Below are 57671 nucleotides of genomic sequence, written 5' to 3'. Positions count from 1 at the left end.
ATTCGCTTTCCTAATCCATCCGGCGGCTTTTTCATCACCCTCCGATGCTTACCTATCGGCTGACGGACGTGCTTTTTCGCTAATGCACGTTAAGACATGCACGCCGATGCGCCTATTTTGCGTAACTTTGCGGCGTCAATACAGAATAACTCTAAAACAGATATGATTATGGCTAAAAAAGCGCTTTTGATGATTCTCGACGGATGGGGCTGCGGCGACCACCGGAAAGACGACGTGATCTTCAACACCCCGACTCCCTATTGGGACTCGCTCCTGGCAACCTATCCGCACTCCCAGCTCCAGGCGAGCGGCGAGAACGTAGGCTTGCCCGACGGACAGATGGGTAACTCCGAGGTGGGCCACCTGAACATCGGTGCCGGACGCATCGTCTATCAGGACCTTGTGAAAATCAACCGTGCCTGTGCCGACGGCAGCATCCTGAAGAACCCGCAGGTAGTGGCTGCCTTTACCTACGCCAAGGAGCACGGCAAGAACATCCACTTCATGGGACTGACCTCCAACGGCGGTGTACACAGCTCACTCGACCACCTGTTCAAGCTCTGCGACATCGCCAAGGAGTACGGGCTGGAGGAGCACACCTTCATCCACTGCTTCATGGACGGCCGTGACACCGACCCGAAGAGCGGCAAGGGCTTCATCGAACAGCTCACCGCACACTGCCAGGCTTCAGCCGGACGCATAGCCTCCATCGTGGGACGTTTCTATGCCATGGACCGCGACAAGCGTTGGGCACGTGTGAAGGAAGCCTACGACATGCTCGTCAGCGGAACCGGAAAGCAGGCTGCCGACATGGTGCAGGCAATGCAGGAATCCTATGACGAAGGCGTGACCGACGAGTTCGTGAAGCCCATCGTGAACAGCACCTTCGACGGCACCATCAAGGAAGGCGACGCCGTGATTTTCTTCAACTACCGCAACGACCGCGCCAAGGAGCTGACCATCGTGCTCACCCAGCAGGACATGCCCGAGGAAGGCATGCACACCATCCCCGGTCTGCAATACTACTGCATGACCCCCTACGACGCTTCGTTCAAGGGCGTCCATATCCTCTTTGACAAGGAGAACGTGCAGAACACGCTGGGCGAGTATCTCTCGAACAACGGCAAGACGCAGCTGCACATCGCCGAGACCGAGAAGTATGCCCACGTGACCTTCTTCTTCAACGGCGGACGCGAAGAACCCTACAAGGGGGAAGACCGCATCCTCGTGCCGTCGCCGAAGGTAGCCACCTATGACCTCAAGCCCGAGATGAGCGCCTACGAAGTGAAGGACAAGCTGGTGGCAGCCATCGGCGAACAGAAGTACGACTTCATCGTGGTGAACTACGCCAACGGCGACATGGTGGGACACACCGGCGTGTATGAGGCCATCGAGAAGGCAGTCGTCGCCATCGACAACTGCGTGCGCGACACCGTCGAGGCAGCCAAGGCAAACGACTATGAAGTCATCATCATCGCCGACCACGGCAACGCCGACCATGCCCTCAACGAGGACGGCACCCCGAACACCGCCCACTCGCTCAACCCCGTCCCCTTCGTCTATGTGACGGAGCGCAAGGACGCCCGCGTGGAGAACGGCGTACTCGCCGACGTGGCACCGTCCATCCTGCACATCATGGGCATGCCCCAGCCGAAGGAGATGACCGGTCGCGACCTTATCAAGTAATTCATCCCGTCCTGTAGGGATGCGCGGAGGACGGGCCCCGTGCCCGTTCCCCTGCATACAGCCGGCGCGGATGACGCGGATTCCTTGTTCCCCTTCACTTGGGCGGGAAGGAAGAATCCGTGCCATCCGCGCCGTTTGCATCCGTGGCTGTGCATCCCTGTCACCCGAAGAATCCGAAGAAATGATACAGATAGACGATGTAATCGTGAGCCTCGATGTGTTCCGTGAAAAGTTCCTCTGTGACCTGGGCGCCTGCAAGGGTGCCTGCTGCATCGAAGGCGATGCCGGCGCTCCCGTGGAGACCGGTGAAGTGGAGGCGCTCGAAGCCTCCCTGCCCGCCGTGTGGGACGACCTCTCACCCGAAGCACGTGCCGTCATCGACCGCCAGGGCGTGGTCTATGTCGATGAGGAAGGCGACCTCGTGACCTCCATTGTGAACGGCAAGGACTGTGTGTTCACCTGCTACGACGAGTCGGGCTGTTGCTACTGTGCCCTGGAGAAGGCGTACCGCGAAGGACGCATCAGTTTCTACAAACCCATCTCCTGCCATCTCTACCCCATCCGCATCGGCGACTACGGTCCCTACAAGGCGGTCAACTACCACCGCTGGGACGTCTGCCGTGCCGCCGTGGAGCTGGGACGGAAGAAAGGCGTCCCGGTGTACCGCTTCCTGCGCGAGCCCCTCATCCGCAAGTTCGGTGAGGACTGGTACCACGAACTTGAGGAGGCAGCCGTGGAGCTGAAGAAGCAGGGGTATCTGGACGATTGACAAGCGATAGTCGCTCCTGGGTAACTTCCTGTCGGCCCAAGGGGCGAATTTCCCATACTTTATATGGTCATCCCGAGAATTATTCGTAAATTTGTCCGTTATTTATTGGACATTAATCTCTATGGCAGAAGAACAAATCACTAATCACAGCGGAGCGGAATATTCGGCCAGCAACATCCAGGTCCTTGAGGGACTGGAGGCCGTGCGTAAGCGCCCCGCCATGTATATTGGCGACATAAGCGAGAAAGGTCTGCACCACTTGGTCTACGAAGTCGTGGACAACTCCATCGACGAGGCATTGGCAGGCTTTTGTAACCACATCGAAGTAACCATCAACGAAGACAACTCCATCACCGTCCAGGACAACGGACGCGGAATCCCCGTCGACATGCATGAGAAAGAGCACAAGTCGGCTCTCGAAGTCGTGATGACCGTGCTCCACGCGGGCGGTAAGTTCGATAAAGGCTCCTACAAGGTGTCGGGTGGTCTGCACGGTGTGGGTGTGTCGTGTGTGAACGCCCTGTCCACACGCATGATTTCGCAGGTACGCCGCGGCGGAAAGATTTACCAGCAGGAATACTCCTGCGGCAAGCCGCTCTACCCTGTCAAGGAAGTGGGCACGTGCGACCCCGACGATACGGGTACACGACAGACCTTCTGGCCCGACGCTTCCATCTTCGTGACCACCACCTATAAATATAACATCCTCCAGGCACGTATGCGCGAGCTTGCCTACCTCAACGCCGGCATCACCATCACGCTGACCGACCGCCGGGAGAAGGATGAGGCAGGCAACTTCAAGAGCGAACGTTTCCACTCCGAGGAGGGTGTGAAGGAGTTCGTCCGTTTCCTCAACTCCAACAATACGCCGCTCATCGACGATGTCATCTATCTCAACACCGAGAAGCAAGGCATCCCCATCGAGTGCGCCATCATGTACAACACAGGCTTCCGTGAGAACCTCCATTCGTACGTGAACAACATCAACACCATCGAAGGCGGTACGCACGAGGCGGGCTTCCGCATGGCACTCACACGTGTGCTGAAGAAGTATGCCGAGGACAGCAAGGCACTGGAGAAGGCGAAGGTGGAGATTTCCGGAGAGGACTTCCGCGAGGGACTGATTGCCGTCATCTCCGTCAAGGTTGCCGAGCCGCAGTTCGAAGGACAGACCAAGACGAAGTTGGGCAACAACGAGGTGAGCGGTGCCGTCAACCAGGCTGTGGGCGAAGCACTGACCTACTACCTCGAAGAGCACCCCAAGGAGGCGAAGATGATTGTCGACAAGGTGGTGCTGGCTGCTACGGCACGTATCGCTGCCCGCAAGGCACGCGAGTCCGTGCAACGCAAGAGCCCCATGACCGGAGGCGGACTCCCCGGCAAGCTGGCGGACTGTTCCGACAAGGACCCTGCACGCTGTGAGCTTTTCCTGGTCGAGGGTGACTCGGCAGGCGGTTCCGCCAAGCAGGGACGCAGCCGTGCCTTCCAGGCAATCCTTCCGCTGCGCGGTAAGATTCTGAACGTGGAGAAGGCAATGTGGCACAAGGCATTCGAGAGCGACGAGGTGAACAACATCATCCAGGCGCTCGGCGTCCGCTTCGGTGTGGGCGAAGACAGCAAGGAGGCAAACATCGAGAAGCTGCGCTACCACAAGATCATCATCATGACCGATGCCGATGTCGATGGTTCCCACATCGACACACTCATCATGACGCTCTTCTACCGCTACATGCCGCAGCTCATCCAGGAAGGGTATCTCTACATCGCCACGCCGCCCCTCTACCTCTGCACCAAGGGCAAGGTCAAGGAGTATTGCTACACCGAGGAGGACCGTCTGCGCTTCATCGAGAAGTACGGCGGTGGCAGCGAGAGCGGCATCCATACGCAACGCTACAAAGGTTTGGGTGAGATGAACCCGGAACAGCTGTGGGAGACAACCATGGACCCCGAACGTCGTCTCCTCAAGCAGGTACACATCGAGAACGCCGCCGAGGCAGACTACATCTTCTCCATGCTCATGGGTGACGACGTAGGTCCGCGCCGCGAGTTCATCGAGAGCAATGCCACCTACGCGAACATCGACGCTTAAGCATCAGTTGATAATCAGATAAAAGGAGGGTGCATCGTTACACACGGTGCACCTTTTTTTTTATCTGACGGTGCCTGATGCTCCTTCCCTTGTCCGGACTTTGTCCCGGCAAACACAATCGTCCGACGGATGGAACATAAGTGTTTGACCGGGCAAACACATTGGTTTGACTCGCCAAACACAAGTGTTTGACTTGGCAAACATAGTAGTTTGATGGACCAAAGTATAATACTTAGATAGTCAAAGTATAATACTTAGACTGCCTAAGTATAATACTTTGGTAGGCTAAGTATGATACTTTGGTATGTCAAGCACCTGTGCTTACCTGATTGAAGGCTTGTGCTTACCCGATTAAGCGCGAATGCCCGGAGGATGTGTCGCAAAGCATGGATACACAAAGAGGGTGCATCACTCATCGCGATACACCCTCCTGTTATTGATACGGACTGGCCGGGTTACTTCCCGATAACCGCCCCGACGCTCGACTTCGACAGGCTGAGCACCTGTGGGTTACCGTAGTACTTCACGTTGCCCACGCCCTTGGCGCGGATGCGGATGGTCCCGGAAGCGGAGCAGGTGATGTCGCCTACGCCGCTGTGGTTGAGGTTGACGTCTTTGGCCTTGAGCTCCTTGGCATGTACGTCGCCGACGCCGCTCGACTCATAGCTTGCCTTGTCGGTCTTGCCGGAAAGTCGAAGGTCGCCGACACCGGAGTTCTCCACTTCCACACTCTGGCAGTCGAGTCCCGACAGGCGCACGCTGCCCACGCCGGAGTTCTCGATGACGAGGCGGTCGGCCTTCAGGGGTGAGGTCGTCTTGAAATCGCCCACACCACGGTTCGACAGGTGGTTCAGTGTCGGAGCGGCAATCTTGATTTCCAGTCCTTTCCCGGCGCGCTTGTTGCCGATGCTCTTGGTGTTGACCTTCAGGACCCCGTCGTGCGACTCAATGACCACAAAGGGCAGGTAGTTCTCCGGTCCCGTGACTTCCACGTCGGTCTTGTCACTCTGCGAGAACGAGACGTTGACTACACCGTTCACCTCGATGGCTTCGAACGGTGCGACATAGTAGTTCTTCTTTGCTTTAGCCTCACTGGGCACTTCCTGACTTGTCTGGTTGCTGAATGCGCGGCAGCCGCTGGCGCTGCTCAATACCGTGAGTGCCATCAGTCCGACGAGCATCCGATAGAGATTCTTCATAGTCCTTCTCCTCCTTTTATTGATTGGTTCTTTCTATTAGACGGATAAAGTAATGGAAAAGTTGCGATATCGCCGCAACTTGGTGCCAAAAAAATCTCTTCCGAAGCACACAGGGACGTTGCGGCGTTCCTTTGCCGGGAATCCCGCAGCCCCTTATCCCTGCTTCTCCACCAGTCCGTTCAGATAGACTTCCAGGTTGGTGTAGCCTTCGCTGCTCAGGGTGCAGGCGCGTCCGTCAGCAGCATCGGCAGGGTTCAGGCGGTGAGCCTTCTCCCAGGCATCGGGCATGCCGTCGCCGTCGCTGTCCTTCAACGCTTCCGTTTCACCGGCAGTGGCAGTCAGTTCGGGATAGCCGCCGGCATCTGCAGGGAGGTCGATGAGTCCGGGAGCCTGTCCGGCATCGGGAGTCACCGAGCCGATGCACGAGGCAGTGCCCGTACGTGTCTCCTCGACGATGCGGAGGTCAAGCGTGTCGCGTACCTTCGAGCAGCCGGCGTGTGCAAGTACCAGGCGGTACGCCTCCTCGGCGCTGTGGGTCGTCACTTCGCCACAGGGCAGCGGTTCATGCAGACGGATGGAGTCGCGCACGGCGTCGTTCCACAGCCCGTCGTTCGACTCGGGACGTACCTGTTCGTAGACGCCCCGTGTCCAGTTGTCGGCAGTGACGTCGGCATGGCCCTCCATGACATTGCCGTCGATGTAGAACTTTCCCCAGACGTGCTCCATCGGTGCCCAGCTGTTGGGGCTGCCATCCGGACGGTGGCAGTACGCCGTCGTGCGGATGTTGGGAGCGAAGATGCGGTAAGCGATGCTGCCCCGGTCCGGCGTGGCAGGTCCCGGCTTGTAGTAGTTGTTGACAATGTTCACCCGCATGGCTTCGCCGCCGTAACATCCGTTACCCGCCCAGTTGTAGAACACATTGTTGCGCATGTCCACGTATTCGCGGTCCTGTGTGCCGGGACGCGGACCCAGACGGGGCACGCGGCTCTCGTGGTGTGCCATGAGATTGTGGTGGAACGACATGCGGTTTCCGCCCACGATGCCGCCGTAGCCGTGACGCCCCTTCTTGTGTCCTGCCGTGCGGAGGCTCTCGGAGATGAGGCACCACTGCACGGTGGCGTCGGTGTTGCCATAGACCGAGCAGGTCTCGTCGACAGACCAGCTGACGGTGCAGTGGTCGACGATGATGTTGCGGTGGTCGCAGCCGCCCAGTCCGTCGGGTTCACCGCCGCCCTCGTTGCCCACACGGAAGCGTACGTAGCGGATGACCACCTCGTTGGCGTCGATGTTCACCGCGTGGCGGGCAATGCAGATGCCGTCGCCCGGTGCGCTCTGTCCGGCGACAGTCAGGCTGTCGTGCCGGATGCGTAGCGGACGGTCGAGTCGGATGGTCCCAGCGACATCGAAGACCACGGTGCGCGCTCCCGTCTGTTCGACGGCGTGTCGCAAGGTCCCGGGCTGGTCGCCGTCGGCCAGTGTGGTGACATGGTACACCTGTCCGCCTCGTCCGCCGACGGCGTAACGTCCGAAGCCCTCGGCACCCGGAAAGGCGGGAAGGCGTGTCTCGTCTGGAAGGTCTTCTGCTGTTTGAGGACCGGCGCAGGTCCCACTGCCGCACAGGCAGAGAAGTCCCGTCAGGAGAAGGTACGGGATGCGCCGCTTGGAGTTGTTCTTCATAGTGCTCGTGTTTTTCAGATTGGTTGTCCTGCAAAGATAAGCGGAAAGCTGTGTCGTTGGTATGCCTGGAGGGCGGAAGTGTCAAAAAACAGCGTGATTGTCATCCGTGTCTCCAAACAAAAGAACGAGGAGATAAGTGCTCAAGCTTATCCCCTTCGTTCCTTTAAACTCAAATCGTTCATAACCGTTGTCAGCAGCAGGCTCAGCGGATGCTCACCGGAAGGCTCTTCAGTGCGGCATCTTCGGAGCTTCCGCCGTAGAGCACCTCATAGTCACCTTCCATCGGGTGCATCGAGTTGGTCTGCGTGTCGAACCACTGGAAGTTCTCGTACGGCAGTTCGATGACCACCTCGCGCGTCTCGCCCCGGGCAATGTTCACCCGACGGAAGCCGCGGAGTGCCTTCAGCGGGCCTTCGCTGTCACCCGGACGGCGCAGATAGACCTGTACCACCTCGTCGCCGTCGCGCTTGCCGGTGTTCGTAACGGGGATAGTCACGCGCAGGGTGTCGCCGTATGCCAGTTCCTGCTTGTCCGCCTTCGCCTCGCCGTAGGAGAAGGTCGTGTAGCTCAGTCCGTGTCCGAAGGCGAAGAGCGGGCGTCCGGTGAAGTAGCGGTAGGTGCGTCCGCGCATCGAGTAGTCGAGGAAGTCGGGCAGCTGCGTGTCGTCGGCATAGAACGTGACGGGCAGACGTCCGGCGGGGTTGTAGTCGCCGAAGAGTACGTCGGCAACCGCCGTTCCGCCTTCCTGTCCCGGGTACCACGCCTGGAGGATGGCATCACAGTGGGCGGCTTCGGTCTTCAGCCCCATGGCAGAGCCGGAGAAGTTGACCATGACGAGCTTCTTGCCTGCCTGCTTGAGGGAGGCAATCATGTCGCGCTGGATTTTCGGCAGCTCGATGCTCGTGCGGTCTCCGCCTTTGAAGCCTTCGGCAGACACGCTCATGGCTTCCCCTTCCAGCAGGGGAGAGATGCCGCCGGCGAAGATGATGACGTCCGCCTTTTTCAGCCGCTTGATGAGCGCCTTCATGTCGGGAGCCTGCTCCTCGACGAGGTCAAAGTTCAGGAACGGGTTGTCCTTCACCTGCTCGAAGGCAAGCTCGATGCGGTATTCCTTGCCCGCCTCGAAGGGGAAGGCGTGTACGTTGGCGGGGTTCTTCAGGTTGTACTGTTCGCAGACTTCCTGTCCGTCGATGAAGAATTTCACCCGTCCGTTGGTCGAGAGGCGGAATTGCGCGGTGCCCGAGTGGTCGGGGCGGAAGATGCTGACGTAGCGTCCGGTGAAGTCCTCCAGGTTGACCCCGGCGGCAAAGGCGGTGGCACCCTCTCCGCTGTAGTGGAAGGGCGTCTCGACCTGGTCGGTGGCTGCGACCTCACCCTTTGCCTCCCGGTTGTTCCAGTAGGTGGCGGCGAATCCCGGCTTGCCGTCCATCGAGCAGTCCGTGAAGAGGCTGTTCCAGACGCAGCCCTCGGTGTGCCCGCAGAGCGGTTCGTAGATGACCTTGTGCTTGGGCAGACGTTTGCGCAGTGCCTGCAGGAGGGTCACGGTGTGTGAGGGCGTGCCGTTGTAGTTCGCCCACTGCATCACCGAGTCGTTGGCGTTCGGGCCGACGAGGGCCACGGTGGCATTCTTCTTTAGCGGAAGCACGTTGCCGCGGTTCTGGAGCAGGACCATCGTCTCGTGTGCCATCCGTAGGGCCAGGTCGCGGTGTGCCTGACAGTCGACGATGGAGTCGGGGATGTCGGCAAAGGGGTGCTCCGGTTCCATTTCGCCCAGCTCGAAGCGTGCCTTCAGCAGCCGGCGGACGGAGTTGTTGATTTTCTCTTCGGGTACGAGTCCCTGACGGACGGCGTCGACGAGTGACTCGAAGTTGCTCCCGCACTCCAGGTCGGTCCCGTTGGCGACAGCGGCAGCCGAGGCATGTCCGGCGTCGGGGTAGACATGGTGCTTGCCCTTCTGCCAGAAGTCGGACACGGCGCCACAGTCGGTCACCACGATGCCGTCGTACCCCCACTCATTGCGCAGGATTTGGTGGAGCAGTCGGTCACTGCCGCAGCAGGGGTCTCCCTCGAAGCGGTTGTAGGCGCACATGACCTCTTTGACGCGTGCCTTCTGCACGAGGTCCTTGAAGGCGGGCAGATAGGTCTCCCAGAGTTCACGGAAGGGGATGTTCTCGGCATTGAAGCTGTGGCGGCACCACTCCGGACCCGAGTGTACGGCAAAGTGCTTGGCGCAGGCGTGCGCCTTGTTCCACTTCGTGTCGTTCGGTCCCTGGATGCCACGGACGACGGCGACGCCCATGCGTCCGCTCAGGTAAGGGTCTTCACCGTAGGTCTCCTGTCCGCGTCCCCAGCGCGGGTCGCGGAAGATGTTCACGTTGGGCGTCCAGAAGGTGAGTCCCTGGTAGCGTCGGTAGGAACCTCGCTCGTTTGCCATGCGGTTCTTGGCGCGTGCCTCGTCGGACACGGCATCGAACACCTTATATAATAAGTCGTCATCAAACGAGGCTGCCATGCCGATGGACTGGGGGAAGACGGTGGCAAGTCCCGCACGGGCGACTCCGTGGAGGGCTTCGTTCCACCATTCATAGGGCTTGATGCCCAGCCGTGGAATGGGCTTTGAGTTGTTTTGCATCAGGAGTACTTTCTCCTCGAGGGTGAGCCTTCCCAGCAGGTCCTCGGCGCGTTGGTCCGGGGAGAGTTCACTGTTCTGATAGGGGAGCGGTCCGGTGGCAGTCTGTGCCTGTGTCATTCCTGACAGGCAGGCAGCCAGACATAGCATTGCAAGTTTCTTCATGATTCACGTAGGATAAATGAGTAATGAGGTAAAAATGTCGGTGTAAAGTTACGTCATTCATCCGTTTTGGAGGAGTAGTTATTGGTGAAAAAGGGGAAATTATTCGTCGTCCCCCTTTTTCTGCTCTTTATACTCGCTGGGTGTGCATCCGACGGCCTTCTTGAAGACCTTGCTGAAGTACTTCGGCGAGTTGAATCCTGTCATGTAGGCGACCTGCGAGATGGTCAGTCCGTCGTCCTCCATGAGTTGGAGGGCACGCTTGATGCGCATCTCTCCGACGAAGGCGACGGGCGTCATCCCGGTGATGGACTTGAGCTTGCGGTAGAACACGGTGCGGCTCATGAAGAGGTGTTCCGCCAGGGTCTCGATTTCGAAGTCCTGGTTGTCCATGTTCTGCTCGATGCACTCCATGACCTGCTCCATGAAGCGGTCGTCGAGTGACTCCAGCTGTGGGCGCTTGGGTTCGTATGCGGTCGGAGCGGACTCTGCATCTGTCGGGACGGCTGTCTCCTCGGGGTGGGGCTGGAAGCGTGCCCGGTAGAACTCCTGCAACTCCTGCCGTCGGCGGATGAGTGTGCGGATGCGCGTCTTGAGGTAGGTGGCGCTGAAGGGCTTGGTGATGTAGTCGTCGATGCCCCGTTCCAGTCCGACGATGCGGTCGTCGAGGGAGGACTTGGCGGAGAGGATGATGATGGGGATGTGACAGACGGTGCGGTCCGCTTTTATCCGGCTGACCATCTCCAGTCCGTCCATGACGGGCATCATCACGTCGGTGATGAGGAGGTCGGGGATGTGTTCGCAGGCGAGTTTCAGTCCCTGTTTCCCGTCCGTAGCCTCGATGACGCGGTAGTCGGCAGAGAGGATGTTGCGCAGGAAGAGGCGCAGCTCGTCGTTGTCCTCCACCACGAGGAGGGTCAGTCGTTCGTCGTCTCCGTTGTCTTCCGCTTCCCGGTTTCCCTTGTCGCTGTCCTGCGGAGAGGCGGAAGCCGTGCCGTCGTGGAGAATGAACTCCGTGTGTTCATCGTGTTCATAAGCGGAGCGGCTGAGCGGGAGGGTGACAGTGAAGCGGCTTCCCTCGCCGACCTGGCTTTCCACATCGATGTGCCCGTGGTGCAGGCCGACCATCTCCCGTGCCATGGAGAGTCCGATGCCCGAGGAGGGATGCATCATGTCGCTGTGCGTGAAGTTCTCGAAGCGGTGGAAGAGCATCTTGCGGTGCTGTTCGTCGATGCCGATGCCCCGGTCAGCCACCGCGATGCTCACGGTGCGGTCGGAAAGGGACACTTCGATGCTGACGGACTTCCCGTCCGGTGTGTACTTGAAGGCATTGGAAAGGAGGTTGAAGAAGACCTTTTCCACCTTGTCCGTATCGAGCCACATCGTGAGGCTGTCCACCGGCGAGGAGAGGGTGAAGGCGATGTGCTTGGCTTCCGCCATGGCGCGGAAGTGGAGCATCACCTGCCTGAGCAGTGCGATGAGGTCGGCTTCCTCGACGATGAGCTTCATCTTGCGGTTTTGCAGTTTGCGGAAGTCGAGAATCTGGTTCATCATGCGCAGCATCCGCCGGGTGTTGGTGCGTACGAGTGAGAGGTGTTCGCGGTCCTTGTCCGAGAGCTCCCGGCTTTGGAGGACTTCCTCGACAGGGCCGGCGATGAGGGTAAGGGGCGTCCGCAGCTCGTGAGAGATATCGGTGAAGAAACGGAGCTTGATGTCGGCGAGTTGCTGTTCCATGTCAATGCGGTGGCGCAAGCGGTAGATGTAGAAGAGCACATAGCCGACAGTGCCGACGAGAAGCAGGAAGAGCAGGACGTAGAGCGCCCACGCCCACGCCGTCTCAGTGAACTTCGGTTCCACGACAAGGCGCAGGCTGCGTGTGTTGTCCATCCACACCCCGTTGCTGTTGGTGGAACGTATCTCCAGGGTATACTCTCCAGCCGGGAGATTCATGTAGCTGGCGGAGCGTGTGTTCCCGACCTCATTCCACTGTTCTTCCAGTCCCCTCAGCCGGTAGGCGTATTGGATGGTGGAAGAGTTAACGAAGTCGACGGCAGCAAAACGGAAGGAGATGTTGCGCTGTTCCGGGGAGAGCGTGAGGACGTCGATGCGGTTGGCATCGCGGTGGAGCGGTTGTCCCTGCACACGCATCTCGGTCAGGACAATGGCGGGCGTGTAAGTGTCTTGCGGAAGTTCGTTGAGGCGGAGCGAGAGCACGCCGAGGTTGGTGCCCAGCAACAGGGTGTCACCCCGGAGCAGGGGGACGGTTTCGGCAAACTTCAGTTCGTTCCCGAAGCGGTCGCTGCGGTAGTTCACGGTCAGTCCTGTTTGCGGGTCGAGTTGGGTGAGTCCGTTCTCAGCCACCACCCAGTAATGCCCTTTGCCGTCGTCCGTCATGGCATGCACCAGGTTGGACAGAAGCCCGTCTTGTGTCGTGAAGTGGCGGAAGGTCGTCCGTGTCTGCATGAGCGAGTCTGTGCAGGCGAAGTTCAGTCCGCCCGTGAAGCTGAGGATGCAGGCTCCCTGCCTGTCTGTCCCCGAGCTGGAAGGAATGAAGACATCCATGATGTCGTTGCTGTTGAGTGAGGTCCGGTCGCCCCCGATGTGCCGGTGATGCCGGAAGATGATGTCCTCCGGATGGCGGAAGGACGTGCGGCAGGCAATCAGTCCGTCGGTTGTTCCTACCAGCAGGATGCTGTCGGGCGACTCTTTCAGACAGCGGATGCGGGCATCCTTCAGGGGAAAGCCTTTCAATACATTGCCCCGATGGATGAATTGTACCTGTCCGTCAGCATGCTCCTGGACCAGGTTCAGCCCTCCGCCGAAAGTACCAACCCAGATGCGCCCCCGGCTGTCTTCACACAGGGCGTACACGCTGTTGGCACTCAGGCTGTAGGGATTGCCTGGCTCTGGAGTGTAGTGACTGACGGTGAAATGCCGGGCTCCTGAAGGTCGCAGTCGGTAAAGCCCTGCTTCCTTCGTTCCCAGCCAGATGTCGCCGTTGCGTGCCTGAAGCAGAGCGTATGCTCCTCCGGGGAAGGCGGAAGGTTGTGTGGTGAGCTTGCCTTGCGGTGTGACATAGAGCGGTCGTTTGTCCCCATGCTGGTAAATCCGCAGGGTGCCATTCTGCGAACCGACCCACAGGTTCCCCTGACGGTCGTTCAGGAAGCTGCGGATGTCCATCTCCTTCTCCAGCGTGTGCAGGGTGAAGAAGTGGGGGAGGAAAGAGACCTTCTCCAACCCCGTATAGGGTGCATACCACAGGTTGCCTTGCCGGTCAAGCAGGCTGTAGCGGATGAAAGGCACATAGGAGGATGAAGGGTCTTCCGGGTTGCGCAGGTAGGTACGGAAGCAGTCCGTGCCGGCATCGTAGTAGCAGAGCGCTTCGTGCTCGGGGATGACCCATAGCATGCCGTGCGGGTCGTTGAACACCAGGCTGCGGCTCTGACGGGCACGGTTACGGAATGTGGACGGTGGAAGTGCATAGAGACGGCTGTCTCCCGTCTGTGGGTTCAGACGGAGCATCTCATGCGGATTGAGCAGTATCCAGCAGATTCCCTTCTTGTCTGTATGGACTTGGTTGATGGTGCTTTCCGCCCGTCCGACATCTGCCGTGTGGAAGGTCGATGCCGTACCGCTTTTACAGGCATAGAAAGTCAGTGAATGAGGTGTTTGTAAGAGGAGGGTATCGCGTCCGAGATTCTTCAGGGAGGTGACGGGTTCGGAGCTTCCCGGAGTTGCAAGCCGTTCGAAGTCGCCTTTTTGCTGACGGAAGACGAACAGTTCGCCGCCTTCAGAGGCCAGATAGGTGTGCCCGTTGCGCTCCTTGATATGCCGGAAGATGAGGTCGGGGGCATTGATGGACCGGTTGCCTACGATTTCGATACCCTGATCCGTGAGCAACCATTCGTTGCCGTCGGCATCCTGATGGATGCGGTAAATCCGTTTGCCTTTCATGGGATGTTCGGCGATGCCTTCGCTTCCGTCCCTGAACTTCTGCGTATCAAGCCGGAAGAGGCGTCCGTCCTGACAGAGGAACCAGACTATTCCCTTGGGCAGCACATAGGTGTTTTCCACTGCCATCTGTTTCTTTAGCCGCTTTTCGATGGGAGCCAACACGTCCACAAAAGTCTGTTCTTTTCTCCGGAATAGAAAGAGCCGTGCATCGTAGGTGGAGCACCACAGGTCTCCGTCAGCCCCGATTTGTATGTCCGTCAGTCTGTTGGTGCTGAGTGCCGTGCCTCCGGGTGACACCATGTTATAGGTCGTGAAGGAATATCCGTCGTAGCAGTTCAGTCCGTCCCATGTGCCGAACCACAGCAGTCCGTCGTCAGATTGTACCATTCGTTGGACGAAACTCTGTGATAATCCGTCATTGATCGAATAGTGCTGAATCCGGCAGAGGGGTTGTGCGTGTATGTTCGTGATGGATATGAGCAGAAGGAGCAGGGCGGTCCATGTAGCCGACCGGTATCGGTTGTGTGTTTGTTTCATAGCGACTCTCAGTATAAGCTAGGCAAATGTAGTAAAAATATGGGAAGAAAACGGAGTCAAGAAAACAAACTGACCAGAAATATGGTTGCTTTGAATTAGGGGCAGTCTGCCGGACACCGCATTGCAAGTTTCTTCATGATTCACGTAGGATAAATGGGTAATAGGATAAAATAGTGGTGTAAAGTTACGCCATTAAGTTGGCACGGAAGAATGATTGTTGATAGGAAAAAGGACTTTTTTTGAAGAAAGTCCAGGTTACGCAGATAGGCTGCAGGTCGGCCTTCTACTTTTGCATTGTCAAACGAAAGGAAGCATGGGTGAGCGGTCGAAACCAGTGCACTGCTAACGCACCGAACCCTTTAAAGGTTCCGCAGGTTCGAATCCTGCTGCTTCCGCAAAAATGGTGAGGTAGCTCAATTGGATCAGAGCGGTTGTCTACGAAGCATCAGGTTGTGGGTTCGATTCCCACCCTCATCACTAGCCATGGACACTTGGCAGACTTGGTGTATGCGCAGGACTGAAAATCCTGAGAACGTGGTTCGACTCCACGAGTGCCCACTTAACTATAGGGGAGTATAGTTCAGCCGGTAGAACGTCGGTCTCCAAAACCGAAAGTCGAGGGTTCGAATCCTTCTGCTCCCGCCAATTACATGGTGTCAGTAGTTCAGTTGGTCAGAACGCCAGATTGTGGATCTGGAGGTCACCGGTTCGAGCCCGGTCTTTCACCCTCATCTCCAAATGACAAAGGCTCCGGCAAGATGATTCTCATCAAGCCGAAGCCTTTGGTTTATAAGAGGAGCATCAGTTTGTCCTTCACCTTCGAGAGTAAGATGGTGAGTTCAGAAGGGATGGCAGACGTGTCGCATGCTTTCAGTTTGTCTACCGTTTCAGTGACAAGCTCGTACATCTCGTCATCGATGGGTGAACCGGAGATGGAATAGTCGGGATCAGAATATCTGTAGTATTTGTTATCGTAGACTTCAATCGGAGCGTTGTAGCCGAGTTTGTCCGACCGCATCACTTGCAGGTCTGCCTGAACGGTTCTGACAGAAACTCCCCGCGTGATGCCCTCCATCTCGTAGAGAGCGTCGGAGCAAGCCTCGACAAGGTCATCGAGAGTCCACCGTCTGTATTTGTTCCTCAAGCATCTGTTGAGGGTCTTGTATCTTATAAGTGCGTTTTTGTTTACTGGCATGGCTGTGGTAAAAATCGTTGTCCATACTGAATTTTGATTTTGGAGTGCCATGCCACAACAAGGAGTCGAGCCCGGGCAGGGCACAAAAAAGTCGGAAAGCGTTGTGGACTTCCCGACTTATATTCCTTGTTGTCGATTGTCAGAGTATCAACCCATATATCTACAATGTCGTCGGCTCGGTCCATCAGCATAGCGTCGATGGTTGCTAAACGTAAATGTAAAGCAACTCTCGCTATGACTGTGAAAGCCATGGCGCCAAGTGATTGCGGATATGATGGTTGTCTGTTTCAGCATTGTATGAATGATAATGTTTGCCCGAAGGCGACAGCAAAGTTACTCAAATCAATGGATTATGCAAGACTTTGCCTCATCGCACTTCTATTTCGACCGCAAAGTATAATCCTGCTATGCAACCTATCTGCGCAATGGGAGATTTTTATGGCTTGCTGGTTTCGTAACGCAGCAGATTGTGGTGGTACCCGAAAGAATTAGTATCCATGTAACCGGATAGATGGAGCCGGTGTCCGTCCGGACTCATGCCTGTCTGTGTATCCCCGGAGGAGACGGGATGCCTACAAACAAAGAAAGGTCGAGTCGGTGAAGACTCAACCTTATCTATTTGGTTTTGACAAGTTATATGCTTTTATTAAGCAAGTCCGTTAATGTATGCAGACAACTTAGACTTCAAGTTTGAAGCTTTGTTCTTGTGGATCAAGTTGGTCTTGGCAGCCTTGTCCAACATCTTCTGTACTGAAGGATACAGTGCAATCGCTTCAGCCTTGTCAGTCAACGCGCGAAGCTTTCTCACAGCATTTCTCATGGTCTTGCCATAATATCTGTTGTGCAGTCTTCTTTTCTCTGCTTGTCTGATTCTTTTGATTGATGATTTATGATTTGCCATCTCGACTAATCTGTTTTACTTGTTCTTTAATTCGTTTACTTTAAGTAGCCCGTGGGGGAATCGAACCCCCCTTTCAAGAATGAAAATCTTGCGTCCTAACCGATAGACGAACGGGCCTTCCTGACTGAGTAAGCTTTCGCTTTACTGCCTCGAGAAGTGTTGTTTCTCGTTTGCGGATGCAAATGTAGAGGGTTTTTCCGACATGACCAAACCTTTTTGCGAAAAAGTTTGGATATTTTTTAAGCCTTGATAGCCTCTATATGCTTATCTTATTGATAATAAACGCGGTGAAAGTGTTGCAAATAAAGGTTAAACGAAGGACGCCTTCCGCAGGGTTGTAGGGTGAGTGGAGGAAATGCGTTATTTTTGCGTCTGAAGATTGAACCTTAGAATGATAAAGGCATGTTTCAGAAGGCAACCGGTATTGTGCTTCGCACTGTAAAATACAACGATACGTCGGTCATTGCAGACCTGTTTACCGAGCAATGGGGGCGGGTGGCTTACCTCGTGCGTCTGCCGCACAGCAGGAAGAGCGGACTGCGCAGCGTGTTCTTCCAGCCGCTGTCGATGCTGGAGTATGAGTCGGACTATCGTCCGCGGCTGAACTTGCAACATCTCCGCGAGGTGCGCCCGGCGTATCTGTTCCGCTCCCTGCCTTACGATCCCTATAAATCTGCCATTGCGCTGTTCCTGGCGGAATTCCTGGGACATGCCTTGCGCGAGGAGCAGGAGAACGTCCCGTTGTTTGCCTATCTGTTCCACTCCGTGCAATGGCTGGATGCCTGTGAGGGTACGTCCGCCAACTTTCACCTGGTCTTTCTCATGCGTCTTTCGCGTTTTGTCGGACTTTATCCGAACCTGGACGATTACCGTCCGGGTGACTGTTTCGACCTGCGGGCTGCGTGCTTCGTGGACCGTCAGCCTTTACACACCGACTTCGTGCGCCCCGATGAGGCTGCGCGGTTGAGCAAACTGATGCGCATGAACTATGAGACGATGCACCTGTTTGAAATGAGCCGCACGGAGCGCAACCGTTGTGTGGAAATCATCCTGAATTACTACCGGCTCCACCTCCCTGACATGCCTGAGCTGAAGTCGCTCGAAGTGTTGCGCGAGTTGTTTCTCTGACGCCGACGGGCACAGCCTTCCGGCTTCCTACCTATTTATATATAGGGTAGTCGGCTGATGGCGTTTGTCAGAAGGAAAGCGAATGGCAGGATTGGGTGACAGTTTTTTCTAAAATGCCGTTTTCAGCTAACGCGTGTTTTTCTAAAATCTGATGAACTGGCACGTGATTGCAAAGGAATGTGAATGAAAAGGGGTGAAAATGACTCTGATTTTAGAAAACTATACATTTGAATTTCGAAATCCTTACGTTTTACTGCCCAAACAATATTGTTTCGCGTGTCAAACACTTGTGTTTGGCGAGTCCAACAATATAGTTTCACTTCTCAAACAATATTGTTTGACCGGCGAAAGTCAAATGTTCGGGCGATGAAAAGAAAAAAATCGGAGTTTCGTTCTCCAGAAGGTGGGCGGTGTCAACAAATCGGAAGGTATTAAACGGACAGGTAAGACCGGACGTCCGGTAGAAAAAGGACGCTACACTCCCGGCTGTGCTGTTCGTTGTGAAACGGAACGGGTGAAATCTGCATCCATGTGTATTTTGCGAATCGCCTGAGAAGGGCCTCGGAATCCACGAAACTGTATTTTGGTGCGAGGAAGGGGCGTGTGGAGGGCTTCGTTTGACAAAGTGTCAGTGGACGGTCGTCCCCGTCGGCTGATAAAAACAAAGACAGAGGCACGAAAGCACAAGAGAGACGGGAGAACGCATCCTGTCCATCCCTATCCTGTGCTTCCGTGCCTCTGCGTGTGGGGGAGGTCAGCCCCGGACGTTTCAGGTCAGCTGACGGGGCTTATCCCAGCAACTCCTTGACCTTGGCGGAGATGGCACGTCCCTCAGCCTGTCCGGCAAGACGCTTGGTGGCGGTGCCCATCACCTTGCCCATGTCCTTGGCGCTGGTGGCGCCCACCTCGGCAATGATGGCTTTCAGGGCAGCCTCCAGTTCGGCTTCACTCATCTGCTTCGGGAGGTAGGCTTCGAGGACACTGACTTGTGCCAATTCGCCTTCAGCGAGGTCTGCACGTCCCTGTCCCTTGTAGATTTCAGCGGAATCTTTGCCTTGTTTCACCAGTTTCTGGATGAGCTTCAGGGCGTTGTCGTCCGTCAGTGTATCGTTTGCACCCGGAGCGGTCTTTGCCTCCAGAAATACTTTCTTCACGTTGCGCAAGGTCTCCAGACGTACCTTGTCTTTGGCCTTCATGGCCTCCTTGATGTCGTTGCTTATTTGATCAAACAGACTCATAGATTAGTAGTTTTTAAGTTTGTGTGAGGGGCGGGCGGTCTGCCCGTCCGTTATTTTATGGTTGAGTAGCGGACGCACAGCCGGTGTGTCCGCTACGGTTCAGAACGAGATGGTTCCTCCCTGTTGCGCGGAAGCAGCCGACGGCGTTGCCTGTTCTGCCTTCTCGAGCTGTTGGGCGGCGATGCGTTTGAGGGCGGCTTTGTCGCGCGTATAGGTCGGGGATTCTTCGAGGTTGAAGATGATGTTGTCGTCGTCGAGTGTCTCGGGGGTGAAGAGATAGATGTGGTGCTTCTTCACATGTCCCTTGGTCGTGACGGAACCCCGTCCGTAGATGTCCTCGATGCGGGTTGTCTCCGTCTGTTCCTTCTCGATGCGGTCCTGGTCGACCAGGGCGTCCACTTCGTCGCCGGTGAAGTTCTTCACGTCGAAGCCCGATGCCAACAGGGTAATCTTGACGCTGTTGCCCAGTGAGTTGTCGATAGCGTATCCCCAGATGACCTTCACGTTGGAGTTGAGGTTCTGCATGAACTCGTGGATGGCGTTGACCTCGTCCATCATGAAGTTTGACTCTTCGCTGAAGGAGAGGTTGATGAGCACCCGTTGGGCATTGACGATGTCCGTGTTGTTGAGCAGGGGCGAGTGGAGGGCGTCCTTGATGGCGTTTTCCACGCGGGCATCCCCTTCGCCGAGACCGGTACTGATGATGGCCACACCGCCGTTGCGCAGGGTCGTGCTGACGTCGGCGAAGTCGAGGTTCATCGTACCCTCGATGGTGATGATTTCCACGATGCTCCGGGCGGCGATGGAGAGGGTGTCGTCGGCTTTCGTAAATGCGTTGACGAAGGTCAGGTCGGCATAAATGGAGCGCAGCCGTTCGTTGTTGATGATCATCAGCGCGTCGACATTCTCCTTGATGGCATCCACGCCGTCGATGGCCTGGAGGATTTTATCGCGTCCTTCAAAGAGGAAGGGGATGGTGACGATGCCGATGGTCAGGATGCCCATCTCCTTTGCCACACGTGCCACGACGGGAGCGGCTCCGGTACCTGTTCCGCCACCCATACCGGCGGTGATGAACACCATCTGTGTGCCGTCGCTGAGCAACCGGCGGATGTCCTCGATGCTTTCTTCGGCAGCTTCCTTGGCCTTGGGCGGGCAGTTGCCTGCACCCAATCCCTTGGTGATGGTGGGTCCGAGCTGGAGCTTCACGGGGATGGGCGACCGTGCCAGTGCCTGGTTGTCGGTGTTGCAGAGTGCAAAGGTCACTCCCTCGATGCCCTCGTTGTACATGTGGTTGACGGCATTGCCACCGCCGCCGCCCACACCGATGACTTTGATGATACTTGTCGATTTGTCGTCCAGTGAGAGGAACGACACCAGTTTATCGTCGTTTGGCATATCAGTAGTTGTTTATAGGTGTGTGAGGTGATGTTGTTTCTTAGTCGTTCATGATGATGTCTCCCAGTCCGAGCAGCTTGCCGAAGAAGCTGTTCTCCCGCTTCACTTTCTCGGCAATCTCCCCGGCTTTCTCCTTGACACGTTCGGCAGCCTCGGTGGCGGCTTCGATGTCTGCAAACACGACGCGTGCCTCGCTGAGGTAGGCTTCGTCGGTGATGGTATCCATGACGGTGGAGGCGTTGTCGCGCAGTCCCTGGATTTCCTTCAGTCGGGCGATGGCGGAGATGTTTGCCTTGTGGGCGGCTTTCGAGTCTTTCTCCTCTTGTGCCTTCTTGACCTCTTTCAGGGCTTCGTTGAGTTTTTCCTGGGTGAGGACGATGTTGTCGGCAGCCGACTTCACTTCAGCCAGCGCCGCGGTGTTGGCTTTGACGCGTGCCTCTTCGGCAGCCTTACGCTTGCGTGCCTCCTCTTCGGCAGCGGCGGCTTTGGCTGCGGCTTCGCGTTCCTTGCGTTCGCGCTCTTCGGCTTCACGTCTGGCTGCTTCGCGTTCCTGTTCCTCGTGTTCCTTCTGCTGCATCTGTTCGATGAGATCGGTTGCCGGGGCTACGGGTTCCGGTCGGTAGCAGTTCTCCTTGCCGGCAGCCACGAGGGCGAAGAGGGTGTTCAGGCGTCCGTTCTTGGCATAGAGTTCCTGCTCGGTGGCCTTGATGGGCATGTTCACCGTGCCTGCAATGCGTATCTTGATGTATTTTCCTTTCTGCATGAAGGCGCCTTGGAGGTTGCGCAGGTTGGCGCCTCCGCCGGTCAGGACATATCCGGCGGTCAGCTTGTCGCTGTATCCCGCCAGCATAATCTGGTTGCGTACGTTGGCGACAATCTCTTCGGTGCGTGCGCCCACAATCTCGTTGAGGAGCTTCGCCTGGATGTTGCGGCTCTCGTTGATGGGGTATTTGTCGTCGTCACTGTTCTCGTCGGGGAGCGTGAAGCCGGAGCCGTAGGTACATTTCAGCATTTCAGCATCCTCTTCCTCGATTTGCAGTGAACAGATGTCCTTGGTGATGTTGTTTCCTCCCAGGGGGATGACGGCGAGGTGGCGCAGCAGTCCCTGTTTGTAGATGGCTACGGTCGTGGTGTCGGCTCCGCAGTCGATGAGGGCGCAGCCCAGCCGCATCTCGTTCTCCTGCAGGACGGCGTCGGCGAGTACCAGCGGTGAGATGAAGAAGCCTGCAATCTCGATGCCTGCCTGTTCGAAGCAGGTGATGATGTTGCGTTTCACCGAGGTGCGTGCGACGATGTTGAGGAAGTGTCCCTCAATCTCGTTGCTGATGATGCCCACCGGGTCGAGGTGGTTGGTGTTCTTCACCTTGTATTCCTGTGGAATGACGTCGAGGATGTCGCGGTCGGGATAACGCGTCTGCCGGTTGTTGGCGATGAGCTGGTTGACGATGTCCGGTGTGATGGCGGTCTCACGGGGCAGATGTTCCACCACGAAGTTCTTTTCCGAGTGGAGCGACTGTCCGCCGATGCCCACATACACCTTGGCTATCTCGGCTTCCAGCTGTTCTTCCAGCTTGTTGATGATTGAAGTAAGCCCCAGTACGGTCTTGTTGATGTTGTAGATGATGCCTTTGCGGATAAAGGCAGAGGCTTCTTCGCGAGCGTAGGCAAATATCTGGATGCTTCCGTCGCTGTTTCTTTTTCCGGCCATTCCCGTGAGCTTCGACGAGCCCAGCTCGATGGCTACGATGAAATCTTTCACTGCTGTCATATACTTACTTCTTGGTTTCGTTATCGGTTCTTGGTGCAAATAATCTGGTTGTTAAACTCTAGGCTGATGCGGGCGTACTTGTTCCATCCCACTTTGTTCAATGCCTTTTCGTAGAAGGTGCGCAGGCGTGCCAGCTTGCCTTCGATGTCCCGTGGCTTGCCGAGGAAGACAATGTGGTCTCCTACGCGTGGAACTATCTCCAGTTCGCCGTCCGGTGTGACGTTGACCTGCTCGACCTGGCTGTTCCAGAACGGGTCGTTCTGGAGGCATCTGCCCAGTTCGACGAGTAGGGAGGCGGCATTCTTCTGCGTCACGTGTCCCGTCACGACCGGCAGGTGGGCGGCATAGCCCGAGCGGGGGATGACGGTCCCGTAGCTGTCGAGGTAGTATTGTTCGCCGTTGTCTGCCATGATGCGGAACACGGGAATGCGCTGGCTGATTTTCACGCAGACCTGTCCCGTGGGGCTCTTGAAGCATTCCGCTTCCTTGATGAAGGGGCTTTTGTCCAGACAGGCCTCGATGTCGCGGCAACGTATGGAGTCAAGCTTTTTGCCCTTGGGGTACAGCCCGTCTTTCTGCAGGAGGTGCTTGATGTCGGCAGGGGTGATGAAGTCTCCCTCTTGTCCGTCAGCGTCGACGGTCACGGCCAGGTCGGTGCACACGGCATCGGCAGGCTGCCGGTTCAGGCGGGTCATTGCCACTGCCAGGTAGGCGAGCAGGAGCAGGACGACGGTCAGGATGAGGATTTTCTTCAGCATGGTTCGTTCAGGATGTCACAGAGTTGGGGAACATAGCGGTCCAGGTCGCCGGCACCGAGCAGTATCAGTACTTCCGGACGTTTGGTACGGATGATGTCAGGCACTTCCTCCTTCCGGCAGAGGGTCTTCTCCACTCCCGGTGCAAGGCGGTCGTAGATGAGCCGGCTCGTTACGCCTTCGATGGGGGCTTCCCTTGCCGGATAGATGTCCGTCAGGATGACCTCGTCAAAGAGCGAGAGGCTCTCGGCGAAGTCGGCATAGAAGTCGCGTGTCCGGGTGTAGAGGTGCGGCTGGAAGAGTGCCGTGAGCTTCTTGCCTTTATAGAGTTCGCGGATGGACAGCGCACTCTGCCGCAGTTCGGCAGGGTGGTGTGCGTAGTCGGTCAGGAAGGCACGTTCGGGTGTGCGTATCTTGAAGTCGAACCGACGTTCCACGCCGCGGTAGCTTGCCATGCCGTTACGGAGTTCCTCGTCGGTGGCTCCGTTGAGCTGTGCCAGTGCCATGGCGGCGATGCTGTTGTCGATGTTGATGCTTACGGGGACTCCCAGGCTGATGTCGCGCACGGTGCCGCGGGGCGACACGAAGTCGAACGTGATGTCTCCGCCTCCGATACGGATGTTCTCGGCATGGAAGTCGCCGTGTTCACGCGAATAGGTGTAGACGGTCACCCCCTCGGCTACGTCGGGATGCATCTCCAGTCCTTCGTGGATGATCAGGCAGCCGTCAGGACGGATGAGGGTGGTGAAGTGGCGGAAGCTCTCCAGGTATGCCTCCTTCGTCCCGTACACATCGAGGTGGTCGGGGTCGGTCGCCGTAATGACCGCCATGTAGGGCGTCAGGTGATGGAAGGAGCGGTCGAACTCGTCGGCCTCAATGACTACGAGGTCGCTCCTGGTGGAGAGCAGCAGGTTGGTCCCGTAGTTTTGTGAGATGCCGCCAAGGAAGGCGGTGCAGCCGACATGGGACTCGTAGAGCAGGTGTGCCGCCATGGTCGATGTGGTGGTCTTCCCATGTGTGCCCGCCACGCAAAGTCCGCGGTCGGAACGGGTGATGACCCCCAATACCTGGGCACGCTTGTGCAGTTCGAAGCCGTGTTCCCTGAAGTAGGTCAGTTCCCGGTGTGTCGGCGGAATGGCGGGTGTGTAGACCACCAGCGTCGTGGCAGGGTCCTTGCATGCTTCAGGAATCAGGTCGGTGTTCTCTTCGAAATGGAGCAGTGCTCCTTCGCGCATCAGTTGCTCGGTCAGTTCGCTCGGGGTGCGGTCATAGCCTGCCACCACCTTGCCTTTCGACAGGAAGTAGCGTTCGAGGGCGCTCATGCCGATGCCGCCAGCTCCGATGAAGTAGACCGAGCGTATGGTATCAACGTTCATGATTGTTCCGGTAGTTTGCTGCCAGTGCCAGTACTTCGTCGGCGATGCGGTCCGCCGAGTTGTAGAAGGCAAGCTTGGCAATGTTTTCACTCAGGGTGCGCAGGCGGGGAGCATCGTTCACGGCATCGATGGCGGTGGCGAGCATCTTCTCTTGCGCTTCACTGTCTTTCACGTAGAGTGCCGCTCCCTTGTCGACCAGGGCAAGGGCGTTCTTCGTCTGATGGTCTTCCGCTACGTTGGGCGAGGGCACCAGTACCACAGGCTTGCGCAGCAGACAGAACTCCGAGATGGAGCCGGCTCCGGCACGCGAGATGACCAGGTCGGCAGCGCTGTAGGCGAGGTCCATGCGGCTGATGAAGTCCGTGACGTGGAGCATCGGGAGCTCTCCGGCTTCCGCGACGCGGCGGCGGGCATCATCGATGTAGATTTTGCCGGTCTGCCAGATGAACTGGACACCCGAAGAGCGGATGAGGTCCAGGTGGGAGAGTACGCACTGGTTGATGGTGCGTGCGCCGAGGCTTCCGCCGATGATGAGGATGGTCTTCTTTTCCGGGTCGAGTCCGAAGGAACGGACGGCCTCGCTGCGGTCGGTCTGCCGGTCGAGCAGGTCCTGGCGGACGGGGTTGCCCGTCATGATAATCTTCCCGGCGGGGAAGAAACGTTCCATCCCTTCATAGGCAACGCAGATTTTCTCCGCCTTTTGGGCCAGCAGCTTGTTGGTGACGCCGGCGTATGAGTTCTGTTCCTGAATCAGGGTGGGGATGCCCATCATCCCTGCGACTTTCAGGGTGGGACCGCTGGCATAGCCGCCTACACCCACTGCTACCTGCGGACGGAACTCCTTGATGATGTGCCGTGCCTTCAGCTGGCTTTTGGCAAGTTTCCAGAGTACGGCAATGTTGCGCCACAGGTGTTTGCGGTCGAATCCGCACACGGGCAGTCCGACGATGTCGTAGCCTGCCGCCGGGACGCGTTGCATCTCCATGCGTCCCAGTGCGCCCACGAAGAGGATGCGTGCGTCGGGACGTTTGGCTTTGAGGGCATTGGCGATGGAGACTGCGGGGAAGATGTGTCCTCCGGTACCACCGCCGCTTATGATGATTCTCAGTTCTTCTTCCATTTGAATGGTCGTTTTGGGGATTGTTCCACAAAAGTACGAATAAATCAATATAGCGGTGTGGTAAACAACGAGATAATTTTGCGTCGGGTGTGAAAAAGGGGAAGAAGGGAAAAGGAAGGGGAGGATAGGGAACGGTTTATAAAGAATAGGAACGCGCGGATGCAGCCGGATTCCTGTCGGAATTCAGGAGGCTATATGCTCGAAGAGGCGGACTGGCATACCCTTCTGTTGCCGATGCTCCGGTACGGTCCGGGGAGAAACAGAGACGCCGGAGAGGGCGGATGCGTCCGTTCTTTCCTGAAAGATGAAGGAACGTTGACATACGACCTCTCCGGCGTCGGATGTTGGGGTTACAGGAGTCCTCCCTGGCGTGGCTCGGTGTCGAGTCCGCTACCCAGTTCTTCAAGGCGTTCGGCTTTGGCGATGTCGCCTTCTGCGAGTGCCTGTTGCTTGTCAGCCTGGATGTTGTTGTAGCGGCTTACGCTCAGGATGATGCCGATGTAGACGCAGTTGATGAGCGTCGATGTACCACCCCGGCTGATGAGGGGCAGCGGTTGTCCCGTCACGGGGAACAGACCGACGGCGACCATCATGTTGACAAAGGCCTGCATGACGATGAGCAATGCCACGCCGATGGCCATCAGTGCCGGGAAGTCCCTGTTGCACTTGTTGGCAATCTTTGCCGTACGGATGAGCAGGATCACGTAGAGGAAGATGATGCCTGCGGCGGGCAGGATACCCAGTTCCTCAAGGATGATGGCGAAGATGAAGTCGGAGTATGCCTGGGGCAGGTTGTCGCGGGTCTTCGAGTTGCCGGGACCCAGTCCGATGACGTTGCCCGAGGCGATGGCAATGTGGGCGTGTCCCACCTGGTAGTTCGCCTGGATGTCGTATTTCTCGGGAGGAACTGTCTCCTGATGCTTGTCGCTGAAGTCCAGGAGGCGGTTCTTCCACGTGGGGCCGCGTCGCTCCAGCAAGGGGACTTTCTTCAGCGTGTCAGTCGGTGTGACGAGCAGGAAGGTGGCGAAGAGTCCGCCGGCAAGGACGATGATTCCCAGCAGGGCGCCCAGCTGACGGAAAGGTACGCGTCCGATGAACATCATCAGGAAGATGATGCCGCCCAGGATGAGTGCCGTCGAGAGGTTGTCGGGGGCAATGAGCAGGAGGGTGGGGATGGTGCAACCGAGTATCCACTTGAAGGCGGTGCGGGAGGAGCCCTTCTCTTCCTGGAAATGCGAGAGGATGATGGCGACCGTGATGATGAGTCCCATCTTTGCCAGCTCGGAGGGTTGGAAAGGCACACCGAAGATTTTGAACCAGCGTATGCCATCGTTCTTTTCCACACCCAGTCCGCATTGCATCAGGATGAGGCAAATCCACGTAAAGAGCAGCAACAGCGGGGCGAGCTTGAACACACGCAGGGGGATGAACTGCACGCCGATAGCCAGGGCCGCACCGCCAACAAGGAATCCGGTGTGGCGGATAATCTGTGACGTGTAGTTTCCCGTCTGGAAGGCCAGCGTACTGCTCGCGCTGAACACTTCGAGGACGGAGGTGAGGCAGAGGAGCAGGAACACTGCCCACACGACCTTGTCACCTTTGAAGAGGTTTTTGAGAAGTTCCATAAGCCTGAGGGTTAGAGGTTAGGACCGGAGGGCCCGGACGCATGCCTTGAACTGGTCGCCGCGGTCTTCGTAGCTCTTGAAGAGGTCGAAGCTGGCGCAGCAGGGGCTGAGCAGGACGGTGTCGCCGGGTTGTGCCATGCGGCGGGCGGCGTCGATGGCATCCGCCATGCTGCGGACATCGGCTACGGGTAATCCCATGGGGTCGAAGAAGTCGTGCAGCTTCTCGTTGTGCAGTCCCATGTAGACGAGGGCGCGGCACTTCTGTGCCACGAGGTCCTTGATTTCGTTGTAGTCGTTGCCCTTGTCCTTGCCGCCAAGGATGAGCACGGTGGGTGTGGTCATGCTTTGCAGGGCGTACCAGCAGGAGTTGACGTTGGTGGCTTTGGAGTCGTTGATGTATTCCACGCCGTCGACCGTGCCGGCTTTCTCCAGGCGGTGGGGTACCCCCTTGAAGTCGCTGAGGGCTTCGCGGATGGTCTCCTTGCGGATGCCTGCGAGGTTGGCGGAGATGCCTGCTGCCATGGAGTTGTACAGGTTGTGGGTACCGGTGAGTGCCAGTTCCTCCTCCTCCATGTTGAAGGCGATGGGTTCGGTGAAATAGAGCTTGTTGTCCTCGGTGTAGGCGATGACGCCCTGCTCCTTCAGCTCGGAGAACGGGCAGAGCTTTGCCTGGATGCCGTACTTCTTCAGTTCGCGGCGGATGATGGGGTCGTCGTTCCAGAAGATGAAGGCGTCGTCCTGCGTCTGGTTCTGTATGATGCGGAACTTGGCGTCGATGTAGTTCTGCATGTTGTGGTCGTAGCGGTCGAGGTGGTCGGGCGTGATGTTCATCAGCACGGCGATGTTTGCCCGGAAGTTGTACATGTTGTCGAGCTGGAAGCTGCTCAGCTCGATGATGTAGTAGTCATAGTCCTTCTCGGCGACCTGCAGGGCGAGGCTCTGTCCGATGTTTCCTGCCAGACCGACGTTCAGCCCTGCGCTGCGGAAGATGTGATAGATGAGCGAGGTCGTGGTGGTCTTCCCGTTGCTGCCCGTGATACAGATCATCTTGGCGTGGGTGTAGCGCCCGGCAAACTCTATCTCAGAGATGACGGGGATGCCCTTCTCCTTCACGCGGAGCACCATGGGGGCGTCGTTGGGGATGCCGGGGCTCTTGATGACTTCGTCGGCATTGAGGATGAGCGATTCCGTGTGATGGCCCTCCTCCCAGGCGATGCCTCTGCTGTCGAGCATCTGCTTGTACTTATCTTTGATGGCCGACAGGTCCGACACGAACACGTCAAAGCCTTTGACCTTGGCAAGGACAGCTGCGCCGGCTCCGCTCTCGCCGGCTCCTAAAACAACAATACGTTTCATTGTCATCTGATTTTAAGTGTGATTATAGTGATTGCCGCCAGCACGATGGTCACAATCCAGAAGCGGACGGTGATTTTCGATTCATGGAAGGCGTTGGCAGGCTTGGTGAATACATAGCTGCAATTCGGGTCGAGCTGCGCCAGGGTGGTGCGGAAGTGGTCGTGGATGGGCGTCCGCTTGAACAGACGCTGCTTTACGCCCTTCTTTTTCCCACTCTTGTAGTAGCGCACCTGAAGGATGACCGAGAGGTTCTCCACGAGGAACACGCCGCACAAGATAGGGATGAGCAGCTCCTTGTGGATGATGATGGCGAACACGGCGATGATGCCGCCGATGGTGAGGCTGCCCGTGTCGCCCATGAATATCTGTGCCGGGTAGGCATTGTACCACAGGAAGCCGATGAGGGCACCGATGAAGGCGCAGATGAAGATGACCAGCTCCTCACTTCCCGGGATATACATGATGTTCAGGTAGCTGGCGTACTCGATGTGGCTGGAGACGTAGGCGAGGATGCCGAGTGTCACGCCGATGATGGCGGAGTTGCCCGCAGCCATGCCGTCCATGCCGTCGTTGAGGTTCGCGCCGTTCGAGACCGCAGTGACCACGAAGATGGTGACGAGGACGAAGAGCACCCAGCCCGCGGCTTCCTTGTGCTCGCCCATGAAGCCCACGAGGTCGGCATAGTCCAGGTTGTTGTTCTTGAAGAAGGGGATGGTGGTCTGGGTAGACTTCTCCGCCTGGCTCTCATGGACGATGGCGACGGTGTTGTTCACCTGGCGGTGCTCGATGTTCTTGCGTATCACCACGTCGGGGCTGAGATAGAGTGTCAGACCGACGATGAGTCCCAGTCCGACCTGTCCGATAATTTTGAACTTCCCGTGCAGTCCCTCCTTGTCGTGCTTGAAGGTCTTGATGTAGTCATCGAGGAAGCCCAGTGTGCCCAGCCACACCGTGGTGATGAGCATCAGCACCATGTAGATGTTGTCCAGCCTCCCCAGCAGCAGGCAGGGGATGAGTATGGCGACGATGATGATGATGCCGCCCATGGTGGGCACGCCCACCTTGCCGGTATTGAAGGGGTCGATGCTGGCATCGCGTTGTTCCTCGGAAATCTGCTTGCGCTTCAGCAGGGTGATGAAGTACTGCCCGAAGATGGAGGAGATGAGCAACGCCAGGATGATGGCGATGAGCGAGCGGAACGACACGTAGCCGAACATGCGCGCTCCGGGGAAGTCGAGCCCCTCAAGGTATTTGAAGAGATAGTAGAGCATTCGTCTGTCGTTGGTTAGTGGTTAGCAAATAGGTCGCGGATGATTTCGCGGTCGTCGAAGTGGTGTTTCACGCCTTTTATCTCCTGATAGTCCTCGTGTCCCTTGCCTGCCACCAGGACGACATCGCCCGGTTGGGCGAGCAGGCAGGCAGTGCGGATGGCTTCGCGACGGTCGACGATGGAGAGGGTCTTCCGCTTGTCCTCTGCGGTCAGCCCGGCGAGCATGTCGTCGATGATGGCTTGCGGTTCCTCGAAGCGGGGGTTGTCGGACGTGATGATGAGGCGGTCGCTCTGGCGGGCAGCCTCCTGTGCCATCAGTGGACGCTTGCCCTTGTCGCGGTTGCCGCCGGCTCCCACCACGGTGATGACATGACCCTGGCCGCGGAGCACCTCGTGGATGGCATTGAGCACATTCTCCAGGGCATCGGGGGTGTGGGCGTAGTCGACGATGGCGGTGTACCCGTCCGGCGAACGCTGGGCGTCAAATCGTCCGGCGACGGGGCGGAGCAGGCTCAGTGCCACCAGCACGTCCTCGGGCTTCTTGCCCAACAGGACGGCGGCCCCGTAGACCGCCAGCAGGTTGGACGCATTGAAACGACCGATGAACTGCACGTTGACCTCCGTGCCGTTGATGTCCATCAGCATGCCTTCGAAACCGTCCTCCAGCACTTTGCCCTGGAAGTCGCACAGACTGCGGAGCGAGTAGGTCGCCACGCGGGCACGGGTGTTCTGCACCATGACCATGCCGTTGCGGTCGTCGGCGTTGGTCAGTGCGAAGGCGCTCTTGGGCAGTCCGTCGAAGAAAGCCTTCTTCGCCTTGAGGTAGTTCTCGAACGTCTTGTGATAGTCCAGATGGTCGCGTGTCAGGTTCGTGAAGATGCCCCCGGCAAAGCGGAGTCCCCCGATACGCTTCTGGGCGACGGAGTGTGAGCTGACCTCCATGAAGACGTACTTGCACCCCTCGTCGGCCATGCGTCCGAGCAAGGCGTTGAGCGTGATGGGGTCCGGCGTGGTGTGGTCGGTCGGGATAGCCTCGTCGTCAATGTAGTTGCACACGGTGGAGAGGAGTCCCACCTTGTAACCGAAGTGCCGGAACATCTTATATAATAAGGTAGCGATGGTCGTCTTGCCGTTGGTGCCGGTCACTCCCACCAGTTCCACCTTAGAGGTCGGGTCGCCGTAGAAGGTGGTAGCGACCTGTCCCACGACGTCTTCGGTACTGTCCACCACGACGTAGGTCACGCCCTCGGCGAGCGTGTCGGGCAGGGTCTCGCAGAGGATGGCGCGTGCCCCCAGTTCGATGGCCTTGCCGATGTAGGCATGTCCGTCCGTCTGTGTACCGCGGAGGGCGATGAAGAGGTGTCCCCCGGCAATGCGGCGCGAGTCGATGTTCACGCCCGTGATGTCGCACTGCGGGTCGCCGCTCAGGTTGTTTATCTTGATGTGTTCAAGCAGTCTTTCCAGTTTCATAACAGTTCAGGTTTGGGAACCTCCGGTGGAGGCTCCGGGTGGTTATAATCAGTTAATTGCGTAATCGTATCACTACCGCCGCGCCCTTTGATACACGGCTTCCGGGCAGGATGCTCTGGTAGTAGACGTGTCCCACGCCTTCCATCCGGACACGCAGCCCGGACTGTTCGAGCGCATAGACGGCGTCTTTCGCACCCATGCCGCGTACGTTGGGGACCAGCCCCTTGCGGAAGGCAAGCGGTTTCAGGCTGACCGCCACGGAGTCGCTGTGGAACGTAGCCCACGGGCTGTCGCCCACGCCGGGTGCACGGCGAGTCTTCACCTGGAGAGCCTGCAGCACCGTCTCCGTCTCAGCCAGGTCGCCGTCCTTCACCGTGGGGACGACCACCGAAGTGGAATCGATGGCATCCTCCAGCCGCAGCGTCAGGTCCTTGGCGTACACGCGTTCGGCTATGCGGCTGAACACGCTGCCCGCCATCAGTCCGCCCGAAGCGGGGCCATGAGGAATGCGGATGGAGACAATCATGCTGTACTTCGGGTGCTCGGACGGGAAGAAGCCGCAGAAGCTTACGAGATACTTCACCGTGCCCGACTTGTAGCCCGACGCGCCTTGCGACACCTGTGCCGTGCCCGTCTTGCCCGACACGCTGAACTGCTTGCTGCCGGCGGGCTTGGCAAGTCCCTGGCTTACCACGCGCCGCAGGATGGTGCGTATCTGCGTCAGGGTCGTGTCGGAGCAGATTTTCGGGTTGATGACTTCCACCGGGTACTCCTCCACCACCTCGTCTCCCTGCATGGCAGCGGTGACGAAGCGCGGGCGCACCATCGTCCCGTTGTTGGCGATGGCGTTATAGAACGTCAGGATGTTGATGGGCGGAATCATGGTCTCATATCCGATGCTCATCCACGGCAGCGACGTCAGCGAGAAGTTCTTCCGTTCCTTGGGTCCCTTGATGTAGGGCGTGCCTTCTCCCGGCACCTGGAGGTGCAGGGGCTTGTCGAGGCTCATGCGTTTCAGTCCGTTGACGAAGCGTTGCGGGTCGTCGTGGTAGAACTGGTCGATGATGGACGACACGCCCACGTTGGACGACACCTCGAGGATGCGGCTCACATTGATTTTGCCGTAGCCGCCGCGGTGCCAGTTGTGGTCGCGCATGGGGCGGCGGTACATCATGCGGATGCCGTTGCCCGTGTCCACTTCGTAGTCGGGGGTGATGTATCCGTCCTCCATCGCCACCATGATGGAGGCGGTCTTGAAGGTGGAGCCCGGCTCCATCATGCTGCCCACAGCCCAGTTGTCCTTCTCATAGTAGAGGCTGTCGCCGGTCTTGGTCAGGTTCACGATAGCCTTCACGTCGCCCGTGGCGACTTCCATCAGGACCGCCGTCCCCCAGTCGGCGTTGATTTCCTTCAGCTTGTCCATGAGTGCCTTCTCGGCGATGTCCTGCATGTCCACGTCGATGGTGCTGATGATGTCGCACCCGTCCACCGGCCGGCGGTCGACGATGAGCACTCCGTTCGCGCCCATCACCTTCTGCCGGTGGGCGATGCCCGGCGTACCGCGCAGGAGCGAGTCGAACGACAGCTCCAGTCCGCTGATGGCAGAGTCTTTCGAGGGAAACATCTCGCCCAGCGTCCGTCGTGCCAGCGAGCCGAAGGGCTTCTTGCGCTGGTTGAACGGCTCGCCGATGAGGCCGCTCTTGTTCTTGGAACGTTCCAGGACGGGCAGCTGCTTGATTTCCTGGAACTGGGTGAACGAGATGCGGTAGGGGTAGAGCGGGTAGTGGCGTGCGCCCAGTTTGCGTCCCTTCTTGAAGGTCGCCTTGAACTCCGCCACGCTGCGGTCGGGGAGTATCCGGTGCATCCCCTTGCATATCTCGTCGAGGTGTGCCATCAGGAGGGAGTCTTTCTCCTTGCCTCCTGCCTTGAAGTCCATGTAAATCTTGTATTCCGGCAGGCTGCTCGCCATGAGCTGTCCGTCGGCGGAGAGGATGTTGCCGCGTGTGGCCTTCACCGGCACATTCTCCGAGACGTACCGTTCCGCCACGGTGTGCCAGTAGTCCCTCTCTCCGAACATGATGACGCCCGCCTTCACGATGATGGAGATGCCCACGACCACCATCAGGACGATGAGGGCGAGGTAGCGTGTGAGTATGTTCTTATGCTTCGCCATAGGCTTACTTGATTAGGTAGGGTGGGTTGGTCGATGTCTGGAGGGTGCTCTTCTCCTTGGAGACGTACTCCTCGATTTTCGACTGCCGGCTCTTCTCCGTCAGTTCAGACGAGCGTGTGAGCGCGTTGTACTTCATGTTGGTCAGCTCCTTCTTCATCCGGTCGATGGCGATGATTTGCTGCTGGCAGGCATAGCGGTTTCCGATGTAGAGGATGCCGTACACCACGAGCATCACCAGCAGCCAGAACTGCCGGCGCAGGAACTTATGGGTCAGGATGTCGCCCCCCAGGAAGCTTTTGAACGAGAGCTTCTCCTCGCCGTCTTCAGCTGACGGCCGGTGCTTCTCCTCCGGCTGTTCGGGAGCGGGTATTGCGGTAGTCTTGTCTTCTTCTTCCATAGTGATTAATCGTTTTCGGTTGCCTGTTGTTCCGTGTCTGTTGCCGTCCGTTCGGCGATGCGCAGCTTGGCGCTCCGCGAGCGGGGGTTGCGTTGCTGCTCGGCTTCATCGGGGACGATGACTTTGTTCGTGACCAGGCGGAAGGGAGTTTCCACCCGTCCGAAGAAATCCTTCACCACGCGCCCCTCGGTGTTGCCCGTCTTCATGAGGTTCTTCACGATGCGGTCCTCCAGCGAGTGGTAGGTGATGACCACCAGGCGTCCGCCCGGCTTGAGCACCCTGACCGCGGCGGCGAGCATCTCCTTGAGCGCCTCCATCTCCTGGTTCACCTCGATGCGCAGTGCCTGGAACACCTTGGCAAGCTCTTTCTTCTCACGTTCGCGTCCGAAGAGCGGCTTCACGACGGCGAGAAACTCCTCGATGGTCGTCAGCGGTGCCGACGCACGAGCCTTGACCAGTGTGGCGGCAAGCTTGCGGCTGTTCTTCAGTTCCCCGTAAAGGTAGAACAGGTCCGCCAGACGCTCTTCGCTGTAGGTGTTCACCACGTCGGCGGCCGTCAGTCCCGACCGCTTGTTCATGCGCATGTCGAGCTTGCCCTCGAAGCGGAACGAGAAGCCCCTTTCGCTGTCATCGAAGTGGTGGGACGACACGCCCAGGTCGGCAAGGATGGCATCCACCTGTTCGTGGTGGTAGTAGCGCAGGAAGTTGTGGAGGTAGCGGAAGTTGCTCCGCACGAATGTGAACCGCGGGTCGTCGACGATGTTCTTTTCCGCGTCCTCATCCTGGTCGAAGCTGTAGAGGCGGGCGGTGTCGTCCATGCGGCGCAGTATCTCGCGCGAGTGTCCGCCGCCGCCGAAGGTCACGTCGACATAGATTCCTCCGGGCTGTATGTTCATGCCGTCCACGCTGGGATGCAGCAGGACGGGGATATGGTAGACTGGTCCTTCGCTCATAGTGAGTCTCTGATGTTTAAGTTGTTGCATCGTTGTCGCCCCTGACGGCGAATTTGGGTGTAAAGGTACTCAATAATCGTGTACTGCGCATGCTCTTTGTGCGAAAAAGAGCCTATTTAGTTATCAACACAGTGTTGAAAAACGCCGCGTCCGTCCGCCGTTTTCGACGGACGCCGGACGAACGGCGCGCGGCAAGGACGCTGCGGTGCGTGTTCCCGTCCCGTCAGCGAGTGCAGACAGGGGCAGGCGGACGGGCGGAAGGCATGTGCCGTCCCTTCATCTTGTTGGATTTTTTCAAAACGGACGAACGGACGGAGAACTCGTTTTTTTCTCATCCGTCCGTTCGGATAGAATCGTCGTAAGGTGTTGATTTACAGATATGATTTCGCTAAAGGTTTTTTAACTTCATACGGACGCGTCCGTACGCTCGTACGGATGGGTCACTACGCTCGTACGGACGCGTCCGTACGACGCTGCGGACAGGTCCGTACGAAGCGAGGAATGGGACGGTTCTTTTCGAGCTGTAAATTTGTAATGTTTGTTTGACGTGTGGACCTTTTCTGGATGATGGGGCACAGTTCCGGTGGCGCCTAGAGCTTCAGCCATGCCTCCGGGTTGAGTCGTGCCGTCTCCTTGCGGAGTTGGAAGTGCAGGACCAGGTTGCCCGACGGGTCGGCAGCCACTTCGCCCAGCGTGTCACGCGTCTTCACCTGCTGTCCGCGTCTGACGTGAGTCGACTTGAGGTTGCAGTAGACGGAGATGTAGCTCCCGTGGCGCACCAGTACGTTCGTCATGCCGTTATACTGGAACACCGCTGACACCTCCCCGTCGAAGATGGCACGCGCCTGTGCCCCCGGACGGCCCTTGATGTCGATGCCCTTGTTGTCGAGCGTCACGTGGGTGAGCCCGGGCAGGTTCTGCCTTCCGTAATGCTCCACGACGAGGTAGCCCCCGGTGATGGGGACGGGCAGGATGCCCTTGTTGCGCTCGAAGGTGGCAGAGAGGCGGCGGTCGCCGCTGTCGGTCTTGTAGGCTTCCATGGGAGCTGCTTTCGGGGTCTCCTTCGTCGTCCCGGTGGAGGAGGACGGACGTTTCTTTGCGGCGGCAGCCCGTCGGCGTGCCTCCTCCTCGGCACGCTTCTTGGCGGCGGCAATCTCTGCCTCGATGAGGCGGTCAATCTGTGCGTTCAGCCGTTCCGCCTGGCGGCGCTTCTGCGCCAGTTCGTTTTGCAGTCCCTTCTGCTTCTTCTGCAGACTTGCCACGAGGGTGCGCTGTGCCTGCTCCTGTTTCTCCAGCTTGTCCTGTTCAGCGGACTGCAAGCCCAGCAGGTTGCTCTTCTCGTTGCGCACCTGGGTCAGCTCCGCCTGCTTCGCCTGTATCTCCTGTTGCTTGCGGACGATTTCCTCGGCTTGCCGTCGCTGGAAGTCCCCGTACTCGCGGACGTAGCGCAGGCGTCGGTAGATTTGCGACAGCTCCTCGGCGGAGAAGATGAACATGAGCTTCTCCTCCATGCTGCGGTTCTTGTGGCGATATTTCACGGACGTGGCGTACTTCTCCCGCCGGTCGTCCAGCTGGCGTTGCAGGTAGCCCAGCTGTCCGCGGAGGGTGACCAACTCGCTGTCGAGCGCTTTCATGTCATCGACGATGGAGGCGATGAGTTTGCGGCGCATGTCTATCTGCCCGCCCAGCACCTTGAGGTCGTTGAGCTGGCTGCGCACGTCCTTCTGCGTGGAGAGCAGCATTTGTTCCGATGCGGCAATTTCCTTCTGCAGGGCGCCACGGCGTTCCTGCAACTCCTGAATCTTCCGGTTGGTCTGTGCTGCAAGGGGAAGGGTCAGGCATAAGGCTATCAGGCAAATCCACAGTCTGTTCATAGGGCAGGTCTTACGTTCGTTGGGTTAAAGTGCGTGTCAGGCGGAAGCGGTTCCGTCGGTCCGTCGGTCGGGAGTCCACCGCGGACGGAGGCTTACATCTTCATCAGCCGGTCGATGAGCTTGGCAGGGTCGACCCGTTCGTAGCGTTTCGACACCTGCGTCCGTGTCGCCCATCCGCTGTCGGTGCCGATGCGGTTGAGCGAGAGCGTCATCACTGCCGACGTGCGCAGCCCGAAAAGCTCGATGCGCATCTGGGCAGGATACTTCGCGCCTCCCAGGTCCACGAAGTCGCCGTAGGTCCAGTCCAGACGGTAGTCGGAGCGTGAGCTGATCTCGGTGCGCTCCAGCAGTCCCGTCACGAGGGAGGTGAAGAAGCGGTATGCCAGCCTGCGGTTCCCGTCGCCGGTGAGCACCACGCTGTCGCCCTCCCGGCTGACGTCAAAGTGGCGTGCCTCGGCAGGGGTGACGTGCTGCAGTCCCGGCAGGATGAGTTCGTTCCAGAAGAGTGCCTGGAGTGTGTAAAAGTCCACTTGGGACTCCCGCAGGAAGGCAACATCGTTGTATGCCACGGAGATATACTGGTGGTGCAGGCGGTCGACCAGCAGGACGGAGTCCCGGGTGAACTCGATGCGCCCGCCCTCGATGATGCCGAAGCCCACGAGCGAGAGCTGGATGACGTCGTCCTTCTTCATGCGGAAGTTGCCCCCGATGGAGAAGTCCTTCTCCCCCAGTTGCAGGGAGAAGCGCATCTTGGCGTTGATGCACTCGGTTTGCGGGGCCTGTGCGAGGACCCGCTCCACGCGTTCCGTCCGGTTGAGGCTTCCTGCGGACGGACTTTTGCCCGTCACACCACGGGACGACTTACATCCGGTGAGCAGTCCGGTAGCTGCGACAAGGCAGCACAGGGTAATCTGTTTCCACGCTTTCATTCGGCTATGTATTTCTTCAGTTTGATCTTACGTTCAAGTGTCTTGGACTCGTTGTCTTCCATCTCCAGCGCCTTCCGCCAGAACTCCAGCGCCTTCTCGGTATCGCCGGTCATGTAGTAGATGTCGCCGCAGTGTTCCCAGACGGCAGCTCCGGGCGACTGTTCGTTCTTGATGGCATCGTCGATGTAGAGCTTCGCCTCGGCATAGCGGCCCTTCTCGAAGAGGATCCAGGCGTAGGTGTCCAGGTAGGTGGCGTTCTGCGGTTCCGCCTTGACGGTCTTGTAGCTCATCTCTTCCGCCCGGTCGAGGTCTTTCCTTTCGAGGGAGAGGTAGTAGGCGTAGTTGTTGAGCGTGCCGATGTTCTCGGGGTTGTAGACGAGCGAGGAGTCGTAGGCGGCGTATGCCAGCTGGTTGTTCTGCTTCTCGTGGTAGATGTCCCCCATGAGCTGGTAGAAGTTGGAGATGAGTTCCTTGTCACTTTTCTCAGTGGCCTGCTCGACGCCTTTGCTGAAGGTGGCGAGCGCCTCGTCGGTGCGGTCCACCTGGTAGTAGGAGAGCCCGAGGTAGTAGTAGAACTCGATGACTTCGGGGTTGTACTCCAGTGCCGGGCGGCAGATGGCGATGGCGTCGTTGTAGTCGTCCTTCTTGACGGCATAGCTCAGCAGCTGGAGGCGTGCGACGGTATTGTCCGGCTCTATTTCCAGGATGTGGTAGAGCACGGGCTTGATGTGGTCGTCGGGCATTTGCTTCGTAATCATGTACTGGGCGCAGAGCATGCTCAGGTCCGCGCTCTCACGTTCGAGCGGGAGGATGCGTCGGAACATGTCCATGATGCGGGTCGTGTCGCCGTTGCCCGTCTGTTCGCTGTCGATGATGAGCTGGCGCATGATGTCGAGCCGGGTGGGTGTGTCGAGCTTCTCGTTGAGCAGGGCGCGGTCGAGGCAGGCGTTGTAGAGCGAGTCGTTGCCCTGACGCTGGTAGTAGCTTGCCACGGCGAGCTGAGCCTGGGGGTTGTCCGGCTCTTCGTCCAGTACGCCGCGGAAGGTGGCATAGGCGTCGTCCATCCGGTCGTTGTCCAGGTAGACGCCTCCGAGTATGAGCTTGTAGCGTGTGTCGTTCGGATATTCCTTCACGAGCTTCTCTATCTCGTTGAAGGCGTGTGCGGTGCTGTCCATCTGCAGGTAGATGCGGAACTTCTCCATGCTGAACTGCTCGGACTTTCCCTCCTTGACCTCCAGGCGGTCGAGGGTGCGGATGACGTTCGGGTTGTCCTGCTTCTCGCCGTAGAGGCTCACGAGTGCCAGGAGCGGTTCGCTGCGTTGGGGAAACTGTGCCGCCATGGACTCATAGACGGCGATTGCCTTGTCCGGCTGCCCGGCACGCTGGTAGAACGCCGCCAGCGTCTGTTTGTACCAGAAGTTGTCGGGGTTGACGGCGACGGCGCGCTCGAAGCAGTCCTGCGCCTTGTCCGCCTGGTTGAGCATCGTGTAGAAGTAGGCCATTTCATAGAGGACGGCGCCGGACGTCGGGTCGATGCTGAGGCAGTGCTCATACATCTCCAGGGCAGCGTCATAGTCGCCGGACTGCTTGAGTCGTGAGGCCTCGATGAGGAAGTATTCGAACTTGCGCTGCTCGTCCTCGGTCAAGGCTTTCTCGGTGACGGTTGCCGTGGCGGTGTCCGGCTGACGGGTGGCGCGTGCCGACGAGCCGCAGGAGGCAGCCAGCGCGAGCAGGCTGAGCCAGGCGCAGCACAGCACCAGACGTCGGAGTAGGAGGGTGGGGGTTCGTTTCATTGTCGGTAGTCGGAGTGGAGGTTGGGGGTCTTTAGTGCTTGCCGGTGTGACCGAAGCCACCGGCGCCACGTTCGGTGTCGTCGAGCGTGTCGACTTCGTTCCAGGTGACCTGCTCATGGCGTGCCACGACGAGCTGGGCGATGCGTTCGCCGTCCTCGATTACGAAGTCGTCCGGCGAGAGGTTGACGAGGATGACGCAAATCTCCCCGCGGTAGTCGGCGTCGATGGTGCCGGGAGCGTTGAGCACGCCGATGCCCTTCTTGATGGCAAGCCCGCTGCGGGGACGTACCTGTGCTTCATAGCCTGCGGGCAGGGCGATGTACAGCCCCGTGGGGACGAGGCAGCGTTGGAGGGGCTTCAGGACGATGGGCTGGTCGAGGTTGGCTCGGAGGTCCATGCCGGCGGACAGCGGCGTGGCGTATGCCGGCAGGGGATGTCTGGATTTATTGATGATTTCTACGTTCATAATCTGTCAGTACGTGTTCTGTCCTGCGAAAGTACGTAATTCGAAAAACATAGCGGAAAAGATTTTCAATTATTTAAGCGTATTGTAACTTTGCATCCGTACTAACGTGACACTCCGCTATGAAATGGAACCAACTCTTATCGAACAAACGCTTCGGCCTGGAGGAACTTCATGCCCGCAAGAAGGACGACCGCACGGAGTTCCAGCGGGACTATGACCGCCTCATCTTCTCAGCTCCGTTCCGGCGCTTGCAGAACAAGACACAGGTCTTTCCCCTGCCGGGCAGCATCTTCGTCCACAACCGGCTGACGCACAGCCTGGAGGTCTCCTGTGTGGGACGCTCGCTGGGCAATGACTCCGCCAAACAGCTGCTGGCGCTGCATCCCGAGCTGGCTGACACCCACCTGACGGAAATCGGCGCCATCGTCTCGGCGGCCTGCCTGGCGCATGATATGGGCAATCCGCCTTTCGGGCACTCGGGCGAGCGTGCCATCGGAACGTATTTCTCGGAAGGCAACGGACTGCGTCTGCGCGAACACCTCTCGGAGGAGGAGTGGCAGGACCTGATTCACTTCGAAGGCAATGCCAATGCTTTCCGTCTGCTGACCCACCAGTTCATCGGGCGCCGCAGGGGCGGCTTCGTGATGACCTACACGACCCTGGCTTCGATTGTCAAGTATCCCTACGCCTCGTCGCTGGCGCTGCATAAGCCCAAGTTCGGCTTTTTCGTCAGTGAGGCAGACGACTTCCGCCGCATTGCCGACGAACTGGGCATGGTGCGCCTGAGCCGTGAGGGTGCGCCCCTACGCTACGTGCGCCATCCGCTGGTCTACCTGGTGGAAGCGGCGGACGACATCTGCTATCAGGTGATGGACATGGAGGATGCCCACAAGTTGAAACTGGTGGGTACGGAGGAGATACGGCAACTGTTCCTCGGCTTCTTCGGTGAGGAGAAGCGGACGCACATTGCCGAGGTCTGCCGCATGGTGCAGGACGTGAACGAGCAGGTCGCCTACCTGCGTTCGTCGGTCATCGGAGTCTTGGTGAAGGAGTGTACCCGTGCCTTTGTCGAGCACGAGGAGGAGCTGTTGGCAGGGACGTTCAAGGGGAGCCTTATCGACCACATCAGCCCCGAGGTGCACGCGGCGTACGAGGCGTGTTCGCGCAAGGCATACGCCAGCATCTACCGTTCGAAGGACGTGGTGGACATCGAGCTCGCCGGTTTCAAGGTCATCATGACCCTGCTCGACCTGCTCATCGACGCGGTCATGTCGCCCGAGAAGGCTTACTCGCAGCTGCTCATCAACCGCGTGTCCGACCAGTACGACGTGCATGCACCCACGCTCTACGGGCGCATCCAGGCGGTGCTCGACTACCTGTCGGGCATGACGGACATCTACGCGCTGGACCTCTACCGCAAAATCAACGGCAACAGCCTCCCGGCGGTGTGAGGCGGGCAGGAACTGCCGGCGCCTACTGCTTGGACTCGTAGATGACCCGGTTGGCGCCGGAAGTGATTTTCAGGGCTTCGGGGTGCTGCTTGACGAAGGACTCGATGTGGCGGATGCGCTTCTCCTCCAGAATCTCGTCGACGGCAATCAGGATGCCGGTCTCCTCGACGTCGCCGAAGCCGTAGTTGATGGCAGTGCCGAACATGCGCATCGTCGGCGACAGCCCCATGTAGGCATTCACCAGCGGGGGAATGTTGTAGCCCAGCTTGCGCACCTCGGTGTTCAGTATCTTGTAGTCCTCCTTGAACGTTTCCTTACAGAAGATAGTTTTCAGCAGCTCCGGGTCCGTCTCCAGCTGGAGGGGCTTCAACGGTGTGATGAGGTTGTCCTTGTCCTCGAAGTGCTTGTTGAGGAAGTAGAGGATCATGTCCCGTCCGAAGCGGTTGTACGAAGGATACATGGTCATCTTTCCGAAGAAATACTTCACCTCAGGCATGACCACGGTGAGTGCTCCCAGGCCGTCCCACAAGTTGTCGAGGGCGAACAGCCCCTTCGAGCCTGCGCGGGTCGACTGGTATTCGAGGGTGACGAACGAACGTCCCAGCTCGATGGTCGTGGGCAGGAAGTCCGTCAGGAAGCGGTCGGAGAAGTGGAACAGGTGGGCGGTCGCCAGCTTCGGCTGTCCGTTCTCGTCGAACTGCACGTCCGTGCCGCGCAGGTAACGGTAACCGCCGAGAATCTCTTCCGCTTCCGGATTCCACACGACGAGCTGCTTGTAGGGGTTCTCCATCGTGTCATACTCGTCGAGGTCGTAGGGCAGTCCCGTCCCGCCGCCGGCAGCCCGGAAGGCGATTTCGCGCAGACGTCCGATCTCGCGCAGCACGTTCGGCGAGTCCTGGTACGTCACTATGTAGATTTCGTTGTTGCTCTTGTTCGTAAAACGAAGACGCTTGTCTTCGGTCAGCTCCGACTTCAGTACTTCCTTGGGTATCGGTGCGATGATTTCTTCCATAGATTTTTATTTGCTTTATGCTGGTTTACAACTTATAGACTGACTCTTTCACGTACGCCGCCCACTGTGCCGGTGTCCGGCTCTTGTCAAATGTCTGCCAGGGGATGGGCTTGCCGATGGTGACGCGGAAGGTCTTGTGGCGGTTCTTGAACATCTCGTCGGCGAGATAGAGCATGGCGATGTTGAACTTGATGCCCAACGCCTTGCATACGTTCGCCAGGTTGTAGAAGAAGTCGGAGTTGCGCCCCTCGAAGTGTATGGGGACAATGTCGCGCCGATGTTGCACGCTCTTCACGATGAAGGTCTTCTTCCACTCCAGGTCCCGGATGACACCGTTGTGCCGACGGGAGCAAAGCCCGGCAGGGAACATGATGATATGACAGTCCGAGTTGAAGCCGGCTTCCACCATGAGCGGGAAGTCCTTTGCCTGCGAGCCTGTCTTGTTGATGGGGATGAAGAGGGGGGCAAGGCCCTTGAGGTTCATCAGCAGGTCGTTGACCAGGTATTTGATGCGCCCGTCGTAATGCTTGCCGAGCAGGTAGCCCAGCGCCACGCCGTCCTGTCCACCCAGGGGATGATTGCTCACGAACGTGCAGAGCCGTCCGTCGTCGGGCAGGTTCTCCAGCCCGTGCACGTCCAGCTTCGTGTCGAGGAACTTCATCCCTTCTTCCAGAAAGTCCACGCCGACTTTCCCTTCCACACTGCGCAGGAACCCGTTGATTTCGTCCTGATGGACGATGCGCTTCAGGTAGGACACCACGAAGCGGGGTACATACTTTGCTTTCGCCCCTGCCTTGGCTTCCAAGATACGGTCTATGTCAATCAAGAACTGCGAGTCAGTCTTCATGCTTATCCTTGTCATATATAACTCCCTGCAAAAATAGTGCATCTTTTCTATTCCGTCTCCCTTGCATGAGGAAAAATTCAGGACGAACGCCAAATTCGTTGCCTTCTTGTTCATTTAGAACCGCCTTTATGCTACGAATCTGTCTCAAAATGGCTAATTTTGCTTGCAAAACAGCATATCGACACATCCATGCGCATACTCTTATCTGACGACATCAGGAACGCCTGCCCCGACTTCTGCGGGCTGGCCGTGCTCGCCCGGGTGCAGAACAGTGCCTACTGCGAGCCACTTTGGGAGGAAATCGAACGTTTCACCGCGGACTACCGTGCCCGCTACACCACCGACTCCATCAAGACGATGCGCCCCATCCAGGCGACGCGCGAGGCATACAAGCGGTGCGGCAAGGACCCCAGCCGCTACCGTCCGTCATCGGAAGCCCTCTGCCGACGCATCCTCAAGGGCAGTCCGCTCTACCAGATAGACACGCTGGTCGACCTCATCAACGTGGTCTCCATCGCCAGTGGTTACTCCATCGGGGGATTTGACGCCGACAAGATTGAGGGGGACACGCTCACCCTGGGCATCGGCCGTCCGGGAGAACCCTATGAGGGCATCGGGCGCGGCACGCTCAACATCGAGGGGCTGCCCGTCTACCGCGACGCGCTCGGGGGCATCGGCACACCGACGAGCGACCACGAACGCACCAAGCTGACCCTCGGCACCACCCGTCTGCTGGCCATCATCAACGGTTACAGCGGACGGGAAGGACTGGAGGAGGCTGGCGCCTACCTGCAGGACCTCCTGCGCCGCCATGCCGGCAGCGATGGCGGAACGGTCATCCGGTTCGGCGCGATGGACAATTGACAAGGACCAACACTTAACTATCCACAGCATGAACATGACTCTTGAATTCATCTTCCGTTTGTTTCTCGCCGGAGTGCTCGGTGCGCTCATCGGGCTGGACCGCGAGTATCGTGCCAAGGAGGCGGGTTACCGGACGCACTTCCTTGTGTCGCTGGGCAGCGCCCTGCTCATGATTCTGTCGCAATACGGCTTCATGGCGGTGATCGACCACCCCGGTGTGAGCCTGGACCCGAGCCGCATCGCCTCGCAGGTCGTCACCGGCATCGGCTTTATCGGAGCCGGTACCATCATCTTCCAGAAGCAGATAGTGAGAGGCCTGACGACCGCTGCCGGCATATGGGTCACGTCGGGCATCGGCATGACCATCGGAGCGGGGATGTACTGGCTCGGCATTTCGGCTGCGGTCCTGACACTCATGGGACTGGAGCTGCTCAGCTACCTGTTCAAGAGCATCGGCATGCGCAGCTCCTACATGGAGTTCTCCACGACGAAGCGCGAGGTGGTCAATGCCGTCCGCGAACGCCTGCTGGAGCACGACTTCATCATCGCTTCCTATCAGATGGAACAGGTCAACCACGAGAGTGCCGCGACCTACCAGGTGACGATGGTCATCAAGGCGCGGAAGGCGGGAGAGCATGACCTCTTTGACCTCCTGCACGATTTCCAGGACGACATGAACATATATAAGGTAGAATAGCCTCCGGCGGACGTACCCGTCAGGTTACCCCTACATTTTCCCCATGAACGGTTTATCAAAAAGACATCGTTTTCCGGATATTAACATCAAAATTTCCTGATTGGGCATTTTGGGGTAACGCACATTTTCGCAAAATCGTCCCAATTAGAAAATCGCGCGTTAAATATTTTAAGATACGTCCGTCGAAACATACCTGAATAAACCTCTATTCACATAATTATACCGTTTCTAACGCGAAAAAAGCATCCGCCGCCCTCCTTTCCACGGTTGAAAGCACCGGTGGTTGGCTTCGTACGGACGCGTCCGCACCACCGTACCGACGTGTCCGCACCGTCGTGGTCGTTCGTCCGTACGAAAACAGCCACCTGTTTCCACTTTTCAGCGACCAAAGGGGCACGATTCCGTGAGTGTGAAATTGCGTCCGTCTGTGTGAAAAGACCGACGGAAAGGAATGAATGGGAAGAAAAATGAAACAGAGGGAAAGGAAACCGACGGAAACACCGTCAGTGTGCAAAACACAAATCGCCCGAGAAGGCGCTCCGTGGTCACCAACTCGTATTTTGGTGCAAGGAAGCCCCTTCTCGGGCGATTCGTTTGACAATTTGACAAATTGACACAACCGTCAAACCCCATCAACAAAACATTCCCCCAAATGTAGGGGCGACCGGTCCGGTCGCCCGGTCCAACATAGTCAATTGACAATTGACAATTGACAATTGCCAATTGCCCTTCGGCGTGGACATGCACCCATCGGGCGGCGAATGTAGGGGGTGACCGGTCTGGTCGCTCGTTCCGACAGATTCCCGTGTCTCCTGTTCCCGGTCGCCGTGTCCGGTTTTAGCCGATGACCAGTCCGTCGAGGAGTTCGTAGTAGAGGTCAAGCGCCTCCTCCAGTTCGCGGATGAGGATGTACTCGTTGGCAGTGTGCGAGCGCGACGATTTCCCCGGACCGATTTTCACCGAGGGGAAGGGCATGAGTGCCTGGTCGGAGAGGGTGGGGGAGCCGTAGGGCGTCCGTCCCAGTTCCACGGCGCGGCGGACCACCGGGTGGGAGGCGTCGATATGCGACGAGTTGAGGCGGAAGGAGCGGGCTGTGACCTCGCTGCTGACGTGCTGGCTGATGAGGCTGAAGAGTTCTTCGTTGGTGTACAGCTCGTTGCTGCGTATGTCGACGACGAACGAACAGCGGTCGGGGATGACATTGTGCTGTGTGCCGGCATTGATTTGCGTGACGCTCATCTTCACCGGGCCCAGCAGGGGCGACACCCGTTCGAAATGGTACGTGCGGAACCACTCGATGTCCGTCAGGGCATGGTAGATGGCATTGTCGCCCTCCTCGCGTGCGGCATGACCCGCCTTTCCGTGGGCGGTCACGTCGAGGACCATCAGTCCCTTCTCGGCGATGGCAGGCTGCATCTCCGTGGGCTCTCCCACGATGCCCAGTGCGATGGGTGGCAGCTTGGGGAGTACGCTCTCGATGCCGTTCTTGCCCGAGACCTCCTCCTCACAGGAGGCGAGGAAGATGAGGTTGTAGGGCTGCTCCTTCCGTGTGAGCCTGCAAAAGGTCTGGAAGAGGCATACGAGGCTTCCCCCGGCGTCATTGCTGCCGAGGCCGTAGAGCTTCCCGTTGACTTCCGTCGGGGTGAAGGGCTGCTTCTGCCATCCACTGACGGGCTTGACTGTATCGATGTGTGAGTTGAGCAAGAGGGTGGGTTTGTCCAGGCTGAACTGCGGGCTGACGCACCAGACGTTGTTGCCCGAGCGGTTGGTGAGGATGCCGCTGCGCTCCATGTAGTTCTGTAGGGCATTGGCTGCCGCTTCTTCTTCGCGGCTCATCGAGGGCGTGCTGATGAGCACTTTCAACAGGTTGAGAGCCTCGCTTAGCATTGCTTCTTTGTCCATAGTTGTTCGTGATTGTGCGTGCAAAAGTACGATACTTCGGAATAAAAACCATACCTTTGCCCCCATAAAAATGTCCCCGGAGCATCCGTGGGGCGGACCTGCCGACGGGTGACCGACCGATGAGGCGCGCGCCCGGTGGCGTGAGACGGTCCGTCCGCCGGGCGGATAACCTCTTTCCGGACAGCCCGTAAACTAAATATCCATAAGAAGCATGTCGCACCCTCATTTGGCCTTGCTCGTACAGGAGCAGGCGAAGAAATATGCTAACCGGACGGCGCTACGTTACCGCGACTACGCCACCGGCACGTGGGTTCCCGTGACGTGGAACCAATTCTCCCATATCGTCGATGTCGCCTCACGCGCCCTGCTCGAACTGGGCGTGGGGGTACAGGAGAATATCGGCGTCTTTTCACAGAACAAACCCGAGTGCCTGTACATGGACTTTGCCGCGTTCGGCGTGCGTGCGGTGTCCATCCCGCTCTATGCTACCAGCTCCGCCGAGCAGGTGGGCTACATCCTGCAGGATGCCGGCATACGCTTCCTGTTCGTCGGCGAGCAGTACCAGTACGACGTCGCCTGCCAGGTGGCGGAGTCGTGCCCCTCGCTGGAGCGTGTGGTCATCTTCGACCGCAAGGTCATCCGCCATTCGCAGGACTCGCTGTCGCTCTACTTCAACGAGTTCCTGGCACTGGGCACCGACGCGGCTGTCACTGCCGAGCTGGAACGCCGCCGGCACGACGTCAGCGAAGAAGACCTGGCAAACATCCTCTATACGTCCGGAACCACGGGCGAGCCGAAGGGCGTCATGCTCCACCACTCCTGCTACGCGGAGGCGTTCCGTATCCATGACATCCGTCTGCCCCAACTGACGGACGCGGACGTGGTGATGAACTTCCTCCCCCTGACCCACATCTTCGAGAAGGCGTGGACCTACCTCTGTATCAACCGTGGCTGCACGGTGTGCATCAACCTGCGTCCGGCGGACATCCAGCAGACCATCCGCGAGGTGCGCCCGACGGCCATGTGTGCCGTCCCGCGTTTCTGGGAGAAGGTCTACACGGGCGTGCAGGAGAAGATAGCCTCGAGCAACTTCTTGAGCCGGATGATTTTCCGCGACGCCCTGCGGGTGGGACGGCGTTACCACCTGGACTATGTGCGGGTGGAGAAGAAGCCCCCCTTCTTCCTGCGTCAGCGTTACCGCCTCTACGACCGTACGGTCTACCGTCTGCTGAAGAAGACGCTGGGCATCGAGCACGGCAACCTGTTCCCCACAGCCGGTGCCGCCATCCCCACGGTGGTCGAGGAGTTCGTTCACTCGGTGGGCATTCCCATGCTGGCAGGCTACGGACTGACGGAGTCGACCGCCACGGTGTCCTGTGACCCCCTGCCGCGTTACACCATCGGCTCGGTGGGCGCGGTGATGCCCGACGTGGAGGTGAAGCTGGGAGAACACGACGAGATACTCCTGCGCGGCAAGACCATCACGCGCGGTTACTACCGGAAGGAGGAACTGACACGCGAGGCCATCGATGCCGACGGCTGGTTCCACACGGGCGACGTGGGCTACCTCAAGGACGGCGAGCTGTTCCTGACCGACCGTCTGAAGGACCTGTTCAAAACGTCCAACGGCAAGTACATCGCTCCCCAGGCGATCGAGAGCCGCCTCGTGGTGGACCGTTACATCGACCAGGTAGCCGTCATCGCGGACCGCCACAAGTACGTCACGGCACTCATCGTGCCCGTCTACGACCTGGTGCGCGAGTTTGCGGCACGGCGCGGCATCGTTTACCAGACGATGGAGGAGCTGCTCCGCCATCCGCAGGTCATGGCGCTCTACCGCGAGCGCATCGACGCCTTGCAGCAGCGACTGGCACACTACGAGCAGGTGAAGTATTTCACGCTCCTGCCCGAGCCGTTCAGCATGCAGCGGGGCGAACTGACGAATACGCTGAAGATCAAACGTCCGGTCATCTACCGGAACTACGCGGCGGAGATAGAGAAGATGTACGAGGAGTGAGGCGGCGCGGTTTGTGCCCCGCGCATGCGGCGTACTTCGTAAATTCTCTTTATCTTTGCACATTGAACCATATAAGTAGCTAAGCATGATAACCATAGAACAACTGAAAGATGTCAAGGAACGTACCGAAGCCCTGAAACGCTATCTGGACATTGATGCCAAGCAGATTCAGGTGGAGGAAGAACAGTTGCGCACCCAAGCTCCCGGATTCTGGGACGACGCCAAGAAAGCGGAAGCCCAAATGAAGAAGGTCAAGGGACTGCAAGGCTGGATTGACGGATATAAAGAGGTGAAAAGCCTTGCCGACGAGGTGGAAATCGCCTTCGACTTCTGCAAGGACGGACTCATCACCGAAGCCGAACTGGATGAGGCGTACGCCAAGGCATCCGAAGCCATCGAGGCGCTGGAGCTGAAGAACATGTTGCGTCAGGAAGCCGACCAGATGGACTGTGTGCTCAAAATCAATTCCGGTGCCGGTGGTACGGAAAGCCAGGACTGGGCGTCGATGCTGATGCGCATGTACATGCGCTGGGCGGAGGCGAACAAGTATAAGGTGGCAATTGCCAACCTGCAGGAAGGCGACGAGGCGGGCATCAAGTCGGTGACGATGGAGATTCAGGGCGCCTACGCCTACGGATACCTGAAGGGTGAGAACGGCGTGCACCGCCTGGTGCGTGTGTCACCCTACAATGCCCAGGGCAAACGCATGACTTCGTTCGCATCGGTCTTTGTCACTCCGCTGGTCGACGATACCATCGAAGTGGACATACAGCCGGCGTGCATCTCGTGGGACACGTTCCGGAGCGGTGGTGCCGGAGGACAGAACGTCAACAAGGTGGAGTCCGGCGTGCGCCTGCGCTACCAGTATAAAGACCCCTATACGGGCGAAGAAGAGGAAATCCTCATCGAGAACACCGAGACGCGCGACCAACCCAAGAACAAGGAAAACGCCATGCGACAGTTGCGCTCCATCCTTTACGAGAAGGAGATGAAGCACCGCATGGCAGAGCAAGCAAAGATAGAGGCGGGGAAGAAGAAGATCGAGTGGGGCTCGCAGATACGAAGCTACGTCTTCGACGACCGCCGCGTGAAGGACCACCGCACGAACTACCAGACGTCGGACGTGAACGGCGTGATGGACGGCAAGATTGACGGCTTCATCAAAGCCTATCTGATGGAGTTTGGCGACGCCGAGGTATAGCCCCTCCCCATCCGTCCGGATGAACCGGCAAATGAATGAACAGAAGAACTTAAAAACGAAAATACCATGAGTCAGAGAAGTCAACAAAAGCATGCGGCTCGTGAACGCCGCGAAGAGCAGAAAGCCGACCGCGTAGTGAAAGGCATATTCATCGGTCTGATTGTTTTGGCGGTCATCGCCATGATTGCCTATTCCGTGTTGGGATAACGCTTTATGCCGCAAGAGATAGAACGGAAATTTCTGGTGTCGGGAGCATTCCACAGCCTCGCCTATGCCTCCTCCGAGGTGGCACAAGGCTACCTGTGCAGTGCTCCCGAACGCTGTGTGCGTGTCCGTATCCGCGATGGAAGGGGGTACCTGACCATCAAGGGTGCGTCCGATGCATCGGGGCTGAGCCGTTATGAGTGGGAGCGTGAGATTCCGTTGGAAGATGCCCGCCACCTGATGTCGCTCTGCGAACCGGGGCGTATCGAGAAGACGCGTTACCTGGTGCGACACGGGAAGCATACGCTGGAAATCGATGAGTTCCACGGCGAGAACGAGGGACTGGTGATGGCGGAAGTGGAGCTGGATGATGTAGACGAGCCGTTCACCCCACCTTCCTACCTGGGCCGTGAGGTCACCGGCGACGAGCGTTACTACAATGCCTACCTGTCCAAGCATCCCTACGCGACGTGGCAGGAACGCTGACAGAGGGATACAAAAAGAAAAACGGACACTCCGTGAAGAATGTCCGTTTCTTTTTGCACTGTCGGAAAGAGGCGACTCGAACGCCCGACCCCTACGTCCCGAACGTAGTGCGCTACCAACTGCGCTACTTTCCGTTTTGCGGTTGCAAAGGTACGCACTTTTTTGTAACTGCCAAAGGAATGGATAGAAAATTGCGAAAAATTTGTAAGTTCAAGAATTATTCCTATCTTTGCAGCGCAATCAAGCAATGGTGTCATAGCTCAGTTGGTAGAGCAAAGGACTGAAAATCCTTGTGTCCCCGGTTCGATTCCTGGTGACACCACGTTGAGACGAAGAGAACTACAGCGATGTAGCTCTCTTTTTTTATGCCCCTATCCCAGCGGATGCAGGGTGCGGACGGCTTCCACCTTCCCTCTATCCGATGAATTCTTCCAATTTTCGGATGGGGACTTCCGGATGCAGGCGTTGCAGATGGGCAAGTATCCGGGCGTAAGACTCCTCGGGAGTGCATCCGGCATCCAGGCGTCCGTAGAGCACCTCGGGCAACGTGTAGCGAGCCACACCCCAGCCGTAGGGACGGCCGTGACGGTCGATGTTGTATTCGAAGTCGGCTATGACAATGTGCAGTCCCATCATCAGGCGCGTCAGAATCGGGTCGAGGGAGAGCTTGAGCTCCGGCTGACGGTCGACGAGGCCATCGGGATGCCTCCTTCCCCTGCCACGGACGAAGCCCAACAGACGGCGCAGGTCCTTGACCGTCACCCCACCTTCCGATGCGATGGTCTGCAACACCACGTCGTCGAGGGCAGCGGTATCCTCATCCTTGGCATAACGGCAGGTACGGCGGTAGTTCATCAGGTGGGGCAGCCATTCCAGACTGACGTAGCCGGCCTTCTTGCGGAAGAACTTGCCGTAGGCGCAGTGTCCCTCGCGGATGAGGGGCCCTTTCCATTCCCACGGACCATCCTCCCCGTCAGCAAACCAATATTCAGGCGCCGTCCGCTCCTCGATGGAGAAACCGGGGATGCCGCAACGGAAGAACGGCAGGAACCCCTCGCGGAGTACCTGCTGCTCCAGTGTAATCATGTTGTCAATGACCGGTATCATCGCTTCAGTGCCGTCCCGTCCTTGAATGCATTGCCGACCCGCTCGCCTGCCACGAGATAGCCCATGTTCACCGGGTCAAAGATGAGGGGGCGCAGCTTGGCAGGGTCAATCTTCCCTTTCTCGTTGAGGATGCTTTCGTCGGCTGACACGTTGACGATGCGTCCGACGAGGTGACACGTCTGTGGGTCGTAGGACACCAGTTCGCACTCCACCGTCATGGGCAGCTCCTCGATGAGCGGGGCGTTGACGAACTCCGACTTCACGGCGTGGAAGCCTGCTTTGGCAAACTTGTCCGGCTCTTTGTTGCCCGAGACGATGCCCACGTAGTCGCATGCCACCAGCTGGTCTGCTGTGCCCATGCTCACGGTGAAGGCCCGTGTGGCAAGCAGGTTCTTCACGGTCTTATGCCCCTCGCTCAGGCACAGGTTGATGCGGTCGTCGTAGTCGATGCCTCCCCAGGCGGCATTCATGGCGTCGGGACGTCCCTCTTCGTCGTAAGTGCCCACGATGAATACAGGTTGTGGATACGTCCATGCTTTTGCTCCAAAGTTCTTTCTCATAAGTTTATCCTTCTATGTATAATGTACGTACTGTCTGTTGGCGGGACCCTCGTCCCTTGATTTAGCGGACCTTCTTCAGGAAGTGGCGCCGGTAGACCGTGAAGCCCAGAAGGGCGCCCAATCCGACACCGGTGACGTTTGCCAGGAAGTCCAGCCAGTCGCCCGAACGGGTCGTTGTGCAGTACGCCTGTCCCAGTTCGATGAGTCCGCTCAGGACGATGGGCAGGACGATGGCGCCGACGCAGAGCTTCGGGTAGTCGATGTGCGTGTGGCTGCGCAGGTACTCAATCCAAAGGCTCGACGAGAGCATGAGATACATCAGGATGTGCACCCACTTGTCGATGAAGGGGACGTCGTCCATTTCAGTTTCAGGGACAGGCAGAAAGCATGCCAGCAGGATTGCCACGATGAGCAACCACGACACGGTGTAGCGTAAGATAAGTCGGGACATGGCTAAACGAATCTTTTTGGTTGATTATAGAGACAAAATTATAACAATCTCTTCAAAAATGCGTAGTTTTGCCTGAAACTAATAACAAACACTAACTCTTCTGATGACAAATTCAGACCGCGTAAACTTCGGAAGCCGCATCGGCGTCATCCTCGCCTCTGCCGGTTCTGCCGTCGGATTGGGCAACATCTGGCGTTTCCCTTACGAGGCAGGACAACATGGTGGAGCGGCGTTTATCCTCATCTACCTGCTCTGCGTGCTGTTCATGGGCATGCCTGTCATGATTTCCGAGTTCCTCATCGGACGCCGCTCGCGTGCCAACACGGCAGGAGCCTACCGCATCCTTGCACCGGGTACTCCCTGGCGTTGGGTGGGATTCCTCGGTGTGCTGACAGGCTTTCTCATCCTGAGCTATTACTCCGTGGTGGCAGGCTGGACACTGGAGTTCATCGTCGAGGCGGGCACCAACAGCTTCGCCGGAAAGACTGCGCCGGACTTCAGCGCCTCCTTCGCCTCCTTCCTGCAAGAGCCTGTGCTCCCAGTCGTCTGGACAGCCTGTTTCCTTGTGCTGACCCACTTTGTGGTCGTGCGTGGCGTGAAGAAGGGCATCGAGCGTTCGTCGAAGCTCCTGATGCCGCTGCTCTTCATCCTGGTGATTGTCCTTGCGGTCTGCTCCGTCAGCCTGCCCGGTTCAGAGAAGGGGTTGCTCTTCCTGTTCCGTCCCGACTTCAGCAAGGTCACGTCCGACGTCGTGCTGGGTGCCATGGGGCAGGCATTCTATTCACTGAGTCTCGGCATGGGTTGCCTCTGCACATACGCCTCCTACTTCAGCCGCGACACCAACCTGGCGAAGACGGCAGGCAGCGTAGGCGTAATCGATACCTGTGTGGCGGTGCTGGCAGGCATCATCATCTTCCCGGCGGCATTCTCCGTGGGCATCAGTCCCGATGCAGGACCCGGGCTGATTTTCATCACCCTGCCCAACGTGTTCCAACAGGCGTTTGCCGGAGTGCCGGTCCTGTCGTACATCTTCTCGCTGATGTTCTACATCCTGCTGGCGTTGGCGGCACTGACGTCGACCATCTCCATCCACGAGGTGGTGACTGCCTACCTGCATGAGGAGTTCCATCTCTCGCGGACGCGGGCTGCCACGCTCGTCACTGCCGGCTGCCTTTTGCTCGGTGCCGCCTGCTCCCTGTCGATGGGCGTGTGGAGTGACTTCACGATAGCCGGAATGAACCTTTTCAACCTCTTTGACTTCACGACCACCAAAATCATGCTTCCGCTGGGCGGCATGCTCATCTGCCTGTTCACCGGATGGTATCTCGACCGTCGGCTGGTCTATGCCGAGGTGTCGAACGAAGGCAGCCTGAAGGTGCGCTTCTTCCGGGCATACATCTTCCTGGTGCGCTATGTCGCCCCGATAGCCATTGCCGGCGTGTTCCTGAAGGAGTGGGGGCTGTTCTGAACCTGAACCGTGACGTTGTATGTGGAAAGATACCCTTTTCTGTTCGTACTGGGAACAGCGACTTGTCGTGGTCCTGTCGGTACTGGCACTGGTGCTTATGGTGAGTGTCGGGGTCTACCGACGTGCCGCGCGGTCTGACTCTGTCGAGGTGACGGATGCGGATACCGCAGCCATCAAGCAGGCGTTCATGCGTGCCGACAGTCTGCACCGTCAGTCTGCCGGAAGAGAAAGGAGGGCGGCAGTCGTGCCGATCCCGTTTGACCCCAACCGTGCCGATTCCGTCCGGTTGTCAAGTCTCGGACTGCCTCCCTACGTGGTGCGCAACATCCTGAAGTACCGTGCCCGCGGCGGCGTGTTCCGTACACCCGAATCCCTGGCACGCATCTACGGGCTGACAGCGGAAGACTACGCCCGTCTGCGTCCGTACATCCGCATCACCCTGCCGGAGAAGGAACAGGCGGCGTCCGTCCGTCAGAAGAACACCGGGAAGGCGGAAGGCTGGTGGCTGCGCCCGTCGAAGTTTGCTGAAGGGACGACTGTCGAACTCAATGCCGCCGACACGACAGTGCTGCAACGGGTGCCCGGCATCGGTCGCGTCCGTGCATCGCGCATCGTCGCCTATCGGAACCGTCTGGGCGGCTTCGTGCATGTGTCCCAACTGACGGAAATCAGCGGAATGCCCGACAGTCTGTGCCGGTGGTTCACCGTCGGTCCTCTGACGGAAAAGCCGATTCACATCAACCGGGCGGAAGCTGCGCAGCTCAGCCGCCATCCGTACTTGAACTACCGGCAGGCAAGGGCCATCACGGACTTCCGCCACAAGTACGGGCCCCTGCACTCCCTCCGTCAGCTGGAGCTCTATGAGGAGTTCACGGCGGACGACCTGAAGCGCCTCGCCCCGTACGTGGCATTTGATTAGGAGAACGGACAGGAGCTCCTGTCCTGATTGTATGATTAAACGGACACACGCCTGTGCGTCAGACAAACAAATGGATACATTATGAAAGTAGGAATTATTGGAGCCGGTGCCATTGCCGCCAAGATGGCGGAGACACTGGCAGGAATGAAGGATGCCGAGGGATACGCCATTGCATCGCGCAGCCTGGACTCGGCACGTGCGTTTGCCGACCGATGGGGATTCCCCCGCGCGTACGGTTCATACGAAGAGATGCTCGAAGACCCCGACGTGGACTTGGTCTATGTCGCCACACCGCATTCGCACCACCGCGACCATGCCCTGCTGTGCCTGCATCATGGCAAGCCCGTGCTGTGTGAGAAGGCCTTCACCGCCAACGCCGTGCAGGCTGAAGAGGTGCTCGGCTATGCGCGTGAACGGGGTGTGTTCATCACCGAAGCCATCTGGACACGCTACATGCCACTGTCGCATCGGCTCAACGAGCTGCTGGCGGAAGGCGTCATCGGCCGTCCCACGATGCTGACTGCCAACCTGGGCTATCCCTTGAGCCACAAGGAACGGATGTACAACCCGGCATTGGCAGGCGGTGCGCTGCTCGACCTGGGCGTGTATGCCCTCAATTTTGCCCTGATGGCATTCGGCACGGACATCGAACGGGTGGACTCCGCCTGTGTGAAGACGAAGACCGGGGTCGATGCCCAGGAGAGCTTCACGCTGACCTACCGTGACGGACGGATGGCGGTGCTCAGCAGCACGATGATGGCAAAGACCGACCGTCAGGGTATCATCTCGGGCGAGGAGGGACACCTCATCGTGGAGAACATCAACAACCCCCAGCGCATCACCGTGGTCGACAGCGAATACCGCGTGAAGGCAGTCTATGACTGCCCGAAACAGATTACCGGCTACGAATACGAGGTGCAGGCATGTGCCGAGGCACTGCAGCGGGGTTGGCTGGAGGCGCCCGACATGCCTCACTCGGAGACACTCCGCGTGATGCGCCTCATGGACGACCTGCGTGCCCGCTGGGGCGTGCGCTTCCCCTTCGAGTGAGGTGGTGCCCCTGTGTGATTGCAGAACGGACTGTCACATTGCAACCGAATCCCCGTTTCCGCTTGACGGATTCGGTGAAATCGCACTTTTCAGCTAACTCGACTTTTGAGAAAAAACGATAAAGTAGGCTTTTTTAGGAATATTCATACGGAAGTCGTCGTATGAATATTCCAAAGAAGGGTATATTCCGGATATTTATGCAGTGAAACAATATTGTTTCGCTCGTCAAACAATATTGTTTCACGTGCCAAACACAAGTGTTTGACGAGTCAAACAATATTGTTTCATTTCCCGAACACTTGTTTTTGAAGGATGAAACACTTGTTTTAGCAAAACGATACAATAATTTTCATTCGTTCACCTCTAGTTTGTTCCGGATGAGGCTGGTTTTGAAAGTGTGATATTGGGTGGAAATGTCGCAGACGTGGAGCTTATTGCTCCTTTTTCGGCTGAATGTATTCCTTATTGATGCGACTTTTATCCGACGGGTTGCAATGTGTATTTAGCGAATTGCCCGAGAAGGGCCGTTTTACTCACCAACTTGCATTTTGGTGCGAAAGCGGGCCTTTTTGAGGGGGGTCGTTTGACGTTTTGACAAAATGGTAAATGGGGTTTGCAGTGACCTTGCTGCCATGTGGTGTGGCAACAGGGGGTGTAGACTACGGGTTGGTATGCTTGTGTTTGGTAGTTTGCGAATGAATCAGAAATTTCTGGATTTCTTTCTGAAAATAGAGCGTGCGGGCATTCTTTACCTTCAATGGAAGCTTTAGAGCATTCTGTGCATATAGAACTGCCAAACGATGCTGTCCGGTTAATTCGTATAGATTTATGAGTTCATAGTGAGGCTGCAGCCGTCCGGGTAACATGTGTGACGCTAGTTGAAAGGCTTCGATCGCGAGTTTGATTTTCCCCAAATGTTGCAGGGTATACGCTTTGAGAATTTGACTATTGTAATCGATTTTATATGCTTCACTTTGTTCCAATATGGACAGACATTCGGCATATTGTTCCCTTTCAAACAGGTAGATGGCGTAATTGTAAAGAAAAGCCGGATGGATGCGAAAGTAGGACCTGTCATATAGCAGGTTGTAAGAATCCTGTAGAGAAGCAGAGTCCTCACCGTTTGCAGCACGTTCTTCCAGACTGATTCTTTGCTGTTCGTATCGGGCTTGAATGATTGACAGGGATAACACGCAGAAGGCAATGGCTAAGACAGAAAAAGCCTTGTATCTGGTTGCTGCATGTCCTTGAGAGACTGTTGGGGTATAAATGTTTGATAATGAAAGTATCAACAGTACCCAAATTGCCGGGTAGTGACACGGATAGGAGAAACAGGCACATACAGCCCCGGCACATAACGAGGCCCAAGCTGCTTGTTTGAGGCGTGTAGCGCAGGTTCGCATCTTTTGATAGGTCATCCATGCAATTGCTGACAACAGCACGAGGCCCATGAAACCGAAGCGAATGAATAGATGCAGATATTCGTTGAATGGCTGCGTGATATTATCTGCCAGTTGGATGTAGCTGGAGGTTGGATGAGCAACGAAA

At 57.8% G+C, this 57671-nt stretch carries 44 protein-coding genes, 8 tRNA genes and 1 pseudogene; 20 read left to right on the top strand and 33 right to left on the bottom strand.

What is annotated here, in order from left to right; genetic code table 11:
• The first annotated feature begins 168 nt into the window (after positions 1-168).
• From gpmI to gyrB, 3 genes are all read left to right on the top strand, one after another.
• The gene (gene gpmI, locus M3087_RS07105; RefSeq protein ID WP_022385817.1) at positions 169-1686 is read left to right on the top strand and encodes a 2,3-bisphosphoglycerate-independent phosphoglycerate mutase; all 1518 of its coding nucleotides are present in this window, start codon (positions 169-171) and stop codon (positions 1684-1686) included.
• Between the two features lie 181 nt (positions 1687-1867).
• The gene (locus M3087_RS07100; RefSeq protein WP_106483786.1) at positions 1868-2455 is read left to right on the top strand and encodes a DUF3109 family protein; all 588 of its coding nucleotides are present in this window, start codon (positions 1868-1870) and stop codon (positions 2453-2455) included.
• A 121-nt stretch (positions 2456-2576) separates the two neighbouring features.
• Positions 2577-4544 (top strand): DNA topoisomerase (ATP-hydrolyzing) subunit B, encoded by a 1968-nt coding sequence (gene gyrB / locus M3087_RS07095; protein WP_106483785.1) that lies wholly within the window; start codon positions 2577-2579, stop codon positions 4542-4544.
• 455 nt (positions 4545-4999) lie between these two features.
• On the opposite strand, the gene M3087_RS07090 is transcribed toward gyrB, so the two are convergent.
• From M3087_RS07090 to M3087_RS07075, 4 genes are all read right to left on the bottom strand, one after another.
• On the bottom strand, positions 5000-5743 hold the full coding sequence (locus M3087_RS07090) for a head GIN domain-containing protein (protein ID WP_022385820.1): 744 nt from the start codon (positions 5741-5743) through the stop codon (positions 5000-5002).
• 153 nt (positions 5744-5896) lie between these two features.
• Complete coding sequence (locus M3087_RS07085; RefSeq protein WP_249094671.1) at positions 5897-7420, bottom strand: polysaccharide lyase family 1 protein; 1524 nt, start codon at positions 7418-7420, stop codon at positions 5897-5899.
• Between the two features lie 202 nt (positions 7421-7622).
• Complete coding sequence (xyl3A, locus tag M3087_RS07080; protein WP_410796916.1) at positions 7623-10214, bottom strand: xylan 1,4-beta-xylosidase; 2592 nt, start codon at positions 10212-10214, stop codon at positions 7623-7625.
• A 99-nt stretch (positions 10215-10313) separates the two neighbouring features.
• Positions 10314-14702 carry a two-component regulator propeller domain-containing protein gene (locus tag M3087_RS07075; protein WP_249094669.1) on the bottom strand — a complete coding sequence of 1463 codons (4389 nt, stop codon included), beginning with the start codon at positions 14700-14702 and terminating at the stop codon, positions 10314-10316.
• Between the two features lie 307 nt (positions 14703-15009).
• Here M3087_RS07075 and M3087_RS07070 point away from each other — a divergent pair.
• The 5 genes from M3087_RS07070 (at position 15010) to M3087_RS07050 (ending at position 15430) form a co-directional block, all read left to right on the top strand.
• Positions 15010-15097, top strand: a tRNA-Ser gene (locus M3087_RS07070).
• 7 nt (positions 15098-15104) lie between these two features.
• Positions 15105-15179 (top strand) — tRNA-Arg (locus tag M3087_RS07065).
• Between the two features lie 8 nt (positions 15180-15187).
• Positions 15188-15260, top strand: a tRNA-Phe gene (locus M3087_RS07060).
• Positions 15261-15271: 11 nt separating this feature from the next.
• Positions 15272-15347, top strand: a tRNA-Trp gene (locus M3087_RS07055).
• Between the two features lie 7 nt (positions 15348-15354).
• Positions 15355-15430 (top strand) — tRNA-His (locus M3087_RS07050).
• 196 nt (positions 15431-15626) lie between these two features.
• On the opposite strand, the pseudogene M3087_RS14410 reads toward M3087_RS07050, so the two are convergent.
• The 3 genes and pseudogenes from M3087_RS14410 to M3087_RS07035 all read right to left on the bottom strand — a co-directional run.
• Positions 15627-15897: pseudogene (locus tag M3087_RS14410) on the bottom strand (hypothetical protein); the annotation flags it as partial.
• 646 nt (positions 15898-16543) lie between these two features.
• Positions 16544-16798: a 30S ribosomal protein S20 gene (gene rpsT / locus M3087_RS07040; protein ID WP_022385827.1), complete on the bottom strand. Its 255-nt coding sequence runs from the start codon at positions 16796-16798 to the stop codon at positions 16544-16546.
• 45 nt (positions 16799-16843) lie between these two features.
• Positions 16844-16915: transfer RNA gene (locus tag M3087_RS07035), tRNA-Glu, on the bottom strand.
• A 285-nt stretch (positions 16916-17200) separates the two neighbouring features.
• Here M3087_RS07035 and recO point away from each other — a divergent pair.
• Positions 17201-17926 carry a DNA repair protein RecO gene (gene recO, locus M3087_RS07030; RefSeq protein ID WP_106483780.1) on the top strand — a complete coding sequence of 242 codons (726 nt, stop codon included), beginning with the start codon at positions 17201-17203 and terminating at the stop codon, positions 17924-17926.
• 788 nt (positions 17927-18714) lie between these two features.
• Here recO and M3087_RS07025 read toward each other — a convergent pair.
• From M3087_RS07025 to dut, 18 genes are all read right to left on the bottom strand, one after another.
• Complete coding sequence (locus M3087_RS07025; RefSeq protein WP_022385829.1) at positions 18715-19164, bottom strand: GatB/YqeY domain-containing protein; 450 nt, start codon at positions 19162-19164, stop codon at positions 18715-18717.
• Positions 19165-19263: 99 nt separating this feature from the next.
• A complete protein-coding gene (ftsZ, locus tag M3087_RS07020) occupies positions 19264-20562 on the bottom strand; it encodes a cell division protein FtsZ (RefSeq protein ID WP_249094664.1) in 1299 nt (432 codons plus the stop codon).
• A 40-nt stretch (positions 20563-20602) separates the two neighbouring features.
• Positions 20603-22330 (bottom strand): cell division protein FtsA, encoded by a 1728-nt coding sequence (gene ftsA / locus M3087_RS07015; RefSeq protein ID WP_022385831.1) that lies wholly within the window; start codon positions 22328-22330, stop codon positions 20603-20605.
• A gap of 20 nt (positions 22331-22350) precedes the next feature.
• A complete protein-coding gene (locus M3087_RS07010; RefSeq protein WP_022385832.1) occupies positions 22351-23088 on the bottom strand; it encodes a cell division protein FtsQ/DivIB in 738 nt (245 codons plus the stop codon).
• A complete protein-coding gene (locus M3087_RS07005) occupies positions 23082-24461 on the bottom strand; it encodes a UDP-N-acetylmuramate--L-alanine ligase (protein ID WP_249094662.1) in 1380 nt (459 codons plus the stop codon). The genes M3087_RS07010 and M3087_RS07005 overlap by 7 nt, the downstream gene beginning before the upstream one ends.
• Positions 24451-25581 carry an undecaprenyldiphospho-muramoylpentapeptide beta-N-acetylglucosaminyltransferase gene (gene murG, locus M3087_RS07000; RefSeq protein ID WP_249094661.1) on the bottom strand — a complete coding sequence of 377 codons (1131 nt, stop codon included), beginning with the start codon at positions 25579-25581 and terminating at the stop codon, positions 24451-24453. Before murG ends, M3087_RS07005 begins: the two co-directional genes overlap by 11 nt.
• 350 nt (positions 25582-25931) lie before the next feature.
• Entirely contained in the window at positions 25932-27206 is a 1275-nt protein-coding gene (locus M3087_RS06995; RefSeq protein WP_022385835.1) for an FtsW/RodA/SpoVE family cell cycle protein, read from the bottom strand.
• 18 nt (positions 27207-27224) lie between these two features.
• On the bottom strand, positions 27225-28562 hold the full coding sequence (gene murD, locus M3087_RS06990; protein WP_022385836.1) for a UDP-N-acetylmuramoyl-L-alanine--D-glutamate ligase: 1338 nt from the start codon (positions 28560-28562) through the stop codon (positions 27225-27227).
• A gap of 2 nt (positions 28563-28564) precedes the next feature.
• Positions 28565-29833 (bottom strand): phospho-N-acetylmuramoyl-pentapeptide-transferase, encoded by a 1269-nt coding sequence (mraY, locus tag M3087_RS06985; protein ID WP_249094658.1) that lies wholly within the window; start codon positions 29831-29833, stop codon positions 28565-28567.
• 14 nt (positions 29834-29847) lie between these two features.
• The gene (locus tag M3087_RS06980; RefSeq protein ID WP_249094655.1) at positions 29848-31302 is read right to left on the bottom strand and encodes a UDP-N-acetylmuramoyl-L-alanyl-D-glutamate--2,6-diaminopimelate ligase; all 1455 of its coding nucleotides are present in this window, start codon (positions 31300-31302) and stop codon (positions 29848-29850) included.
• A 52-nt stretch (positions 31303-31354) separates the two neighbouring features.
• Positions 31355-33475: a penicillin-binding protein gene (locus tag M3087_RS06975; protein ID WP_249094653.1), complete on the bottom strand. Its 2121-nt coding sequence runs from the start codon at positions 33473-33475 to the stop codon at positions 31355-31357.
• A 4-nt stretch (positions 33476-33479) separates the two neighbouring features.
• Entirely contained in the window at positions 33480-33872 is a 393-nt protein-coding gene (locus tag M3087_RS06970; RefSeq protein WP_234395679.1) for an FtsL-like putative cell division protein, read from the bottom strand.
• A gap of 5 nt (positions 33873-33877) precedes the next feature.
• Entirely contained in the window at positions 33878-34825 is a 948-nt protein-coding gene (gene rsmH / locus M3087_RS06965) for a 16S rRNA (cytosine(1402)-N(4))-methyltransferase RsmH (RefSeq protein WP_249094651.1), read from the bottom strand.
• A 116-nt stretch (positions 34826-34941) separates the two neighbouring features.
• A complete protein-coding gene (locus M3087_RS06960) occupies positions 34942-35160 on the bottom strand; it encodes a hypothetical protein (protein ID WP_249094649.1) in 219 nt (72 codons plus the stop codon).
• A 255-nt stretch (positions 35161-35415) separates the two neighbouring features.
• Positions 35416-36699 (bottom strand): murein hydrolase activator EnvC family protein, encoded by a 1284-nt coding sequence (locus M3087_RS06955; RefSeq protein ID WP_249094648.1) that lies wholly within the window; start codon positions 36697-36699, stop codon positions 35416-35418.
• A gap of 92 nt (positions 36700-36791) precedes the next feature.
• Positions 36792-37628, bottom strand: coding sequence for a DUF4292 domain-containing protein (locus tag M3087_RS06950; protein ID WP_249094646.1), 837 nt, complete (start codon positions 37626-37628; stop codon positions 36792-36794).
• Complete coding sequence (locus M3087_RS06945) at positions 37625-39421, bottom strand: tetratricopeptide repeat protein (protein WP_249094644.1); 1797 nt, start codon at positions 39419-39421, stop codon at positions 37625-37627. Before M3087_RS06945 ends, M3087_RS06950 begins: the two co-directional genes overlap by 4 nt.
• Before the next feature lie 31 nt (positions 39422-39452).
• Complete coding sequence (gene dut, locus M3087_RS06940; RefSeq protein WP_022383475.1) at positions 39453-39887, bottom strand: dUTP diphosphatase; 435 nt, start codon at positions 39885-39887, stop codon at positions 39453-39455.
• 119 nt (positions 39888-40006) lie between these two features.
• On the opposite strand from dut, the gene M3087_RS06935 reads away from it, so the two are divergent.
• Positions 40007-41338 carry a deoxyguanosinetriphosphate triphosphohydrolase gene (locus M3087_RS06935; protein ID WP_249094642.1) on the top strand — a complete coding sequence of 444 codons (1332 nt, stop codon included), beginning with the start codon at positions 40007-40009 and terminating at the stop codon, positions 41336-41338.
• Between the two features lie 22 nt (positions 41339-41360).
• Here M3087_RS06935 and M3087_RS06930 read toward each other — a convergent pair whose 3' ends face one another.
• Entirely contained in the window at positions 41361-42350 is a 990-nt protein-coding gene (locus M3087_RS06930) for a GNAT family N-acetyltransferase (RefSeq protein WP_022385898.1), read from the bottom strand.
• Positions 42351-42375: 25 nt separating this feature from the next.
• Entirely contained in the window at positions 42376-43197 is an 822-nt protein-coding gene (locus M3087_RS06925) for a 1-acyl-sn-glycerol-3-phosphate acyltransferase (protein ID WP_249094640.1), read from the bottom strand.
• 189 nt (positions 43198-43386) lie between these two features.
• On the opposite strand from M3087_RS06925, the gene M3087_RS06920 reads away from it, so the two are divergent.
• Positions 43387-44061 carry a B3/4 domain-containing protein gene (locus tag M3087_RS06920; protein ID WP_249094638.1) on the top strand — a complete coding sequence of 225 codons (675 nt, stop codon included), beginning with the start codon at positions 43387-43389 and terminating at the stop codon, positions 44059-44061.
• A 28-nt stretch (positions 44062-44089) separates the two neighbouring features.
• Complete coding sequence (locus M3087_RS06915) at positions 44090-44758, top strand: MgtC/SapB family protein (protein WP_249094634.1); 669 nt, start codon at positions 44090-44092, stop codon at positions 44756-44758.
• Between the two features lie 837 nt (positions 44759-45595).
• Here M3087_RS06915 and M3087_RS06910 read toward each other — a convergent pair.
• The gene (locus M3087_RS06910) at positions 45596-46660 is read right to left on the bottom strand and encodes a M20 family metallo-hydrolase (protein ID WP_249094631.1); all 1065 of its coding nucleotides are present in this window, start codon (positions 46658-46660) and stop codon (positions 45596-45598) included.
• Between the two features lie 211 nt (positions 46661-46871).
• Here M3087_RS06910 and M3087_RS06905 point away from each other — a divergent pair, with 211 nt between their 5' ends.
• From M3087_RS06905 to M3087_RS06890, 4 genes are all read left to right on the top strand, one after another.
• Positions 46872-48677 (top strand): AMP-dependent synthetase/ligase, encoded by a 1806-nt coding sequence (locus tag M3087_RS06905; RefSeq protein WP_249094628.1) that lies wholly within the window; start codon positions 46872-46874, stop codon positions 48675-48677.
• An 85-nt stretch (positions 48678-48762) separates the two neighbouring features.
• Entirely contained in the window at positions 48763-49878 is a 1116-nt protein-coding gene (gene prfB / locus M3087_RS06900) for a peptide chain release factor 2 (protein WP_022385892.1), read from the top strand.
• Between the two features lie 66 nt (positions 49879-49944).
• Complete coding sequence (locus tag M3087_RS06895) at positions 49945-50085, top strand: hypothetical protein (RefSeq protein WP_022385891.1); 141 nt, start codon at positions 49945-49947, stop codon at positions 50083-50085.
• Between the two features lie 6 nt (positions 50086-50091).
• Positions 50092-50568, top strand: a complete 477-nt coding sequence (locus M3087_RS06890; protein WP_022385890.1) for a CYTH domain-containing protein — start codon at positions 50092-50094, stop codon at positions 50566-50568.
• Between the two features lie 61 nt (positions 50569-50629).
• On the opposite strand, the gene M3087_RS06885 is transcribed toward M3087_RS06890, so the two are convergent.
• Positions 50630-50702 (bottom strand) — tRNA-Pro (locus M3087_RS06885).
• A gap of 115 nt (positions 50703-50817) precedes the next feature.
• On the opposite strand from M3087_RS06885, the gene M3087_RS06880 reads away from it, so the two are divergent.
• A tRNA-Phe gene (locus M3087_RS06880) sits at positions 50818-50890 on the top strand.
• Between the two features lie 92 nt (positions 50891-50982).
• Here the strand turns inward: M3087_RS06880 and M3087_RS06875 are convergent.
• The 3 genes from M3087_RS06875 to M3087_RS06865 form a co-directional block, all read right to left on the bottom strand.
• Complete coding sequence (locus M3087_RS06875; RefSeq protein WP_249094626.1) at positions 50983-51654, bottom strand: hypothetical protein; 672 nt, start codon at positions 51652-51654, stop codon at positions 50983-50985.
• Positions 51655-51671: 17 nt separating this feature from the next.
• Positions 51672-52235, bottom strand: coding sequence for a flavin reductase family protein (locus M3087_RS06870; protein ID WP_022385887.1), 564 nt, complete (start codon positions 52233-52235; stop codon positions 51672-51674).
• Positions 52236-52296: 61 nt separating this feature from the next.
• Positions 52297-52686: a VanZ family protein gene (locus M3087_RS06865; RefSeq protein ID WP_249094625.1), complete on the bottom strand. Its 390-nt coding sequence runs from the start codon at positions 52684-52686 to the stop codon at positions 52297-52299.
• A gap of 103 nt (positions 52687-52789) precedes the next feature.
• On the opposite strand from M3087_RS06865, the gene M3087_RS06860 reads away from it, so the two are divergent.
• The 3 genes from M3087_RS06860 (at position 52790) to M3087_RS06850 (ending at position 56123) form a co-directional block, all read left to right on the top strand.
• Positions 52790-54154 carry a sodium-dependent transporter gene (locus M3087_RS06860; protein ID WP_249094623.1) on the top strand — a complete coding sequence of 455 codons (1365 nt, stop codon included), beginning with the start codon at positions 52790-52792 and terminating at the stop codon, positions 54152-54154.
• Positions 54155-54173: 19 nt separating this feature from the next.
• Positions 54174-55073 carry a helix-hairpin-helix domain-containing protein gene (locus M3087_RS06855; RefSeq protein WP_249094621.1) on the top strand — a complete coding sequence of 300 codons (900 nt, stop codon included), beginning with the start codon at positions 54174-54176 and terminating at the stop codon, positions 55071-55073.
• Positions 55074-55154: 81 nt separating this feature from the next.
• Positions 55155-56123 carry a Gfo/Idh/MocA family protein gene (locus M3087_RS06850; protein ID WP_249094618.1) on the top strand — a complete coding sequence of 323 codons (969 nt, stop codon included), beginning with the start codon at positions 55155-55157 and terminating at the stop codon, positions 56121-56123.
• Between the two features lie 659 nt (positions 56124-56782).
• Here M3087_RS06850 and M3087_RS06845 read toward each other — a convergent pair.
• Positions 56783-57671: hypothetical protein (locus M3087_RS06845; protein WP_249094615.1), on the bottom strand; the 889-nt coding region annotated here is incomplete at its 5' end.

This window comes from Mediterranea sp. ET5 (assembly GCF_023337025.1).
Classification (GTDB): Bacteria; Bacteroidota; Bacteroidia; order Bacteroidales; family Bacteroidaceae; genus Phocaeicola_A.
This window is presented reverse-complemented; position numbering and strand designations above follow the sequence as displayed.

Bases quoted from the DNA above. Each gene is read 5' to 3' on its own strand.
- gpmI (WP_022385817.1), top strand. From the start codon at position 169: ATGGCTAAAAAAGCGCTTTTGATGATTCTCGACGGATGGGGCTGCGGC.
- M3087_RS07100 (WP_106483786.1), top strand. From the start codon at position 1,868: ATGATACAGATAGACGATGTAATCGTGAGCCTCGATGTGTTCCGTGAA.
- gyrB (WP_106483785.1), top strand. From the start codon at position 2,577: ATGGCAGAAGAACAAATCACTAATCACAGCGGAGCGGAATATTCGGCC.
- M3087_RS07090 (WP_022385820.1), bottom strand. From the start codon at position 5,743: ATGAAGAATCTCTATCGGATGCTCGTCGGACTGATGGCACTCACGGTA.
- M3087_RS07085 (WP_249094671.1), bottom strand. From the start codon at position 7,420: ATGAAGAACAACTCCAAGCGGCGCATCCCGTACCTTCTCCTGACGGGA.
- xyl3A (WP_410796916.1), bottom strand. From the start codon at position 10,214: ATGAAGAAACTTGCAATGCTATGTCTGGCTGCCTGCCTGTCAGGAATG.
- M3087_RS07075 (WP_249094669.1), bottom strand. From the start codon at position 14,702: ATGAAACAAACACACAACCGATACCGGTCGGCTACATGGACCGCCCTG.
- rpsT (WP_022385827.1), bottom strand. From the start codon at position 16,798: ATGGCAAATCATAAATCATCAATCAAAAGAATCAGACAAGCAGAGAAA.
- recO (WP_106483780.1), top strand. From the start codon at position 17,201: ATGTTTCAGAAGGCAACCGGTATTGTGCTTCGCACTGTAAAATACAAC.
- M3087_RS07025 (WP_022385829.1), bottom strand. From the start codon at position 19,164: ATGAGTCTGTTTGATCAAATAAGCAACGACATCAAGGAGGCCATGAAG.
- ftsZ (WP_249094664.1), bottom strand. From the start codon at position 20,562: ATGCCAAACGACGATAAACTGGTGTCGTTCCTCTCACTGGACGACAAA.
- ftsA (WP_022385831.1), bottom strand. From the start codon at position 22,330: ATGACAGCAGTGAAAGATTTCATCGTAGCCATCGAGCTGGGCTCGTCG.
- M3087_RS07010 (WP_022385832.1), bottom strand. From the start codon at position 23,088: ATGCTGAAGAAAATCCTCATCCTGACCGTCGTCCTGCTCCTGCTCGCC.
- M3087_RS07005 (WP_249094662.1), bottom strand. From the start codon at position 24,461: ATGAACGTTGATACCATACGCTCGGTCTACTTCATCGGAGCTGGCGGC.
- murG (WP_249094661.1), bottom strand. From the start codon at position 25,581: ATGGAAGAAGAACTGAGAATCATCATAAGCGGCGGTGGTACCGGAGGA.
- M3087_RS06995 (WP_022385835.1), bottom strand. From the start codon at position 27,206: ATGGAACTTCTCAAAAACCTCTTCAAAGGTGACAAGGTCGTGTGGGCA.
- murD (WP_022385836.1), bottom strand. From the start codon at position 28,562: ATGAAACGTATTGTTGTTTTAGGAGCCGGCGAGAGCGGAGCCGGCGCA.
- mraY (WP_249094658.1), bottom strand. From the start codon at position 29,833: ATGCTCTACTATCTCTTCAAATACCTTGAGGGGCTCGACTTCCCCGGA.
- M3087_RS06980 (WP_249094655.1), bottom strand. From the start codon at position 31,302: ATGAAACTGGAAAGACTGCTTGAACACATCAAGATAAACAACCTGAGC.
- M3087_RS06975 (WP_249094653.1), bottom strand. From the start codon at position 33,475: ATGGCGAAGCATAAGAACATACTCACACGCTACCTCGCCCTCATCGTC.
- M3087_RS06970 (WP_234395679.1), bottom strand. From the start codon at position 33,872: ATGGAAGAAGAAGACAAGACTACCGCAATACCCGCTCCCGAACAGCCG.
- rsmH (WP_249094651.1), bottom strand. From the start codon at position 34,825: ATGAGCGAAGGACCAGTCTACCATATCCCCGTCCTGCTGCATCCCAGC.
- M3087_RS06960 (WP_249094649.1), bottom strand. From the start codon at position 35,160: ATGAGAAAAAAACGAGTTCTCCGTCCGTTCGTCCGTTTTGAAAAAATC.
- M3087_RS06955 (WP_249094648.1), bottom strand. From the start codon at position 36,699: ATGAACAGACTGTGGATTTGCCTGATAGCCTTATGCCTGACCCTTCCC.
- M3087_RS06950 (WP_249094646.1), bottom strand. From the start codon at position 37,628: ATGAAAGCGTGGAAACAGATTACCCTGTGCTGCCTTGTCGCAGCTACC.
- M3087_RS06945 (WP_249094644.1), bottom strand. From the start codon at position 39,421: ATGAAACGAACCCCCACCCTCCTACTCCGACGTCTGGTGCTGTGCTGC.
- dut (WP_022383475.1), bottom strand. From the start codon at position 39,887: ATGAACGTAGAAATCATCAATAAATCCAGACATCCCCTGCCGGCATAC.
- M3087_RS06935 (WP_249094642.1), top strand. From the start codon at position 40,007: ATGAAATGGAACCAACTCTTATCGAACAAACGCTTCGGCCTGGAGGAA.
- M3087_RS06930 (WP_022385898.1), bottom strand. From the start codon at position 42,350: ATGGAAGAAATCATCGCACCGATACCCAAGGAAGTACTGAAGTCGGAG.
- M3087_RS06925 (WP_249094640.1), bottom strand. From the start codon at position 43,197: ATGAAGACTGACTCGCAGTTCTTGATTGACATAGACCGTATCTTGGAA.
- M3087_RS06920 (WP_249094638.1), top strand. From the start codon at position 43,387: ATGCGCATACTCTTATCTGACGACATCAGGAACGCCTGCCCCGACTTC.
- M3087_RS06915 (WP_249094634.1), top strand. From the start codon at position 44,090: ATGAACATGACTCTTGAATTCATCTTCCGTTTGTTTCTCGCCGGAGTG.
- M3087_RS06910 (WP_249094631.1), bottom strand. From the start codon at position 46,660: ATGGACAAAGAAGCAATGCTAAGCGAGGCTCTCAACCTGTTGAAAGTG.
- M3087_RS06905 (WP_249094628.1), top strand. From the start codon at position 46,872: ATGTCGCACCCTCATTTGGCCTTGCTCGTACAGGAGCAGGCGAAGAAA.
- prfB (WP_022385892.1), top strand. From the start codon at position 48,763: ATGATAACCATAGAACAACTGAAAGATGTCAAGGAACGTACCGAAGCC.
- M3087_RS06895 (WP_022385891.1), top strand. From the start codon at position 49,945: ATGAGTCAGAGAAGTCAACAAAAGCATGCGGCTCGTGAACGCCGCGAA.
- M3087_RS06890 (WP_022385890.1), top strand. From the start codon at position 50,092: ATGCCGCAAGAGATAGAACGGAAATTTCTGGTGTCGGGAGCATTCCAC.
- M3087_RS06875 (WP_249094626.1), bottom strand. From the start codon at position 51,654: ATGATTACACTGGAGCAGCAGGTACTCCGCGAGGGGTTCCTGCCGTTC.
- M3087_RS06870 (WP_022385887.1), bottom strand. From the start codon at position 52,235: ATGAGAAAGAACTTTGGAGCAAAAGCATGGACGTATCCACAACCTGTA.
- M3087_RS06865 (WP_249094625.1), bottom strand. From the start codon at position 52,686: ATGTCCCGACTTATCTTACGCTACACCGTGTCGTGGTTGCTCATCGTG.
- M3087_RS06860 (WP_249094623.1), top strand. From the start codon at position 52,790: ATGACAAATTCAGACCGCGTAAACTTCGGAAGCCGCATCGGCGTCATC.
- M3087_RS06855 (WP_249094621.1), top strand. From the start codon at position 54,174: ATGTGGAAAGATACCCTTTTCTGTTCGTACTGGGAACAGCGACTTGTC.
- M3087_RS06850 (WP_249094618.1), top strand. From the start codon at position 55,155: ATGAAAGTAGGAATTATTGGAGCCGGTGCCATTGCCGCCAAGATGGCG.